This is a genomic window from Paenibacillus sp. B2(2019) (assembly GCF_008370385.1).
Classification (GTDB): domain Bacteria; phylum Bacillota; class Bacilli; order Paenibacillales; family Paenibacillaceae; genus Paenibacillus_AQ.
This window is the reverse complement of the sequence record NZ_VTZR01000020.1, coordinates 230,686-288,356: the sequence shown is the minus strand read 5'-3', so window position 1 is coordinate 288,356 and position 57,671 is coordinate 230,686. Positions and strand designations below refer to the sequence as shown.

Below are 57,671 nucleotides of genomic sequence, written 5' to 3'. Positions count from 1 at the left end.
CAGCTCTTTGACCACTGCGTCAAAAAAGGAATCCTGCAGGGTCGTGACAATAATTCCGATAATTCCCGTCTTACCACTTGCCAGACTACGTGCCGCTGCATTAGGGCGATAATCCAGCTCTTTAATGGCCTCCAGCACCTTCTGGCGATTATTCTCGCGTACCGATTCGGCCCCATTTAAGACCCGGGATACAGTTACAACCGATAATCCTGATTTTTTGGCTACATCAAAAATACTCACTTTCATCTCTAGTTCTCCTCGCGGCAGATTTTCCGATCCTGTTTTCTACCTTCAGTATACAGGGTTGGCAGACTGTCCGCTAAACGTATGATTTCAAACAGGTATACCGTCCCTAAAGGGACGGCATATCTGCCAAATATTAACGATGAATGATCTCCGTAACTTTTTTCTGAATCGTCGTCATCACCTCTTCCACCGTCTTGTGTCCAGTTTCTACTGGCTGCAATTCATTAATGAACATGTCATTAATTTGCGAGTAGTTGGTGATCAAATGGTTGTAGGATTCGAAGCCGTAGTTGACAGCACCCTCGTAGACATTTTTGATATCTTGTGGATCGATGCCGTCAAAATGTTTATAGTAAGCTTCAGCAGCTTCGGTGTTGACTGGCGGGTTACCGCCACTAAGCTCAATGGATTTCTCCTGCACTTCGGTAGTGATCAAATATTTGATCCATTCCAAAGCTTCCTTCGGATGTTTGGAGTCCTTCAAGATCAGCAGTGGATCGACGTAAAGTGTGCTGCGTACCTTATCGTTGCCTCCCCAAGGCACAGCGGCTACGCCAATTTTGAAGGGGAAGTCATTCGCACCTGCAAGGTTCCACGAGCCACCGATGGACATACCGATTTTACCTGCAACAAACGGATCGCCGTTCTGACCGGCTACGCTTTTACTCCACTCGGTGGATGGAGAGACTTTATCTTTGAAGACGAGATCAAAGAGTTTGTTGTAGGCAGCAATCACTTCAGGGGAATCAAAATAAGTCTCTGAAGGCACGCCGCCATTAGTCCATGTATCCTCTGAATAAGGCTGCGCTCCAAAATATAATGGGCGCATATCGCGTTCAGACCAGGTGAAGTCTACACCATATTGTGTTTTGGCAATATCATCGGAGACGAGAGTCATTTGTTTAGCCTGGTCGACCATCTTTTCAAACGTCCAGCTCTTATCTTCATAATCGCTTGTTGGGTAAGTCAGTTTGGCAGCATCAAACATATCTTTGTTATAGAGCATCAAGGTGACATACATATTAACTGGGATGCCATATGTGTGATCTTTAACCTTATAAATGTTCATCAGGTTTTCTGGGATGTTGTAATCGGCTGCCTTGAAACCATCCTCTTTTATGAGGTCGGTCAAATCGAGCAGCATATCCTTGTTGTAGTATTCTGCGAAACCTCCATAACCCCAGTGACTTGTCACATCGGGTGATTTGCCACCGGCAATTAGCGTTTGAAGCTTGCTGTCGAACTGCTCATAAGGTGCTTTTTCCACTTTTACTTTAATGTTCGGGTGCTGCTTTTCGAAATCAGGAATTAATTTCTCAACAAAAGTCCGGTCTTCTGAATCTATTGTGTAATGGGTGATGGTTACCGTTTCTGCTTTGCCTCCTGAATTGGTCGAGCCGCCATTTCCTTCAGATAGAGTGTTACCCGCCGATTTGCCGCCGCTACAGCCTGACAATGCCAGAACAACAAGCATGGTTGTTGCAAGTAAAAGCGCACTACTTTTCCTGTTCTTTTTCATTAGCTAAACCCTCCATGATTTCAAGTATATTTGGCCGCCCGGGTGGCGGATTATTACTTAATCCCTGTAAGTACAATCCCTTCGACGAACTGTTTCTGTGCTACAGCAAACAGCGTAACGATAGGAACCATAGCTAGAACCGAAGCGACCATCAGCAAATGCCAAGGTGGAATGCGGAATCTGGATGAGGTGAGAGAAGCCATCCCGACGGGTAGCGTGAACTTCTCTGACGAGCTTAGGTAAAGCACCGGTGTAAGCAGATCGTTCCAGTTGTAAATAAAAGCAAAGATAGCTACAGTTGCAAGGGCGGGTTTGGAGAGTGGGAGTGCTATAGTAGCCCACATCCGTATTTCGCCGCATCCGTCAATGCGTCCGGCATCAAACAGCTCTTCAGGCAACGTGGAGAAGAATTGGCGCAGCAGGAAAATGTTATAAGCTGAGCCGAAAAAAGCAGGCACAATCAAGGGTAGGAAGGTGTCGATCCAGTTCATTTGCGAAAAGAGTACGAATTGCGGAATCATAATGGCTGGATAAGGCAACATCATTGTGCTCAACAATAGGATGAACCATATCTGATTTCCTCTACCTCTGAATCTGGCGAATCCATAGGCGACCAGTGCTGAAGAAATCAAGGTGCCTACAACGCTGAGGCCGGCGATAATTAAACTATTTTTGTAAAGCGTACCGAACTGCAGGGTATCAAATATTTCTGTGTAATTGCTCCACTGCCAGCTCTCTGGAAGAAAGGTGGGTGGGAACTTCAGCATCTCACGTTTGGACTTAAGTGAAGTGGAGACCATGAAGAACAAAGGAAGCAGCATCAGAAATGTTGTGACTACTAAAGTAATAAAGCTGAAAATCTTAACAGGCTCCACTTTCCGGCGGCGTTTTGTTCCTTTAGTCTGGGGGCTTAGCGCTCTGACTGTACTCATTTGCGTCCGCCTCCTTCGTAGTGAACATAACGGTTAGACAATTTCATAATCAGTGCGGTGCACAGCATAACTACGATGAGGAGCACCCATGCCAAGGCTGAGGAATAACCGGCACGATATTCTTTGAAAGCACTGGTGTAGAGATTATAGACATAGAACCAGGTAGAGTAATTTGGACCTCCTTGAGTCATGACAAAAGCTTGGGTAAAGACTTGGAAGGAATCGATCAGTCCCATAATTAGTTGAAAAAGCAGCACGGGAGAGATCATCGGTAAGGTGATGTTTAAGAAAATTCTGAAGCGTCCGGCACCGTCAAGGTTAGCGGCTTCGATCAAGCTAGCCGGTACGCCTTGCAGACCTGCGAGGAATAAAATCATTCCTGAGCCTGCTGTCCAGAACGTCATGATGATCAAGGCATATAGTGCAGTGTCCGGGTTCATCAGCCAAGCTGGTCCATGAATACCGAACCAGGAAAGGATGTAATTGAAGAGCCCGATCTGCGGGTTGAAGATCCAGTACCATAGGAGCGACATGGCCACGCCGGATACCATGCTTGGAAAATACATGGCCGTTCGGAAAAAGCCGCGCAGGGGAATGGTCTGGTGAAGCAATAGCGCAAATCCAAGACCGAGAACAAGCTGGATAGGTACACCGATGAAGGTATATCTCAGCGTGACAACCACCGATTTCCAGAATAGGTCATTGTGAAACATCTCTGTGTAGTTAGCGAGCCCGACAAACTTAGGCGGGTGTATGATGTCATAATCAGTAAAGCTGAAGTAAAGCGATGATAAGATAGGATAAAGGGCGAATACTAGGAAGCCGATAATCCAAGGAGAAATGAACAGATACATGTAGAAAGTCTGCCGCCTGTTCTCGCGATTGATCATGACACACCAACCTCTCATTTTAAAGTATAAGCGCTTTAACTTTTGGTCGTGCTAATACTATTAAGTAGCAATAATAATAGATACCTTGGTATTAAAGTTTAACCGCTTTAACTTCTTGGTTCGCTTGATAAGCTTATCATAGAGGATGATCACTAAATAATCAATACTTATTTTTAACTATAAGAGCGCTATCAGTCATTAAACATAACATTAACCCTGTTATTTTTTGGGGGAAAGTTACTCGAACAAGATTTATAAGGTTTTTGTGATAGTAAATATAACATATAAATATTATTTTCGATTGATATTTCTCATGCTATGATTAGGTTTGGTCATATTTTGTTAGAAATGAGGATACTGAATGACGACTAGACCTTACTTGAAAATGATCCAGCATTCTGTTACAACCTCAGGGATTACCTTTGAGGAAGTTACACCAAATTTCGTATATAGAGCGACGGATGGATTGAAATCATTTGTGATGGTAGACGCTGAGATCGGACTAAACAACAGTGCTTCTACGATCATTGCCATGAGTAAATCTCTAACTTATGACGTTTTGCATAAGGCGAATATCCCCGCGGTAGAACATATCTATTTGCCACATCCTGACTCCAAATTTAACAACTTGAATCCTTATTCATTGGCTGAACGTTATTTCCAAACGCTCAATGGGGCGGTAGTTATGAAGCAGGATAACGGGGCACAGGGAAATCATGTGTACAAAATTAATGAGACAGCCGATCTGCACGAAAAGCTGGATTTATTATTTTCTTTACAGCTTAATGGGGCAATAGGTCCCTATTATGAAGCGGAGATTGAGTATAGAATCGTAACTTTTAATCACCAAGCGCGTGTATTCCTTGGCAAAAAAAGAGTTCGCTCGTGGAAGCACAATTTGATTAACGGGGCTGTTGTTATTGAGGTTAGCGATCAGGCCAAACGAGCGGTTCTTGCGGCGCTTGCTTCCGAGACCTCTAAAGCGATGGGCCTTGATTTCTGCTCCGTGGATATTTTGGAGACAGATCAAGGCCTCAGGGTGATCGAAGTGAATCATAAGGTTATGCTAGATGAGTATTGTAAGCAGAATCCAAGTGAAGTGCCAGCTCTATCTGATCTTTATCAGGAAGTCATTCTCCAGCGCTTTGAGAAGCTATAAGCCGATATCGAGCAGCGATTGCCCGAATAATCTTTTGGCATTTCCGATAAAGGTTTGCGTGCCGACAATTACAATAATCTCGGAAGACGAGCCAGTTTGTATGTGCGTTAGAGCGTCCTCTAAATAGGGGAACTCGTAACTTTGTTCGATAAATCGGTTGGCAACAAGGAGTGCATCTGTAGGAAAAGAAAGATGACTGATATCGGGCTTTGTGATGATTAATTGATCCGAGACCGAACTCATCACTTCGATAACCCCTGGGTAATCTTTATCTTTAGGGACACCGATAATTGAAGTTACAGCTCGGCTGCGGTCAGGATTCACCAGTTGAATAAGCTCAGCCAAATAGTGTGCCGACTCTTTATGAATTGCTCCGTCAATTATCGTTAATGGATCATGGCAGATCACTTCACAGCGACCCGGCCATTGCAATTGTGCAAAGCATTTGAGAACGAGTTCCCTATTCAGAGGACCACTTGTAATATCCTCACATAGTGCGACTGCAGTGGCTGCATTAAGAGCTTGAAATTGCCCCAATAACGGAATCGTTAAGGACGGGTAAACCGCTTGATTTGTCTGAACATTAAAAGTAGTTCCAACGGGTGTTATTGCAATAGAGTCAGCCCAGAACTGCTCCTCATAATACTGCACAGCGTTGGAAGTGAGGTTCGCTTTTATAGTCGCAAGTACGCTCGATTTCTGTTTGCTGATATAGACGTTAGTAGCCTTGTTTTTGACGATGCCCAGTTTATGTAATGTAATGCTGTTCAGGTCAGGTCCCAAATTAGCTACATGTTCCTCCATAATCGGAGTAATGACAGCCCAATCATTCTTCAGGACATTCGTGTCATCAAACCTCCCGCCTCTTCCACATTCAATTACATTGAAATCGGTATGATTCTCCTTGAAGTACAACGTCGCAATCGCCAAACCCACCCCAACAGGACCTTGATACTCATCAGCGGCAAGCTGATCTTCAATCGTTTGAAATCCCTCGCGAACCACATTTCCTAATCGTACAAAATCCTCTGTGGATATGGCCCGCCCGTCAATCCGTATTCTTTCGTTGAAATCAACCAGATGAGGGGAGGTAAACAAGCCCACTTTATAGCCTAGGTGACTTAACAAAGAAGAGATAAACCTTGAGGTGGAGCCCTTACCTTTACTGCCTGTGACTAGTATGTATTGTTGATCTCGATCCGGATTTCCGACTAGTTCCAGCAATTCTCTGGTTAATTCCGGTCGTCTAACTTGTCCATCCAAAGTTTCTGTGATGTTGTTAATGGCTCTTAGATAAGAGCTGTAGATCATATCTTCTACCTGGGCTTGTGAAGTGAATTCCACGATCATCGCTCCATTTAGTTAATTTTTGCTCGTTCTTCAGATAGCGTCGTGTAGATGATTATCGGAAGTAGTATCAGAGAAATAGCAACGGTCAGAGCGATGCTCCAGCTCAAATCCTTATACAGCTGTACTACTGTAAACAATAGAGCAATTACAGGCAAGACCAGCTTATTTAAGTGTTTTAAGAATAGGGAATTCATGCTTCTCTTTACGGTAACCGATGTGCCGATACTGGGGATTTCTAGTTCATTTCGTGACAAAGCGGTGATTCCGATAAATAAGTGGCTGTCGATAAATTTGAGCTGATCATCCTCCTCATTTAGCTTGATCAACTGGGCAATATGCTCAGTGTCTATATCTAAGATGGGGACGGTGATTTCTTTGTTGTTATAGGTAATGACGATTTTGTCGGTCTCTTCCATGCCCAGCAGCTTTCTAACATTGGGGTGAATTCGGCATAGATTTTGGTGCTCATCAAAAGGATAGGGATGTCCTACTCTTAGCGTAAGCTCTCTTTTGCCAATAAAAAGATTTCCTAATGCGGTTAAGGGCCGTTTGATTCCCAGATGTATAAGTTTATGTATGCCTGGCTTGGACTGAGGACTTATTCTTGCACGGGTAATAATTAGTTGATCATCCTCAGTGGCATGAGTCTCAAGTAACAACATGATATATCTGTTGAAATATAGTGCATTCGGCTTGGCTGTGTCATCCTCTTTTAACGTTAAGTTTACCCGAAAGCCATTCTTAGGATTAATCAGCTCTACATGGTTCGAATACTTGCGGACGAGCGTTGGACAAGCTTTGACATAAGGTTTGGCAATCTCGTCCACTTTAGGAATTCCCCGAAGGATCGTGTTGTACTCAGGTTTAGTAATGGTTAATCCTGTTATGGGGCAATCTCCTAGCTTGTCCTTTGCTCTTTTAGATAATTGAATACTGCCTCTAGGGATATCACTTTTAGATAAAAGCAAACAGCTAACCTGAGCATCATTCTCTGCTTTAAGCTCGACAAAGATATGGTGGACTAAGCCTAATTCAGCCAGCTCATCGGGGTTCATCGTGAGTTCTTCCCGGGCAGTATAGCTTTGTTTGTCCAATAGGGTGAAGGTCTGCTCGATATTTATGTTAGGCACCTCCCAATTGCTTGATGATTTGTTCGAGGGAATGAATGGTTTTTTGGAATAAATCAAATGATTTCGGGTTACGATAATTTCGATTAATTTCAATTTGAATACTTTGAACTAACAGCTCTTTGGCGGAATACGATGTGACCGTTCCCGGATGAGATGCAGAAAATGTATGGTTTTGATGAACATTGGTAATACCATTATTGAAAAAAATACGTACGACTTCATTTATATTATTTTCTTGTATGGAAGTTCCGTGTAATGTACCTAAATCAATATCAAATTCCCTATCCTTAGAGGCACCATGCAAGTCTATAACAAAGTTAATTTGATGTTCTTTGACAATTGTTCCAAGTGCAGTCTTATATTCTCCGGCAAGGATGTAATTGGGGTCTTCTTTGGAGAAGCTATTGGAATAGATACAGTGACAATTGGTGAGCTTTTGTAACAGCAGCGCAAGAGAACCTGTATACATGTCCGCAGGTTTTACTGCATGCTCTCTATAGTGGTTAATGGTATGCGGAGCAGACACTAGGACAGGAAGAGTACCTTTTACAATGGAGTAAGAGGGCTCTACCCCGATATCGCCAAAATAATTATTATTAGAGAATTGTAACTCATACTTTTCGATCAGAGATAAGATATGCAATCACCTATTCATAGTTATTTTAAAAATATAAGAAAGTCGAAGGCGTTTATACTTGTCTATTATAACGTTTGAAGATTTGTAATGGCGAGTTTCTGCAATAAAATGGTTATTGAAATGTTCCAAACGGTGTGCTAATATTTCAATTGAAAACGTTACCGATAAGGATACCGGAAAAAAGCGGAGAATATTTAAGTGAAATGAAAACGCTGACATTATTCTCGGTGAGCAAGCTCGGAGACGTCTTTAAGAGTAGTAATTTAATTAAAAAGTTTGAGGGGGAAGAAAAATGAAGAATATCAAAAAATATCTAGGGCTCATGTTGGTAATGTCTATGGTTGTAGTCTTGGCAGCAGGGTGTGGGAATAAAGAGAACAATACAGCGACCAATGGTGGAAACGCTTCATCTGGTAAAAATGGATCGGTTTACTTTTTAAACTTCAAGCCTGAAATTGCAGAAATATATGAAAAAATCGCTAAGGATTACGAAGCGGAGACAGGTGTTAAAGTAAAAGTCGTAACAGCTGCAGCAGGTACTTACGAAACCAAATTGAAATCCGAAATTTCTAAGTCCGATGCACCTACGATCTTCCAAATTAATGGACCTGTTGGTTTCCAAGCGTGGAAAGATTACACCTTGGATTTGAAAGATACTAAGCTATACAGCTACTTGTCCGACAAAAGCTTGGCTGTAACTGAAGGCGAAGGCGTGTATGGTATCCCTTACGTAGTTGAAGGATACGGTATTATCTACAACGACGCCATTATGAAGAAATACTTTGCTTTAGCTGACAAAGCTGTTTCGATCTCTTCCACAACTGAAATCAATAATTTCGAGACTTTGAAAGCAGTAGTAGAAGATATGACCGCTAAAAAAGATCAACTGGGTATCAAAGGTGTATTCGCCTCGACTTCCCTCGCTGCTGGTGAACAATGGAGATGGCAGACTCACTTGGCTAACTTGCCACTGTACTATGAATTCAAAGACAACACTGAGTTTGATAACACAGTTCTTGCCGGTCTGGCTTCTAAGGAAGTTGAATTCAAATATAACGATAAATTCAAAAACATCTTTGATCTTTACATCAAAAACTCTGTGACTAAAGAATCCCTTCTGGGTAGTAAATCTGTAGCGGACTCCATGGCTGAATTCGCACTGGGTAACGCAGCGATGGTTCAAAACGGTAACTGGGCTTGGTCACAAATCAATGATGTAGATGGTAACGTAGTTAAAGCTGAGGACATCAAATTCTTGCCTATCTACACAGGTATGGAAGGCGAAGAAAAACAAGGTCTGGCTGTAGGTACAGAAAACTATTTGGCAATCAACAGCAAAGCCTCTGCTGAGAACCAACAAGCTTCTATCGCATTTTTGGAATGGTTGTTCTCCAGTGAAAAAGGTAAAGCTTATGTAACGAACGACTTAGGTTTTATCGCTCCATTCAACACGTTTGAAGACAGCGAAAAACCAGCAGATCCACTTGCTAAAGAAGTATCCGCTTGGATGGAAAAAGATCTGACTTCTGTAGCTTGGACATTTGCTGCATTCCCAAGTGAAGAGTTCAAAAATGTCTTTGGTGATGCGCTCTTGCAATACGCTCAAGGCAATAAAACCTGGGATGAAGTTGTAACCATCTTTAAGGACACTTGGAAGGCTGAAAAGGCAAAATAATAAATGCATGGAAAAATGATTGAATAACTCTCAGTTGTTATAAAGATAAAAGCTTAGTGCCACTGGATTCCCTTTGGAATTTCAGTGGCACTAAGCAACAATTCGAGTGAATTCATCTGTTTCATCATTTTCCATACTGAGATAGGAGAAGACTCCATGGAAAAATCGATAAGAAAATATTTTGCTCTTTTTGCATTACCGACCATAATAGCCTTTGGGATCGCATTTGTTGTACCTTTTCTGCTAGGTATATATTTATCCTTTACAGAGTTTACTACCGTCAATGATGCAAAATGGATAGGGTTTGGCAATTACATTAAAGCATTTTCAAATCAAGAATTTCTAAATGCACTAGGCTTTACTGTTAAGTTTACAGTTCTATCTGTTCTTACGATTAATGTATTCGCCTTCATACTGGCGATGTTGTTAACTAGAAAGCTAAAAGGGACTAACGTATTTAGAACTATTTTTTTCATGCCTAACTTGATAGGCGGTATCGTATTAGGGTACATCTGGCAGCTGATCTTTAATGGAATTTTGTATAAATTTGGAGTTACTTTGACCTCTGACGCAACTTATGGATTTTGGGGATTAATCATTCTTATGAATTGGCAATTGATAGGTTACATGATGATTATCTATGTTGCAGGTATTCAAAATGTGCCTAAGGATATAGTAGAAGCAGCAAGAATTGATGGAGCTTCACGTTCAAAGATTTTACGTAATGTGACGATTCCACTCGTAATGCCATCCATTACCATTTGTTTATTCTTAACGTTATCGAATTCATTCAAATTGTTTGACCAAAACTTAGCGTTGACCGCTGGTGCTCCTTCTAAGCAGACCTCGATGTTAGCACTGGATATCTACAATACCTTCTACGGAAAAACAGGATGGGAAGGTGTTGGTCAAGCGAAAGCCGTCGTGTTTTTTGCACTGGTAGCCTTAATCGCCTTAGTACAACTTGTCATTACTAGAAGAAAGGAGGTTGAGAACTAATGCAACAGACTAGAGCAAAAGACTATTCCATATTCACCATTTTGTTGGTCTTGGCCATTGCGTTCTTATCTCCGATCTTTATTGTTCTGATGAACTCCTTTAAAGGGAAGTTCTACATTAGTGATACACCTTTCTTATTCCCTAATGGAACTACTTTTGTTGGTTTGAAGAACTATACTAGCGGTATAGCGAAGATTGATTTCTTCAGTGCTTTTGGAATGTCCTTGTTTATCACGGTTTGTTCGGTTGCTGTAATCGTGTTATTCACTTCCATGACCGCATGGTATATTACTCGGGTGAAATCAAAATTCACGAACTTGATGTATTACGCATTTGTGTTCTCGATGATCGTACCGTTCCAAATGGTTATGTTCACAATGACTAAGACAGCCAATGTACTGCATCTCGACAATCCGATTGGGATTATCTTGATCTATCTGGGGTTTGGATCAGGACTATCGGTATTTATGTTTAGTGGATTTGTGAAGTCCATCCCACTGGAGGTTGAAGAGGCGGTTATGATTGATGGATGTAATCCACCGCAGGCGTTCTTTAAAGTGGTATTGCCCATCCTTAAGCCTATTGCTGTAACCGTAGCGATTCTTAATGTAATGTGGGTATGGAATGACTTCCTGTTGCCTGACCTGTTGATCGGTACTGAATACAAAACCATTCCTATTGCGATACAGTACCTAAAAGGTGGATACGGATCGATTGATATGGGAGCGATGATGGCGATGCTAGTTCTAGCTATTGTACCCATCATCATTTTCTACCTCACCTGCCAAAAATATATTATCGAAGGTGTCGTTGCAGGAGCCGTTAAGGGTTAAATAGAATATGTATGTAGAAGCGAGTAGGGTGCTTTTCTTGTTGAGTCTTCTCTTCAAGAATCCCCTACTTTCTTATTTAACGTGTAAAGGAAAGGTAGAAATGGAGAGATTGACTATCATAGATATCGCCAAATTATGTGGGGTTGGCGTGACTACAGTATCTAGAGCTATAAATAATCATCCGGATATTAATGAAGAAACAAAAGCGATGGTTATGAAAGTCATCAAAGAAAACCATTATGTACCGAATAACAGTGCCAGAAATTTAAAACGTTCCGATTCGAAAACGATTGCAGTATTGATCAAAGGGATATCAAATCCATTTTTCAGCCCGATGATTAAAGTATTTGAAAAAGAGATCCAGCGAAAGAAGTATTCCTTTATCCTACAACGAGTCGATGAGAATCAAGATGAGATTGAAGTGGCAATTGAGCTGGAGAAAGAAAAGCGCCTGAAGGGAATTGTGTTCCTGGGGGGGGTATTCTCACACTCTCAAGAAAAATTACAGCAATTGACGGTTCCATTTGTCCTCAGCACGATTGGGATGACGGAAGAGTTTGATCTAAGTAACTATTCTTCTGTATCTGTAGATGACTTTAATGAGAGCTACAAAATTGTAGACTATTTATGTAATCTGGGACATGAGAAAATCGCAGTTATTACCGCGCCTGAAGATGATGTGAGTATCGGTAAATTAAGATATGAAGGATATAAAAAGGCTCTTTCTGATCATGGAATAGCTTATAATGAACGGCTAGTACGGCGGATGAAAGAAGATATTGATAGCTATAGTATGGAAAATGGGTATGCGGTTACCAAAGAACTGCTGGAGTCAGGGGAAGAGTTTACCGCTATTTTCACCTTATCAGATAGTATGGCCATCGGCGCTTGTAAAGCCATATTTGAAGCAGGCAAGCGAGTTCCTGAAGATTACTCTGTGGCAGGTTATGACGGACTGGATATTTCCTTCTATTATAATCCTTCTATCACTACCATCAAACAGCCAGTAGTAGAAATTGCGGAAGCGTCGATTAAGATTTTGTTTGATCTCATTAATAAGAAGGTCAATCATGCGCATCAGATTTTCCCTGCAGAATTAATCGTTAGAGAATCTACGAGATCTATATTGTAGTGTCAGGTCGCTGAAGGCTGGGGAAATTGCCAGTGAATTCGAGGACTAAGCCAGCTTAAGATATGGGTTTAGTCCCATTGTCAAGATAACCAGGCACCTACCATATCGGAAACAGGTTTATAGATAAAGATCATCCAGCCTAAGGGATTAGAGACTTGGATATGCAAAGCGTTCATAACGCCGAAATAGGTTCCCAGCAGTAGAAGAAATGAGAACACCCACAGCTCCTTGATTAATTTGTTCCTCCACATAAGGGGCACTTCAATGGCTATAATCACGGCTACAACGATGACGATCACTACTAACCCCAAAATTCATAACCTCCCAAGCCATCTTTAGTTTCGAGATTTCAAGTCTTTACGCAGTGCTCTCCGAAACATCGCCATACCTAACAACACCAAGGGTAGAAAAAATCCGAAGGTTATAACATAGTACACCCAATAATTATCGAAAACTGTGTTGTAATATGTATAGTTCGGGGCAATGAGAGGTGCTAGAGCTACCAAAATTAACCCTGTGGGTAAGGTTAGCACGCGAAACTCTTTTAGTTTGAATAATTGGGATATCCCTAGAATGAATGCATAGAAGAACAAAGTTACTTTTATAAACAGGGTTAACATCCATTGTAGAGCTATCAGGGCTTCCACCCGCTCGAAGAATCCGCCCACAGATATTCGCCTTGCTATATTATAACTGGGGTATATGTCTCTAGTCGTCAGATCGGGACCTAGCACTAAAATGGAAACAGAAAGCGTTAGGAAGATTATAATACCACCGAGGAAGCAGCCTTGTAGTAAGCCTTTTGTTATCTTTTGTTGTTGGTTTACATAAGGGAGAAACATTAGAAAGACAACCGGTTCTAAAAAGGTGTAAGCCGTAATAGAGATAGACCCTCTCAACACTGGCTTTATGCCATCCTCCAATATGGGTAGCATTCTGACAAATTCCATTTGAGGAATAATTGCGACCGTTAGAATTAGAAAGAGGATAATAATCATGGGTGTGAAAATCTCCCCAGTTCGACCTATGACCTCAATACCAAGTCGCGTTGCAATAATCACGATAAGTATAAATAAGACTAGAACGGAAGGGATGGGGGTTCCTGGCAACATTTCTGAAATCACAAAATCACCGACTTCTCGCATACTTCCAACGGTAACGACAAGAAAAAACATTAAAGTCAAAAACGATAAAATCGTTCCTACCCATTTTCCGAATGCCTTTTGAATGGCCTCAATTAGCGTTAAATTGGGGTATGCCTTTACGAACCTGCTATACATATAGATGGTTAACAAACCTGCTACCAGCCCAATTAAAGTGGAAATCCATGCATTTTGTCTGGCGTAATGTGTAGTGGAAGGGGGGATTACGAGAATGGAATCCCCTATGGTAACAAGCATAACCAGTATGGTTAGCTGACGAATACTTAGTTTACCTTTTTCGAGCATAGCTTCATACCCTCCAATGTATTTCTTTATTCCTTCATTTCTTCTAAGAAAGAGTTAGTCACTTTTCCTAGCAGGCGAAGCTTAATGTCCATCTTTACGGTTACTGGTAGGTTTACAAAGGTTTGATCCCAATTATCTCTCAGTTTCTTCCACGCCTGTGGGTTAGAACGGTGGATGACCTCGCCGAAGCCGAAAATATCGGATTTGTATTCTTTTTGTACTTTTTTAATCGTAGTTTCGAATAAATCGTCTACTTTCACGTTAGCGATTTGTTCTAATTCGGTGATGGTCTTTGGATTGGTGAGGTCTAGATTTCTACATTGAACCTCTCCCAAATCTGATTCAATATGTTGCTCAATGCTGATTTCTGGTTTGTCACCATTCATGCTGCCTTTCATTTTTGATCGGGCATTAAAAATATCAAGGGATATTCTTTTATCTTTGCTTTGGGGACAATTAATGAACGAAACCGTGTTCCTTACTTTGTTCGTTAAATAGTTATACACTTTTGATTCCTCTGGATTTAGCCAACCAATCAATTTGTCCTTTTTGAATACGGCCAATCCGGAGTATCTCAATTCTGTTGGTGAGTCTACCGTTTCAACATTCTTCTGAGTTTGTCCCACATCTACACTTCCATTAATAACGACCCCTGTTAAGACTGGATCCTTACCCTTACTCACAAGTTCTGTAATTAATGTTCCTAACGTCACAGTGGATGTAGGTGCCCATTGCTTCTCCGATGTTTCCAGACTAGAAAACAATCGCACAGCAGGAATCTTTTCGAGGCTGGTTAATATTTTCAGGGCATCTTCTGCTTTGGTATCCTTTGCTACCACTATAAAGTAATCATTTCGTATTTCGGTATCTCTTGACATGAAATCAAGTACATCACTGATTCCCTCTTTAGCCAAAGCTTCACCGAGGACTAAAATCCGCAGATGAGAGATATAAATTTTACGTGGACTAAGGGTTGTGATTTTCCTAAGGGCTTCATATACGGTATTTCCGGTCGCTTTATATAGGTTTACGGGTGATTGAGGAGAACCACCCTTTGAGCCTGCGATTTGACTGGGTAATACGACTTGAGCAGAAACTTGATATTGATCTCCGATTTTGTCGATTCCGATTCCTACAGCAATCGCAAGATCGTTTAATTCCCGGCGACTCCAGCAGCCTGTTACGAATAGTTGTATGAGTATAACCATACACAGCAGAAGTGCTCTTCGTTTCATAGTTTATTCCTCCGTTAGATCTCCCGGTTTTTCCGGTGGTGTACTCTTCACCCTAACGATATTCTTTTGATTGATTAGTTTAGGGCGGGTAAACATAGCCCAGCGGGGCATTCGGAAAAAGGTGTCCTTTTGATCAGCAAGATTAAACGGAGCTAACGGGCTCATATAAGGAACTCCAAAGGAGCGCAGGCTACACATGTGAAGCACTATCGCGATAACGCCAATGATGATTCCGAACAATCCAAAGGAAGCGGCCAGAAACATCATTGGGAAACGAAGCATTCTGACCGTCAAGGCGAGATCAAAGGCTGGCAGAACAAAGCTGGAGATCGCCGTAACAGCAACGACAATGAGCATGGCGGCAGAAACAATGCCAGCATCTACTGCAGCCGTTCCAATAACCAACGTTCCTACTATAGAGACAGATTGGGCTATGGTTTGAGGCATACGCACACTGGCTTCTCTTAGAATCTCAAAAGCAAGCTCCATTAAGAGGGCTTCGATAAACGCTGGAAGCGGTACGCCTTCCCGTTGAGCAGCTAAACTAATGAGCAGCGTTGTGGGCAACATTTCTTGATGGAAGGTAGTAATAGCTACATATAAAGATGGGGCTAATAATGAAATGAATATACAGAAATAACGGAGCATCCGAACTAGGGTACCAACATCCGCACGTTGGTAATAATCCTCAGCGGTCTGCATGAAGGAAACGAATGTAGTAGGAACGGTCATCACTATAGGCGTTCCATCTACTAATATAGCTACTTTCCCTTCCATAAGCGCAGCTGCAATAACATCAGGTCGTTCGGTATGATGGATCGTTGGGAATGGAGTATAGGTTTCATCCTCAATTAATTCCTCGATATAACCACTCTCCAAGATGCCATCGATGTCGATTCGATCTAAACGTGTATGTACTTCTTGTACAATCCCATCATCTACAATTCCTTTGATATACATAATGGATACATCTGTTTGGGTGACACGTCCGATTTGTTGTGTTTCTAACCACAGATTAGGATCTTTTATTTTCCGCCGGATTAATGCAGTGTTGGTACGCAAGCTTTCTGTGAAGGCTTCCTTAGGTCCACGGATCACCGTTTCTGTAGCACTTTCCGTGACACCACGGTCTTTCCAACCACGCATGCCAATCGTAAAGCCCTTTGCGTATCCATCTAGTAAGAGAATCACATCTCCGGATAATAGGGAAGTTAACAAAGAATGGAACTCCTTCGCATCTTTGATGTCTCCAACGGTAAGCATGTGATTTTTTAATAAGGAATAATTGTCACTCTCAGGTTCTAAGCTCAAATCTGGAATTTCTAAGACAAGAGACTCCAGAATGAAATCCTGTATAGCTTTACTGTCAGCAAGTCCATCTGTATAGAAAATAGCGGCTTTCATTTGTTGCTTGGCGCCAATGAAGAAATCTCTGACCACAAGGTCTGTGCTATTGCCGAGCGCCTTTTTTATATGTTCAATATTATCTTGAAGGTTTTCTTTGAGAGGTTCTTTAGGTAATTCTCTAGTGGGGTTGGGGTGCCCTGATGTAGGGTTTTTGAATATTTTAGTTATTGTTCTGTTTAGAAATCCCATAGTTGTTATCCCTCTTCCGCAAGCTGCTGTGAAAATAGCTATTACCAAAATGCGGTGGGATTATTCTTTGAATAATCTACTGCAGATTTGGGGATGAACATGCAAAAAAGCCGTCGAGAGAATCTCGACAGCTAGGGTTAGAACTAGGTATTTAAGAACTTTAGGACGTCCAGTCGTTATATAAATGTTTCTCAGTTAGGATGGACAACAACTGGATACCGACCTCATTATGGCCACCTTCAGGGATGATCAAATCGGCGTATTTTTTGGATGGCTCAATAAAAGCTTCGTGCATCGGTTTAACCGTGCTCAAATATTGGTGATGGATCGATTGAATGCTCCGACCACGTTCCTCGATATCACGGAGTACCCGGCGGAGGATGCGTACATCAGGATCAGCATCAACAAAGACTTTGATATCAAGCATATCGCGGAGGTTCTCGTCGGATAGAACATGGAGTCCCTCGATGATTACAATATTGTTTGGTTTCAGTTCTACAGTCTCCGTAGTGGAGCGGGCATGAACTGTGAAGTCATACACCGGTGCATATGCGGCCCTATCTTCTCGCAGACATTTAAGATGCTCAATAAGCAGCTCGTTATCGAAAGCGAAAGGATGGTCGTAATTGATGGATTCACGTTCAGCGAAGCTGAGGTGTGAATGATCTTTATAGTAGTTATCTTGAGATATGAAAGTTACCTTTCCCGTTCCAAGACGGTCAATGACGGAGCGGGCTACGGTTGTTTTTCCCGAGCCGGTGCCGCCGGCGATACCAATGATGAGCATGTGATTCAATAACCCTCCCTAAGATTGCCGTTGCAATTCCAATATTGTAGCACAGCGCTCATGTTTTTTCACCTTAGATCGGGTAAAATTAAGATGGGATTTTTTGAAATTCGTCTATATTAGGGACAAGGCAAACACGGAAGGGGCAATTCTACCAATGAACGGAAAAAAATCAGTGCAAGAGGCGTTTAATGAAACGACTTATCGAATCGTAGGACATGGGGATCGAGATGTTCAAGTCTTGAAGGAAGCCTTTGAAGCTGTAGAAAATAGTACACCTTCTGATATTTATGGATCGGGAAAGGTGATTGAGGATTTTCAGTCGGAAATGGCGAAGCTTTTGGGAAAAGAAACAGCAGTCTTCTTTCCGAGTGGAACGATGGCACAGCAAATCGCCTTAAGAATATGGTGTGATGAAAAAGGACTCAAGAGCGTCGCCTATCACCCTTTATGTCATTTAGAGATCCATGAGCAGGATGGGTTGAAGGAATTGCATCATATCGAGCCTGTCCTACTTGCGGATAAGAATCGACTAATTACCTTGGATGATGTATTACAAATGAAGGAAGATATTGCTTGTCTGCTGCTTGAATTACCGCAGCGTGAGATTGGCGGACAGTTACCAGAGTATCAGGAGCTTGAAGCGATTTCTGCACATTGCCGGGCTGGGGGAATTAAGCTGCATTTGGATGGCGCAAGATTGCTTGAGACGCTTCCCTATTATGGAAAGACAGCTGCTGAGATCTGCGCCCTCTTTGATAGTGTCTATATCTCACTGTATAAAGGAATCGGAGGAATTGCTGGCGCGATTCTTGCAGGCAGTGAGGAGTTTACGAAGCAATCGAAGATATGGAAACGGCGGCATGGTGGCGACCTAATCAGTCTGTATCCATACATTATTTCCTCTGATTATTACTACCAGCAAAGAGTAGATAAGATGCAGCAGTATTATGAAGGGGCTAAAGAGCTTGCTGCTTTAGTTAATCAATGTCATGCGGTGACTACGTTACCTGCTGAGCCTGTCTCCAATATGTTTCATATGCATTTTCAAATGTCTAGGGAGAGCATTGAACCGATCCTGTCTTCTGCATATGAGGCAACAGGAATCGGTTTAAGCGCAGCGATAAGACCAACGGGAGAACATAGTTCTTATTGCGAGATCAGTATTGGAGACAAGTACGCAGACATCCCTAAAGAAGAGGTAAAAGGATTTTTACTGCTGCTCGATAAGCTAATGCGTGAATCATCTTCCGAGCAGCGTTCGAAGTAACGAGATCCGTAATAATTGTTTTTTAATAAGCTTTGTACGGAATTCATTTCTTAATTGATTGTAGATCGGCGGGCAATGGTTAAGGGCCCAATGATACATGAATTTAAAGTCTGTGGCGTCTTTCGCAGAATTTAATAAATAGTATGAGATCGTATCATATGCATTATGGTTAAACCATTCCGTCATTTCCTGCTCGTGATAGCCATATTTCTGAATGGCCATATTCTTAATTAACAGCTTCTCCTCCAGATTCTCAATTAAGAATCGCTGACTCAAATTAAAAGTAATGTTGTCCCCGTGTAATCTGTACACACCGGCAAGGGTATCTATGAAGCCAGCATCACCGACCAACAAGGAACGCAGATAAATAGAAGCATCGTTAACCATGTTCATATTCAGGATATCCATAGCCATTAAAGCCTCACGCTTAAAGACAGTTGTTAAGGTGGAGGAGGGCTTCGGATATCCTTTTTTCTCGAAATTCATGAAATAATCCTGCTTCTTAATAATCCTGCTTAGCTGTAGGCTACTGATCTTCAGTTGCTTAGCCTTTGAAAATTCAAGAAACACATTAGCAGCCACAAATGATATTTCGGGATGGTGATTGTGAAAGTCCACAGCCTTACTTAAATAATTCATATCAATCAGATAGTCATCATCATCGAGAAAAAGAACGTACTCCCCATCACCATGAGCAGCAAAAGCCTTACGGCGATTATTTCCCGGCCCGCTATTCTTTTCGTTCCGCATGTAGATTACCCGTGACTCGCCCCCGAAGCTTTGATGCATTAACTCTTCCGTGCCATCTGTAGAGCAATCATCAATAACTGTGATCTCTATATAAGGATAGTCTTGCTTTAAGATGCTTTGGATCGCTTGATATAGAAATGCCTTTCTATTGTAAGTAGTGATAATGACACTAACCTTGGGAAAATCGGCAAAGGAAAGGAGTGCTGAGTGTGAAGTATCCGTATGTGAGGACTGATGTTTGATTGCAACGATCCCATGGATTAACCCGTCAATTTCTTCGTTCACAATACTGAATTGCTCTGACAGATAGAACCTTAATGCATCTTCTGAAGCTCTCCCTGTGAGATAAGCACGGATAACCTCAGATAAGATTTCTAGATAGGTTTTAACTTGCGGATTTTGTTCTTTATCTATGATCAGGCGGCATCGTTGGAATATCTCTTGATCATCCAATTGAAGGGCAGATGAATGGTTGATTTCATCATTAAGGTCATTTAGAAAGACGTAACAGGCTTGCTGTAAAACCTCGCTATGATCCATTTGGCTCCTCCTAATGTGTTATTTGGATAAACTACTTACCTCAGGTCTAGCAATAACCTTATTTTTGAGCTTAGTTCGGTATATTTTGAGATGCCCCCACGTATACAGGAATACTTCCCGTTCCATCAAGGAGGCGATTACGAAATAGACAGGCAAGATCACAAGTCCTAGCAGTACACCCCACAACATAATTCCCGCATAGGAATGGATGGGGATATTGATAGTACTAGAGATCAGAATAATGCCCACAAAAACCACTGCATTCGTTAGCCATCTTCTAAAAGTGACCCAAGGGCTACGATCCAGCAGATGTCTGCTAGCATAGACCACGATATCTATGGAACGGTACAAGAGAGCGGCTATCGTCCCCATCAATACACCGTAAATCCCCATAAAGATAACGAAGACAATAGAAGCGACTAGATTGATAGCGGATTCTAGAATGGAACGGTTCTGTGTGTTCTTGAAATGTCCGGCGATCGTAATCACATTATTGGAGGAAGCTCTGGCATTGGTTAATAATTTGATGACTACGAACAGGATCGGCAGCCACATATCGATATAATTCACGTCATTTACCCCAGCGGTATACAGTTTCATAAAAGGTAGAATTAGAATGTAAGCTACCGTTAGAATCGAGAAAATGAGCCCCATAAAATACACTTCGTAAGCATCATAAAATTTAATAAAGGCTTCTTTACTCTCATGAAAGCTCTGACCGAGAGCAGCCTTCACGCTTCCGTTTATGGTTTGGACGATGTTATCTACAATCGTAAAAATCATGTTGTACATGACATAAATGCTGACGATCTTTAAGTTCGTAAATATAGTCAGGATTAGCACGTCAGTATTTCTAAACACTAAGTAGGAGATCTCATGGACTAAGACAGAATTTTTTTGACCAATGGCTTCATAGTCTGGTTTAAGATTTAGGTTGATCCATTTGTAATGCTTATTGATATAAATATAGAAGACGACGATTTGAAGTATGGTCAGTATGAAGTAGGAAGCTTGCACAGCAATGATGTTAACTCCTTGAAGTAATAACAGAATCCGAATTACATTGTTCAGAATATTAGCTACGGTGACTATAGAAGTCTCTACATAGCTTTTTCCCTCTGCAGCGAGAAGCACTTTGAATTTCCCTTGAAAATAATAATTGATCGCTCCGCCCATCCCTGTAAGTAAAATAATGAGCATAATCGATAATCGATCGATGTCAGAAGTGATCACTAATGGATACACGGTGGCGATTAGAAGGACGGCGAAGAAATAATAAATGCCTGTTTTTTTATAATAGCTAGAGGTGGCGGCCAAAATAGAGTTGATGTGGTTCTTATCATCCGAAGCTACTGGCTTATATAGGGCTTGGATCGAAGCGGCGCCTACGCCGGCTTCCAGCAGTGCCAAATAACTAATAATTTGTACAATAGAAGCGATTAAACCATTGGCCTCTGAGCCATAGTTGACCATAATCAGTCGGGGGATAAAAAAACCGAGGATGATCGTGATGAGCTGACTCCCGAGTCCAAAGGATAAGTTAAGAATGCTCCGCTTGGCTCTCATAACGTATCCTCCTTTCGTAAAGCGATAAATACGTATCCAGATGCTCGAAATGCCTTTCGGCATGTTTGGCTTGCGGCGTGACATCCATATAGTGAGTAGTCATACTTTCAAAAACCTGCGCAGGCTGGAGCTGCTCCAGTGTAGTGAAATCGGTATATAGCCCTTTGAACTGGGCATCTTCCATTACATTGATCATTTTTTTGCTGTAAGCGAGGGGAAACACTGGTTTACCCAATACCCAGCCGAGGATCATCGCATGGAATCTTGAAGCTACGATAAAGCTGGAATGGGCTAGAACGGCCAAGACCTCTTCCATATTCGTTTTATATAAATGCACTTGGGTGGCATCCTCATAGGAGGGACCCATAAGACTCCGGATTTCCTCGATCGCCAGCTGATCGCCTTCGTGTTCACAAAATGACATGAAATGAACAGCGTAGCCTTTTTCAATGAAATAAATTGCGAGTTCTTTCATTTTTTCATAATAGAGGTTGTCAAAACCGTTCAGACCTTTAGCAGAAGGCTTAATGACGGATAAGACGATATAATCCTCTGGTTCGGTTTGAAGATCTGACGGGTTAAGCTGAAAAATAATATCGGGTGCTAAACGGACATGATCCAGATCCTCAAATAAATCATAAGAGTACTTTTCTCTAAAGCAGATGTCTGTATAGTCCTTAAATATCCGCCTGTGTTCCTCATAATATTCTTTATCTGTATAAGGGCCGAAATTCGATCCTAATAAATAGTAAGGCTTATTCTTATTTCGGATGGCTTCTGCGTTCTTGAAATGCTCCTCCCAATGCTCTGCCTGCATAAAGATCGAGCCGCCGATATGAACAACACCATCGGAGTGATTTGCCATAAATTTTTGCGCCAGATTATGTATCTTTAACCTTCTGCAAATAAAGGCAATGCCTCTTAAGAAAATGGAATCGGAAGGATACACTTTGAGGTTCCTGATCTCTTTGAAGCATAACTTGTATAGGCGTGGAGCACAGATTCTGAATTCGGTATCCGGATACCTTTCACATAGCACCTTTATGAATAAATCATCGCCCAAATTAAATTCGGTATAGGCATAGATCAGCATCTTCTTCATATTCTAGATTCCTTTCGCTTGAACCTGGATAAGCTTCTCTCCACAGAAATGAATCTGTGATATAGAAGCGGGGAGATTAAGAATGCTCGGATATAAAGGGCTAATCTTCGATCATTCCCTCTATAACGTCTTATGAGTTCATACATTTCTTGGTTTAGTTCCGGATAGGTATGATCGATGTCGCGAAGTAACTTATGAATGCTTACGCCTTCTGTCCCATTTAGGCAGGTTTTTAGGTTGAAAAAGTAATTCTCGATCAATTCGCGATTTCTTATATAAGGAGATATCATATCCAGCTTCTCAAAGGGATGGGCCTCGAAATAAGCATCTACCCGTTTGAATACACCAACGACATCAAATTTTTTCACATTATAGCTGTTGGAAATCGACGTGTTTCTTTGTAAATAAAACGATAATATATCCGGCAATGTGATGACTGTAGCGGCTCTGGATAAAGCTTTGTAGATAAATTCCTGATCTTCTCCATTCACACAGCGTTCCGTATATTGGAGCCCATGAAGGAGCAATAATTCCCGGTTATACGCTATACTCCCTGTCCATATTCGCAAGCTTTTGTTCACAAAAATATGAGTCAGCGCTTCACTGCCTGTTATGTTGCTATAAGCGGAGGTGTAGCTCGAAGTAGTGACTCCATCCTCTGTGACATGGCTATATCCCCAACAAATAATCTCGGGGTCAGATGGTTGAGTATAGGTATGAATGGTTCGTACTAAGTCTGTAGAGATATAATCATCACCATCCAGAAACAGCACATATTTCCCTGTAGCTTCTGTTAAGCCTCTATTTCTAGCCGCACTAACCCCCTGATTTTCTGTTCGAATGACTTTGCAAGAAAGATCGGGGTGAAGTGCGAGAATATTTGCTATCACGTTGTAGGTGTTATCTGTAGATCCGTCGTCCACGATAATGACCTCGAAATGCGGTTCACTTTGGGTAAGGAGTGAATCAAACATAGGGGTTATATAATGTTCAATATTGTATACAGGGACCACAATGCTTAGATTCATGTGCTGGCTCCTTTCCTTGGTAGAACTGGATAAATAGCTATCTTAAGCTTACCCTTCATATCAAAAGATTGTATATACTACTTTAGTTTACTTATTGCTACCTCTAATTCGTTGTAACATCACGTGAATAATAATTATTACAGTATGTAAAATGACAATCATATCGATTGGTATAACATATATAGAAAGTCTATAAAATCATGAACGCTCGAAGCGGAGGGACCTATGATGCAGCTGCAAAAAATATTCGTGAACGGTGAGAGATTAAAGAATACGATTGAGGCATTTGCGGATTATGGGCGTACAGATAACAACGGCGTGACCCGGTTATCGCTGACGGAAGAGGATCTTAAGGTTCGGGATTATTTTCGATCCTGTTGTGAAGAATTAGGGATGTCTGTGAAGGTGGATGATATGGGCACGATGTACGCTACGCTTGCGGGTGTAGAGTCTGGGCCTCCTATTGTGATTGGTTCGCATATGGATACTGTGAAAAAAGGTGGCAGATTTGATGGCGTCCTTGGGGTAATCGCTGGACTAGAGGTAGTTCGCACACTCGTGGATCACGGGATAAAACCGAAGCTACCGGTGACCATTATTAATTTCACAAATGAAGAAGGGGCTCGATTTGAGCCTTCGATGATGGCTTCTGGTGTGCTGGCCGGTAAGTTCGATAGGGCAGAAATGTTGAATAAAAAAGATCCGGAGGGCATTACCTTTGGCGAAGCGCTGGAGGAGAGCGGATATAAGGGAGAAGCAAGCAATCGAATTACTGAAGCCACTGCTTATTTGGAGCTTCACATCGAGCAAGGTCCCGTGCTAGAACAAGAAGAACTGTCGATTGGTCTGGTGGACTGTGTAGTTGGCATGGCCTGTTATGAGATTGAGGTGACGGGGGAATCGGATCATGCGGGCACCACGCCTATGGCAATGCGCAAGGATGCCTTGTTCGCTGCCACGGATTTGATCACGGAGCTTAGAAGCAAGCTTAGTGCGCTCGATTCTGAACTGGTGTATACCATGGGCAGAATGAATGTGTTTCCTAATATTCATACCGTCATTCCCAATAAAGTGATCTTCACCATTGAGGCTAGACATAAAGATATGGAGATTGTCCGTGAGGTGGAAGCTATTATTCATAGCTTGCCGGAGATGCTACTGGACTGCGTAGTAAGTAAGACCAAGCTTTGGGGCAGAGAGACTGTTTGGTTTGACCAGGGGATATGTGATTTAGTGGAGCAAGCGGCACAAGCCTTGGGTTATTCTAATCGGAAGATCGCAAGTGGCGCAGGGCATGATGCTCAGTTCGTAGCCAGCTTTCTGCCATCCGCGATGGTGTTTGTACCTAGTGTGAAGGGAAAAAGTCATTGTGAAGAGGAGTTTACCTCCTATGAAGACTGTGAAAAAGGGGTAAATGTAGTCCTAGAAACGGTGTTGTTATTACTGTCAAAGTAATACGCGTCACTAAACATAACATTCTAATATGGAAGTAGTGCTTTAATTTCATACAAAATCGTCAAAAAGACACTTTAAGCAGTGTCTTTTTTTATGAGATAATGATTAGGGTTGTGTTGGGTACCAAATGACATAAAGTTACTGGGCGGTTTAAGTCGAATCCTTTGTGTAAAAACACAATGATGATAGATAATATTTTAATTTTTTACCAAATTGGGAATACTAAACGTATGTTATCATTCTTTACATAAGGGATCTACATTAGACGGGAGAGATGAATGATGATTATCGGAGTGCCTAAAGAAATTAAAAATAATGAGAATCGTGTAGCCATAACGCCTGCGGGTGTAGTTAGCCTTATTAAAGAAGGACATCAAGTGCTGGTGGAAGCTGGGGCTGGTGTGGGAAGTGGATTTCCGAACGAAGAGTATGCTTCGGCCGGAGCGAAGCTGATTCAGGACGCAGCTACGGTCTGGAGCTCTGCCGAAATGGTGATGAAAGTGAAAGAACCGCTGGAAAGCGAGTACCCTTATTTCCGTCCAGGCCTTATCTTGTTCACGTATCTGCATCTTGCGCCTGAACCTTCTCTGGCCGCTGCGCTCAAAGACAAAGGTGTCTTTGCCATCGGGTATGAGACGGTTGTTCATGAACGTACCTTGCCGTTATTAACACCGATGAGTGAGGTAGCGGGCCGGATGTCTGTTCAGCTTGGCGCTCAGTTCTTGCAAAAAAACTATGGCGGACAAGGGATTCTTCTCTCCGGTGTTCCCGGGGTTAGTCGTGGCAAAGTTAGCATCATCGGCGGTGGAGTAGTAGGTACAAACGCTGCAAAAATGGCTATCGGTTTGGGTGCTGATGTTACAATTGTTGACCTCAGTGCTGAAAGATTGCGTCAATTAGATGATATTTTTGGGGCACAGATCAATACGCTGATCTCTAACCCTTACAATATTGCCAAAGTGGTAGCTGAGGCAGATCTGCTGGTAGGTGCGGTGTTGATTCCGGGTGCGAAAGCACCGAAGCTGGTTACAGAAGAAATGGTCAAGACCATGAAGCCGGGATCGGTGATTGTTGATGTGGCCATTGACCAAGGTGGTATCGTAGAGACGATCGACAGAGTGACAACACATGATAATCCTGTATTTATTAAGCACGGCGTGCTGCATTATTCTGTTGCTAATATGCCAGGCGCTGTGGCCAAAACTTCGACGATCGCTTTAACCAATGTCACCGTTCCATACGCCCTGCAAATTGCCAATAAAGGCGTGATCAAGGCGATTCAGGAGAATGCCGGCCTAAGAAGCGGCGTAAATGTCGCCAACGGTAAAATCACCTGCCAAGCCGTGGCTGAAGCGCTTGGCGAGAAACATTTTACGGTAGAACAAGCTATGGAGCAGACGTTCACGATGAGCTAAATAGTGCTAAATAGAGCTAAATAGAGCTAAATAGAGCTAAATAGATGCGTTCCAAATGATTTATAATATTTGGAAACCAATAGACAGCGAATTCCCGCTATGGGAGTTTGCTGTTTGTTGTTTCTGGGAGTAATATTTTCGGCTCAGTTCAGTGTGGCGAGGATCCGGCAGAAGTCTGCTAGTTTGATCTAGGAGGTAGCTAGGAGTGGCTTCAGTGTGCTAGATCCAGCAGAAATTTACTAGTTCGGTGTTAAAGGCTGTGGGACTGCGTTATGAAGATCGTTGGATCGGGTGGATGTTTGTTGGTGTATTGTTAAAAGTAGCTAAGTTGTATTTGGTATGGTTAGGTACTGTTGATGTTGCCAGCGCGACGCTAAAGGTAGATAGACAACGTAGAAGTTGGTTTGAATTCGATCAAAACTAGCAAGTTTCAACTATGTGTAGCCTGATTTGGCTAGTTACAGCTTGATTAGTTAGTATTTGGTTTTTTGTTACGGTGAGAGATTTGTTGAAGATGATTTTTAGGGAAATCCTCCCTAAAAATTACGCGAAAATAGCTTGAAACGCTATAATTAGGGAATTTCTCCCTAAAAATACGAAGAATATGCCCAATAATAACCTGATCGGTTGAATATTAGGGAGTTTTTCCCTGATTAGTAGTAAACCAATCCTAAAATACAGAATTTTAGGGAGGAATTCCCTAATAACTCTAAAGGGGCTCTCTCAAGTAGCGGTTTATGTGCTGTCGCGCCACTCCGTCACGCCGTAACCCGCATCAACGTAGCCGGCAACTCCGTCCCATGCAAACCCGCAACCCCGTAACCAACGTAACCCGTAACTCAGCAACTCCGCTCTCACGGAACTCTATAACCTCGTAACTCCTCCACCCGGCGATCTCAAGGTCCCACCATCTCGCCCCCATCCCATTATCTTATAGTCAGCTAGGAGCACGCATACTATAATAAAATCACTCTAGAGTACAAGGTTCGGCTATTTTTTCAGGCAGGGGTGGGGCTAGTGACGGAAAAGGATCCATTGTTTGATCGTTTCTTCGATAGTATGGAATCGTTGGCGGATGCGATTAGTGAATCTCTTCAATCCCAAGTTACGATTGAGGACAGCAATCACCATGTGATCGGATACAGCTCCCATCAATTTGAGAGTGATTCCGCGAGAATTTCGACCATTATTGGAAAGCGCGTGCCTAACGCTGTCATTATTGGCTTACGCAAGAAGGGGATTATGCAGCAGCTTGAGAGCGCTACACGTCCGATTCGGATTCCAGCGGTCATGGAGGTAGGTCTTGGCCCCCGACTCGCTATTTGCATCAAACATCAGAAGGAAATACTCGGGTACATATGGGTAGTGGATGCAGGCAATCTAGTTGAAGGACACGCAGAGAATATTGTAGAGAAAGCGGCGGCCATCGTTGGTCGTTATATATTGAAGCAACGGGGTTGGAAGACGAAGCAGGAGAAAACGCAGGAGGATTTTTTCTGGAAGCTGCTCACCTCCCATTATGACAATGAAGCGAATATCAAGCAGGACGCGGAAGTTTGGTCGATTCTTTTGCCGGACAAATATTATATTAGCGTGTTTGAGAGTGACAAGGTCATCAATGACCACTTCGTACTTCGGTTTCGGCAAACTATGACCTCCTATCCGGGGCTGAAATTATTGTTTCTGACTGCTGAGCACAATCGGTTAATTATATTGTTTTCATTCAGCTTTCGCATGGAAGGGACGGGTGGTCTGTATTCGTTCATGCACAAAATTATCGAGGATATGCGTAAGAGTGAGAACTGTATGCTGGCTGCAGGCTGTAGCCTGGATTACACTGAATATATGTCGGCAGCCATTGCGTACTGGGAAGCGGGTTCCATTCTGGAAATCAAGAAGCTGCTGCCTTTTCACGGCCGAGAGTTACTATTGTATGAGGATATTGGATTTTGGGCGTATGTTCCGGCTATTATAGAGCAAAAACGTAGTCGGACCCGTAAGAGTCCTTTACTGTATCCGCTAAAAGAGCATGATCGCGAGCATAGAAGTGATTTTCTAAAAACGATTGCCGTTTATTTATCACTCAGTGGAAACTTGAAGGAATCCGCCGCTTTTTTACATATTCATACCAACACATTGCTGTACAGATTAAATCGCATAGCAGAGATTACGGGAAAAAGCTTAAAGGATACGGGATACCGCACTTCTATATATTTGGATATTTTGACGGAAGAGACCAGGCAGCTCAATCAGTGGTTTGTTGAGTCAGGGGAATAAAATGAATTAAGCACCAACTGGGCAGTGAACACGTACAATAACCTATATTTAGAACCTATAATATTGGAGGGACTAAGCATGGTGAAGGAAGTTCGTTCACCCGATGCCCTTGACTTTGAACGGAAAATGAGAGACAGCATCGTGGAATCGGCGGAAGCTTTAAATAACAGTGGAGCGGATTTTGCAACATTTGATGAGTCGCGCTGCAACCCGCAGTTTTGGACGCGTACAGATATTGGAGGACTACAGCTGAACGCTGGTGTGGCACCTTCGGTGGGGATTAAAGACATTTTTCAGAACGGACATTTATATGCCTTCGAATGCGCGACAGCGATGGTCATTGTTATGTACAGGGCGACAATTGAAGCTATAGGTGAAGAAGCCTTTAATAGGTATTTTACGGATTTATTCTTATGGGATTGGAACTACGACGAGAATCTGCGCTTAATTACGAAATATAATAAGGATCAGATGCTGCGGGGAGATATTGTGTATTTCAGGAATCCAGATCATGCGCCTAGCAAGCCAGAATGGCAGGGTGAAAATGCTGTTAAGCTTGAAGAAGACCTGTATTATGGCCACGGCATTGGGATAACCACTGCAGAAATTATCATAGACTCTCTTAATGAGGAAAGAGTGCCCGGAAGTAATACCTCAGCGTTTCTTACGAATGAATCCATTCATCCTGATTTTAACTATTTACAGAGATTATCTACAGGCTCTGTCTTACCCGGAGCGGAGAATAGAGGCTCTGAGTGCACTGTGTTTTCAAGAATAGGGACTAGAAGCTACATTTATAAGATCTAACAGCTAAGAGGGTACCAAGAAGAGCAATCTTCCTGAAAAATCACTTCACCATCCGTTTGTCCGTCATACGTAGTTTCAGTAAAGACACCATCTAGGGTGTCTTTTTTTCGTGTGGATTCAATAGTTCTAGTTCGTAGTCATTAAAGCTTGAGTAGCAGTATTGCACCTCTTTGTGACTCTTTCATATTACGTCATAAATATGCTAGTTATTTATGCGCCAAGAAAGAAATTTTGTGCATACAATTTAAATCTTTAATAGTAGCAAAGGTTTAATTTTACATTGAACTGTTATAGTACTCATTGATCAATACTTTACTAACAGGGGGGAAGGATAAGCGCATGAATACATTACGTAAGACAATAGTGATTGCATCAGCGATAACGTTGCTAGGAGGAGGGTTTAATACAGGCTTTAGTCAAAATAATTATGTCTACGCAGCAGATGATACTACGCCATCCATCCTGGTCGAAGATTTTGAAGATGGAATCAATGATGTGAAATTTAACCCTAAACGTATGTATAATGCTACGCTGCATTTGGAAGATAACAAGAAGCTTGTAAGAAATGGGCAATATTCGGCTAGAATTGATTACGATATGATCGGCATAGTAGATAACCCCTCTCAAATTGAAGTCGGGTATAAAACGGGGAATATCCCAGTTACAGGTTACCCTACTAAAGTAGGCATGTGGGTTTATGCAAACAATGAAGGACATTTGCTGACGACAAAATTTAGAGATATAGGCGGATCTTCTTTCCAGGCAGAATTTTATGATGTAAATCAAGTGGGTATCAACTGGTCCGGCTGGAAATATATCGAGGCAGATATTCCGCAGGGTAAACCGGGTCCGATTGTTCTTGAATTGTTTTTCCAATTGAAACAATCGAATATGAGCAAGAAAAACAAGGGCTCTATTTGGGTAGATGATATTACCTTTATCTATGATGAAGTTGATGAGGATAAGGACGTTCCTGCCATTAAACCTAAAGCCCCTGTTGAAAATGAAGTCTTAAACACTCCACTTGATGAATTGAAGGTTGAGCTGACCGATAACGGATCAGGTCTGGATTTGGGTACCTTATCTGTTCAGTTAGATGGAACGTATATCACGGATGAAGTGCACTATTCTCCAGATACAAATTTATTAACTTACCCAGGAGAATATGTAGATGGCGGTTATCATGAGCTTGTGATTGAAGTGAAGGACAAGAATGGTAACCCGGCAGCAAAAAAACTCACCTTCACAATAAATGCAGGAGAGCGTTTGTTCATGACTGCAGACGAAGAAGCCATAAGTAATGAAATCTATCCTGTTCATATTAATATCAAAGATTACTTGAAAGCAGAGCAGGCAAAATTTACCTTGAATTATGATGCAAGCACCCTTCAAGTTGAAAGCATTACTCAGGCGGCTGGAGTTTCCCTAACCTCAGATATTGATAATGAGCACGGCATGGTTCAAGTAGCACTTGATAACGTAATAGCAGCAGCTCAAAATGTCGTTACTGTTAACTTCAGAGTGAGCTCTCATGCCGTCTTAGAGCGTGGTGAAGCGTACAAAACCATAACAATGAGTAATGCGAGTCTTACTGCTGGCGGCGTTCAGACGAGTACACCATTAGCTGCGCCTATTCATTATACAATCGGTTTCCCTTATCAGCTAAAAATGACGGGAGTTGGTTTGGGTACACCTTCTACCTTTACAGTGTTAGACCATGGAGGCAATCCGTATGAAGGTGCGGATATTGTTTTCACTGGATTATTAAAGCAAAGCTCAGTCGTTACAGTTAACACTGTTACGTCTAGTGTATATGAGGATGATGATACATCTTCTAATGTAATCATGGTTGCAAATGATGGTGAACGTTACTATGCTTCAACAGCAGCTAAGAATGGATTTTACGAGGTTATTCTCGCAGACGGACAAACAACAGGTTATATCTCTGAAGCTGATGTTAGTAGTCAGTTATTGAGCGGCAGCCTTGGTAAAACAGATGCTAAAGGACAGTTAATAACAGACCTCACTACATTGGCACTTGGAACCTATCAGGTTCAAGCAGTCATCGGTGATCAGAACAGTAAGGTTGTCAATTATGAAGTTGTAGAGCAGTATGGTATGAATGAACCGCAATATATTCAAACCTATGTCGCAGAGGATATGTCTTCACAACTGAGTGCTGCCTGGCAAACAAAACCAGATCAAACCTCTACGTATATTCAATACATCGAAGCTGGTGAATGGGGAACAGGTGCAAGCCCAGACATCAATAATGTAAAGCAGCAGCAAGCCGAGAGTGAGCTGCAGGTGCTTAGTATGAAGGAAAATGGAACGAAGGGTGAAATCCGTTTTCATAATGTCCTGGTTAAGGGTTTGAAAGCAGATACCACTTACAAATATCGTGTAGGTGATGAAGACAAATGGTCGGAGTGGAATGAATATTCTACTGTCGATCAGGATAAATCAACACCGACCTCATTCTTGTTTATTACGGATTCCCATACGAATCAACTGCCAGGATTACAAATCTATCAAGAGCTAATGACTAACGCTTTGACACAATATCCATCAACACAGTTTATTATGCATGGTGGAGATATGGTTGATGTAGGCGGTGCATTCGAAGAATGGCAAAAGTTCTGGCTAGCATCTTCTATCTATGCAACAAAACTCCCGACTGCACTAACACTGGGCAACCATGATGTGAAGAGTGAAGGGAAAGATGTGTTCACCAAAGGTGCGAATTTCCCGGAAAACGGACCAGAATCGCAACTGCAATATGCTTACTCTTATGAAGTCGATGATACTCATTTTGTCGTATTGAACTCAGAAGGCACAGAGGAACAGATGGTTGATCAAGCAGCTTGGTTAAAAGACGATTTGGATCAGAATGATAAAAAATGGACTGTCGTTATGTTCCACCGTCCAGCTTATCATACAGAGAATGGTCGAGAATCCCTTGTTGAGTATACCCAAACCTATTTTGCACCCATATTAGAAAAGAAAAAGGTCGATTTGGTTCTGGTTGGTCATGACCATGTATATGCGCGCACCTATCCAATGATGGATGGAAAGCCAAATAAAGCTACTAATGAGGGTACTGTATACCTTGATGGTGGTGCTTCAGGCTGGAAATTCTATGATGGCACCCAATATAATTATTTGAATTATATTTTTGATGAAGACGTTCCTGTATACTCCGCTATTAAAATTACTGAGGATGCGATTCATGTGGAGGCACGTACAAGTGCGGGTACATTAATCGATGAGTTTTCTGTCAAGAAAACAACGGAAACTGAGACACCAACACCAACACCAACACCAACACCAACACCAACACCAACACCAACACCAACACCAACACCAACACCGACACCAACACCAACACCGACACCAACATCAACGCCACCAACACCGAATTCAACATCAACGCCACCAACACCAACACAAAAGCCAACAGCAACGCTTACACCAACATCAACACCGAAGCCAACAGCGATGCCAACACCGCCAACATCGACATCGAAGCCAACAGCGTCGAAGCCGGTATTCAACGACAAGGTAAATGTAGATGCAGTTAAAGCTATTGTGGAAAAAGAGAAGTCTGCTCCCACTATAAACTTTACGGATGTTCCGGCATCATCGTGGAGTGCCTCTGTAGTGGAGCGTGCAGCTAAGATGGGGATTGTAACGGGTTATAGTGATGGTTCTTACCATCCGAATCAAAAGGTAACTCGCGCTGAGTTCGCCACAATGCTAGCAAAAGCTTTTGGTCTAGCGAATTCAAGCGGTTCATCTTTCTCTGACACGCAAGGGCATTGGGCTTCAGAATCGATTGCAGCATTACAAGCTAAAGGGGTAATTACGGGTTACAGTGATGGTTCTTTCCATCCGAATCAAAAAATTTCCCGCGCTGAGATCGTTGCAATGCTTGCTCGTCTGACAAACTATGTTCCTAACGCATCCAATCTATTTTTGGATGTAGCTACGAACTGGGCTTCAGAACAAATCAATGCTTTTGCAACTGCTGGCATAGTAACTGGTAAAGGCAACGAATTGTTCAAACCAAATGATGCTGCATCCCGTGCGGAGTCGGTTGCGATGATCATTCGTTTGTTGGATAAATTACTTGCACACTAAGTGAAATGTTTCGGGTAGTTAACCGGATTCAGCTCCACCAATAAGAAAAAGAAGGGGCTGTCCCTGAGTCATTATGACTTATGGGACAACCCCTTTGCTGTGTCTAATAGCCTAAAGCTCAAGAAAGTCGTTGCGGAATTTCTCGAAATCAGATTTTCTACATTCTAGCGCAAGCCGTGTGCCTGTTTCTTCATAGTTAGTGGATTGAACATGGGCATGCTCGTTGAAATAGGAGACTACATTGCCGCGATCAAATGGAATCAGAATTTCACACTGTACATAATCCGTAAACACATGGCTGCGAATCAGATCTGTAAGTTCAGCTACCCCACTATTTTGTTTGGCAGAGAGATAGACATTGTCACCCTCAAGGTGAGGGTAAGGCAAGTCAGTTAGGTCAGCTTTGTTGTAGGCATAAACCGTTGGAATTTGGTCCGCGCCGAGCGCTTTCAAAGTCTCATCAGTGACGGCCATATGCTGCTGATGCTGCGGATCGGAAATATCGACTACGTGAATCAATAAGTCAGCTTCGGTCACTTCTTCGAGCGTGGAGCGGAAGGCTTTGACCAGATGATGGGGAAGCTGGCTGACGAATCCGACGGTATCTGTTAATAAAAAGGTTTTGTGATCCGGTAGCTCAATGCTCCGAACGGATGTCTCCAGCGTAGCAAATAACATATCCTTGGCGAACACCTGCTTATTAGAGCCGGGATGATACGTCTCCACGATCACATTCATTAAGCTGGACTTGCCGGTATTCGTATAGCCGACGAGACAGACGACCGGAACCTCATTCTTGTGCCGCTGCTTCCGCTGAATTTGGCGCCTTGCTACTTGCTGTTGAAGCTCAACTTGTAACGCTGAAATACGTTCTTCAATTCTTCTGCGATCCAGCTCCAGCTTCGTTTCACCAGCGCCTCTGTTCTTCAGCCCAGCACCACCGCCTTGTCTTCCGAGGGATTCTCGGAGACCTGTCAGGCGGGGCAGCATATACTGCAGCTTGGCTACTTCTACTTGCAGCTGTGCTTCTTTGGTCTTTGCTCGTTCTGCGAAAATATTCAAGATCAGAATCGTTCGGTCAATGACCTGACGGCCTAGAGAAGACTCCAAATTGCGAATCTGTGAAGGAGACAGCTCATCATTAAAAATAACAATAGGAGCATCATGCGCTTCTAAGAGCGCAGATACTTCTTGGATTTTGCCTGTGCCGATATAGTGGGAAGGGTTGATCCGGCTTGCCTTCTGACTAAGTTCTCCGACAACTTCTAGGTCACAGGCAGCTGCCAGATTACTGAGTTCTTCCATCGAATAATCGAAGTTTGTTTCGTTTTGTAGCTGAACACCGACTATAATAGCTTTTTCTCGTAGTTGTTCCATATATTTATTCATCCTCCAATAGTAAATAGTAAACGCAAAAAAACACAGGACATCTGCCTGTGCTTACGGTTCGTTAGAGGACGTCAGAACAAATGTGTAAGGAGAAATCTCCGTTACGACATTAGGGTCTTCCATAGATATATCGAATTAAACAACGGCTGGGGCGTAGGGAAATGATAACCTAGTCCCTTACGAGCAGCAGTTGGTTTATTGGCTTCTATGGAGTTAAATGGGTAGACCTATCCTGAGTCCTCTGCACATGGGCAGAGCTTTAGCGCTATTCAATTAGCCGCGCAAAGTTCTAACTCGGATAAAGTCTATCACACGTAACCCTCCGTTCATAAAAAGTTAAGTCGAGTTTACCACATCCTTTATTTGGTGGCAAATCTGTATTTTATGCTCGGTGGAGCACATCTCTATTTTAATATCAATCCAAGAATTCTAAAAAATGATTGCATACCATATATATATAATTTGATATGAATAGGAGGTGTGAAGACATTGCCTGTCCTCTCTACAAACACCATCATTAATTTACCTGTCGACGGTACTCGTCCAATAGATCAAGTTGTGATCAAAGTGGTTAATAATGGATTGGCTGGCGCGGCTTGTTATTTAACGGGTTTAGCCAATAGTGCAAGTCCTCAGACAGTCTTTATTGAAGAATTATTTGAGCTGCAATATCAGGAAACGTCAAGCAAGACCTACACGATTGTAGAGGATTTATTCCAATTTAATTTTGTGTGTTCACAGGAACAATTGAAGATTCAGGTTTTTCTTGTGGATGTGAACGGTGTCTGGACGGCTGTTAATCTGGAAGTGTTTCAAGTAAGCCGTATAACCTCGGAAATCCGTGATAACGTATCGGTTACATCGACTGACTTCGCGGCGATTAGCTTTATGAGGAGTTCTGCCTTTACTATTCCACAAGGTCTTGCGGCTGAGATTAGACCGGCGGCTTTAGATATTCTATCCAAAAGACCTGTGCGATATATGGTCGTCGCAGGTGGCACTCTGGATGGGACATTTGAAAATTTCCCAACGCCAACTACGGATATTCCTGTGACGGACACGGCACTGCTGGTGAATTACACCTGCACTACGGTCACGGGTGGAAAGGTGATTATGCAAGGTACAGGATCGGGAATCTCCGGTGCTTATGCCAATTTGGCTGTTAATCTGCTTAACGAGCGACTCTCTTATGAGCTTCAGAATGAGCCGGTTACTTTGGTGGTTAACTCACTTTCAGGTGATGATGATCTCGCAGTCACCTTTAAGATGTCCGAGCAATGGTGAGCGTTCTTTAATCCAGTACTGAAGATAAATTCTAGTGATTGAAAAAAGGAACATCCGCGGAGATGCGAATGTTCCTTTTGATGGTCGTTGCAAGCGTTAGGATTAGTCTGTTAAGCCTCGCCGTAATGTAAATAGGTCTTTCAGAGCCTCAGTAGACAGCTCGGTAATCCAGCCTTCGGAGCTGGAGATGACATTATCGCTTAGCTGCTGCTTACTCTCCAGCATCTCATCAATCTTTTCTTCGAGCGTCCCGAGAGCGATGAACTTATGCACCTGTACATCACGCGTCTGGCCCATCCGATAGGCGCGGTCTGTCGCCTGATTCTCAACAGCCGGATTCCACCAGCGATCGAAGTGGAATACGTGATTGGCGGCGGTTAAGTTCAGACCGACACCTCCAGCCTTGAGTGAAAGGATGAATACATTCGGCTGATCAGACGGTGGTGCATCTGGACGACTGGCCCCTTCGTCCACGGATGGTGCGGGCGTCTGAAATCGCTCAATCATTCGGTCACGCGCCTGTTTGGAGGTGCTTCCGTTCAAATAAAGGACAGGCTCTCCCAGCTCCTGCTGTAGAACAGCCTGAAGCATTTTTCCCATCCCGACATATTGCGTAAAGATGAGACAGCGCTCATCCTCTGCACGCAGTTCCTTAACCATATCCAGCAGTCTTTCAAGTTTAGAGGAACGGTTGATGAGTAGACTGGTATCCAGTTTGTTGTCCGAATCGGTTTCAGGGAGGGCCTCCTTAGTCACAAGCATCGGGTGATCACATAGCTGCTTAAGTCCGGTCAAAGCCCCAAGAATGGCGCCCTTACGCTCAATACCTTCCAACTTCTGCATACGGTCGAGCAGTCCGTTTACGGTCTGGTCATAGAGCGCAGCTTGTTCAGCTGTCAGATGGACATAGGTCTTCATCTCGTTTTTATCTGGAAGATCGAGCTGAATGTTAGGATCCTTTTTCTTACGGCGTAGCATGAACGGCTTCACGAGATTCTGTAGGTCCACTGTACGCTTCTCGTCGCGTTCCTTCTCAATGGCATTACTGAATCGGTCGTTAAAGGCTTTGGCGCTACCCAGATAACCTGGGGTTATAAAATCATAAATGGACCACAGCTCGGATAATCTGTTCTCTATAGGTGTTCCTGTCAGCGCAATCCGGTGTAAAGCCGGGAAGCTGCGCACAGCTACCGACTGCTTCGTTTGAGCATTCTTGATGTTCTGTGCTTCGTCCAGGCAAATCGCCGCCCAAGTGAATTCCTTCAGCAACTCCTGATCAAGCGCTGCAGTCGCATAAGAGGTGAGTACCACGTCAGCTTGCGAAGCAGCGCCATAGAAGAAGCCTGCGTCCAAACGGCGACTTCCGTAGTGCAGCATCACATTCAAAGAAGGCGCGAAGCGCTGCAATTCCTTCTGCCAGTTGCCCAGCACGGAGGTAGGGCAGATGATCAGAGCAGGCCAACCCGGAGGGTCGGTCTGGCGACGGGATGAGCTAGGATCGGTATTTTCTTTGATATGAAGTAAATATGCAATGAGTTGGACGGTCTTGCCAAGCCCCATATCATCGGCTAGACAAGCCCCCAAACCGAATTGACGCAGGAAAGTCAGCCAAGCATATCCTTCATGCTGATAGGTGCGTAGCTCTGCCTGGAGTCCTGCGGGCACTGGAGGCTTCGGCCACTGTGAGCGCTGGCCGAGCTGACCAATGAGACTGATCAAATGCTCGTTTAGCTCTACCTCGAGCCGCAGGCGCGCCGCATCCTCTTGAAGCTGCTCTTCTGTAGCCTCAGCATCAGCTTCCTCACTCGCTTGTAGCAAATGAAGCTGAAGCACATCTTGGAAAGACAAGCCTTGCGACTTGTCCATACCAGCCATGGCTCTTTGGATTTGCGCCAGCAGCGCGGGATCGAGCGAGACCCATTTGCCTTTGAAGCGGACGAGTCGTTCTCCTCTTGCGACCAGCTCGGCAAATTCAGCTTCGGTGAGGTCGACGTCGCCGATGGAGATTCGCCAATCGAAATCGATGATCGAATCAAGGCCGAACAGCGACTCGCCGCCGCTGCGTTTGTCCTCGCCGGGGCTGATCTTGGCGCGGAGGCGCGGTTTTTTCCGGCTGGCGGCTTCCCACCACGCCGGCAGCAGCACTTGCCAGCCTGCTTCCAGCAGCCGCTGGCTCTCGGCGGTTAAGAACCGCCAAGCGATGGCATCGCTGAGCGGTTCGGCCAGCACGTCGCCGCCCGCCGCGAAGCGCTCGGGCGGCAGACTGCCGCGGAGGCGCTCCAGCCATCCCGCGGCGCGTTCGTGCACGTGGGCCGACCATGCTGTCGGCCACAAGCCGTGCGGCTCGCCATCATCGGCGAGCCTGATGGGAACAAGCGCGGATTCATCGCGCTTGTCCTGAAGGATCAGCTGCAGCCGCCAAGGGGATTCATCCCCTTCCGGCTCCAGCAGCTGAAGTGCAGGCCGGAAAGGCGCGGTATCCGCCTTCCAGCCAATGGCGATAAGCCATGCAGCGGTATCCATGCCCGCTGCAAGGGCCCCGCTTCTATCGAATAGAAGCGGGAATTCGCTCCGGAGGTCGCCTGCCTCGGCCTCCGTGCTGTAATACCTCTGCGATACGGCGGCGGAGAACGCCGCGCGTAACCCACGGCTAAATTCGCTGCCGCCATTTAGCGCCTCAAGGGCCCCTTTGGCAGTGTCATTCTCCACTGCCACCTGCGCAAAAGCGCCCTCATCCCAGGTCCATTGCAACCTCCCGGCACGATAAGCGGAGATATCGGGAATATACTGTTTGTTCTCCAGACATATAGCCAGAAGTGGCGCCAGTTCAGTCAGGTGAGCCGCATCGCCCTCCCAGTTCCATTCGATGTGCGCCAGCAGCTTCTGCTCTGCAAAGAAAGGGATGACCTGCTCCGCAGGTAGAATCACTAGCTCTACACCTTCGCCAGCTGGCTGAACCGTTAACTCCGTTCCATAAAAAGACGCCTCATGCCAGGCGAATAACCGCTGTTTAAGCTGCAAACCGGGCACGAGATCTTCTCTTTCATTCATTCCGTATATTAAAGCGTCGCCATACTGGCTTAATGCAAGCCGGATGGTCAGCGTGCGCAAATGCATGTTCATGGTATTAGCTTTCCTTTCCGAAGCTCCTCTTGCAGCGCACGGAGTCTGCTGTGCTTTGTGGTGAAGGCAAAGAGGAACTCTTCCCACCGTTCTTCTTGTTTCATTTTTTTATACAGCTTGGATAATCGCTTCAATAGTTTCACAGCCGCCTTGTAGCTATGTCTATTCTTATCCAGCACAAATCTTTCGACGGCCTGATGGTAGAAGGGGAGTAGAACTTCGGGTGCGTTTTTCTCCATAGGCTGGAGGTCTGTAACACGAAATTCGGAAGGCAGCTTACCGATGGACAGTTGATAATCCATCCATGTCTGCCATTTTTCATAGGTAATTAATTTCTCTTCGTATACTTCTCCAGAGATAGGTAACATGGTGGCTAATGTATTCCACATCTGCGGCTCAGCTTCAGGAAGGTGGCGAACAGCCTCTTCCCATCTGTTCGAATAGTTATTCAGATTATAGAGTCTGCTGCTCAGAAGTGGACCGATCTGAGCAAGCCAGCCCACCAAGCGTGACCATTCACCTGCATCCAGAAGCGGGGAGGTGAAGCTCATAAGCTCATCAGGATGGAGACCTGGGCGCTCGGCAGCCTTATTCAGTAATTCCCATGCCTTTGGGTCATCCTTCAGATAAAAATACATGCGGCTCTGGGCTAACAGCCACGCATGGCGTGACAGGGAAGCGCCTAATTCACTTTCTGCCTGCTGAAGCTGTTTGATTTCATCCAGATAAAGCTTAGTTCCACCTGTATTCGGATAAATCCAGTTTCTCCACAGCAGGTCATAGCACAGTGAAAAAGAGGGCTGATCCCGCAAGCGATCGCGCGACTCCGTCAACATCTCACGCCGCAAGTAGGAGAGGGTCTCGACGATATGCGGCCACAGATCGTATTCCTGCTCTTGCTCGGGTGACAGCGGGAGTGTGCTTTTTAACAGACGTGTGATTGCTTCCTGTAGCTCAGAGACCGCTACTTGCGTGTAATAGCCGAGTGATGAGGTGAAGGCGACCTGACCGGGTAGATTGGCGGAAGGCTTAGCCAGCTTTTCTAGAAGAAAAAGATGGGCATGCAGGGTAAATAGCTTGTCCATTTCCGGTGATAACTTCGGCTTAAATTTAGTAATGGAAGACAATGCTCGATCCACATATTCAGGATTACGAGTGGTATGTGCCAGAGGCGTGATGCAGAACGCAAAATACTCGCGCCACTCCGTGATGCCTCCGTCAACGATCCGGCTGGCATGTTCTTTTAGCTGCTGCTGGTGCTTCCCATCGGTTCCGACAGGTGAACTACTTGATGTTTTTGGGAGAAAAGATGCGGCTTTGGCGTTAGCTAGAACTTGTACAGACCTATTCTGTTGTTCAGCAAAACTGAGCAGCACAGCGGCCATATGCTTGCAATGACCTGAAACAGGGCAGTTGCAATGGCACCGAGTGAAGCTGTCCAGATCAATAGTAACGCGGTAATCCTCTCTACCTTCAACAAGGGCATTGATCTTAGATGGCTCCGTCATAGTGAACGAACGAATACGGCTTTGCTTATAATATTGGAACCCTCGTTTGAGGGTGAGGTCATCGAAATAATAGGCGACATTCTGGATGAGCTTACTCCACTGCGTATCATCCATAGTATAGGTTGGTTGCATACAATTGGTCTCCCGTAAGAAAAATGGTCGTTATTTGACCTTCATTATATCATTTCTTTTTGAGTAGGATGTTTTGGGGTTGTAATGAAAGCGAAATTGCTGGCTTGTATGGAACGTGGGGCCTAAACATATACTAATCGTGCTGAAATTTGAAGTATAGATCAAACAAAGGTCAAAAAAGGTCAAAACATTAAAAACATTAAAATTTGTAGCATTAAATCAGCTGATTTGCCTGAATTTGACCGAAAATTGGCTTAAATCGGTTTTGTTATTCCTCTGATAGGGGACTATAATAAGGTCATAGATCAAATAAAGTCAAAGTCAATGAGAGGAGAATGGATAATGTTTGATTTGGTTCCTTTTGGTAAACGTAGAGATGATGCTTTTGGTATGCTGGCTAAGTCTTTGAATGATGTTTTTAATGATGATTTTTTTGCACCGATCAAGAGCTCGACGATGTCCTTCAGAACGGATATCCGCGAGAGCGAGCAGGCTTACCTGATTGAAGCTGAACTTCCTGGCTTTAAAAAAGAAGAAATCGACATTGATTATGCCAGCCCTTACTTGACGATTAAAGCGGTGCGGAAGGAAGAGAATGCGGAGGAGAACAAGGATCATCAAATTGTACGTAGAGAACGTCGATATGGTGAATATGTTCGCAGATTCTATGTTCAGGATATTGCAGTGGAAGAGATTCGCGCGTCTTTGAAAGACGGATTACTGAAGCTGGAAGTTCCAAAACAGCAAAAACCACAAGGGAAACGCATTGAGATTCAAGACGGAGATTCTAGCGCTTCGCAGTCTGAATAAGCATAATTTAGGCGGTAATAGTTTCCGCTCAGCATCTTAGAGATAGGCAGCGAGCTTTTAATATAGTGTTATGAATAAAAGGCGCATTGTAGTGGAGGATTCCGGCTATGGTGCGTCTTTTCTCGGAATCGTACGATGAGTTGTATTTAATAAAGCGTTGAAAGGAGGAATCCGTGTGGCTAACAAAAGCTATTATGATGCTTTGGGCGTGAGCAAAACAGCAACTAAACAGGAAATTAAAAAGGCTTATCAAAAGCTGGCCAAGAAGTGGCATCCCGATGTGAACAAAGCCTCTGAGGCAGAGGCGAAATTCAAAGAAGCGGCTGAAGCCTATGAAGTGCTGGGCAATGAGGAGAAACGCAAGCTTTACGATGAGGAGCTGCTTTATGGGGCTCAGCGTGGTAGAGCTGGTGGAGGTGCGTCGAGCGGAGCCTCTTCGTGGGATTCAAACTATGGTGGAAGCTGGAGCGGCGGAACTTATTCTGCAGGAGGTTCTGGCATTTCGGAGGAAGATTTGTTCGGAATGTTTTTTGGGAATCGGGGATCGGCGGATCGCGCTGGCTTTGATTTCTTTTCTAGTAGTGGTAGTGGGCGTTCGAATGGCAATCCATGGGGTGAGGGGCGTAGTTCGACGCAGGCGCAGCTGGATATTACTTTGGAGCAGGCCTATAAGGGAGCAACTGTAAGAGTGCAGATCGGTGATAAAACTGTGGACGTTCAAGTTCTGCCGGGATCTAGTGAAGGCACGATTTTAAAAATCGCAGGAACCACTCAGAGTGGCATAGCTCCAGGTGGTGATATACTGCTGGCACTTCATATTCTTCCTCATGATATATACGAGCTTCGTGCTGGCGATTTATACGGTGTGGTTGAAGTTGCTCCATGGCAAGCGGTATTGGGTGGTGAGGTGAAGGTTCCATTACCGGGTGGCGGTGCCGTGAAATTGAAGATTCCTGCAGGAATTCAAAGTGGTAAAACGCTGCGCATCCCAGGCAAAGGTTTGAAGCGTGAGAATGGTGCGAACGGTGATATTTTATTTGGTATTGAGATTGTTGTCCCTGAGCCAACCAGCGAAGCGGAGAAGAATTTGTACCGTAAACTGGCTGAATCCAGGCATTTCGAGGCTAGAGCTAAACGTCAAAGCGCTAGTGCGCAGCGCCCGAAGGCAAAAGTGGGTAATTAATAGGTAGGTAGAGGTAACTTTGTATGTTCGTGATCGATTTTGGCTGGTGAATATGGTGAATAGAGTGCTAGTAGTAGAAAAGTAACTTAATTAGAAACTAACTATAGTAGAGACCTGTGAGAAGTGTCGGGAAAAGGAAGGGTAAAAGTGTTCTAAAGGTGCCGATTTCGGCTCGATGAGCGAAAAGAGGGGTAAAAGTACCCCAGAATGCGCCGATTTCGGCTCGATGAGTGAAAAGAGGGGTAAAAATACCCCAGAATGAGTCGTATTGGGCTCGATGAGTGAAAAGAGGGGTAAAAATACCCCAGAATGAGTCGTATTGGGCTCGATGAGTGAAAAGAGGGGTAAAAATACCCCAGAATGAGCCGAATTCGGCTCATCCGTCCAAATGAACGGTATTAATCCCGCAGATAGCGCCAAATGCGGCCCATCCGTCCAAATGTACGGTATTAATCCCGCAGATAGCGCCAAATGCGGCTCATCCGTCCAAATGTAAGGTATTAATCCCGTAGATAGGGCCAAATGCGGCCCATCCGTCCAAATGTGCGGTATTAATCCCGCAGATTACGCCAAATGTGGCTGATCACCCGAAATGTACGGTATTAATCCCACAGATAGCGCCAAATGCGGCCCATCCGCCTCAATTCAGCGGTATTAATCCCGCTAAATTAATCTATCCCGGTCAAAACGGCCGATGCCATATATCATTCTTAAATAGAAAGGTGAGAGAGCTATGGATTTCAATAAACTTACTCAAAAGCTGCAGGAAGCAGTGGCTGCGGCGCAGTCGCTGGCTTCAGAAAGCGGACATCAGGAGATCGATAATCTCCATCTATTAAAAGCATTACTTCAGCAGCAAGAAGGCTTGCTGCCAAGATTGCTGCAAAAGATGAACGTCCCCGTAGCTGAGATGCTGCGCAGCACGGATGAACTGCTTGGGCGCAAGCCGAGCATAAGCGGATCAGGAGCAAGCACAGTACGGCGTTATGCCTCGCAATCGCTGATTCATCTGCTGGAACAGGCGGAGAAAGAAGCAGCGAAGATGCAAGACGAGTTTGTTTCGGTAGAACATGCCGTGCTGGCCATGGTGTCGGATTCGAGCAGGGATAATCGTGAGCTGCGTGATCTTTTTGTCAGTCGTGGATTAACACGCGAGAAGCTGATGTCTATACTTGCTGAGATTCGTGGGCATCAGCGTGTAACGAGTCGGGAGCCGGAGGCTACTTATGAGGTGCTGGAGAAATACGGACGTGATCTTGTAGCAGAGGTTCGCGCGGGTAAGATCGATCCAGTCATCGGACGTGACGCTGAGATACGTCGTGTGATCCGAATTCTGTCCCGTAAAACGAAGAATAACCCTGTGCTGATCGGTGAGCCAGGTGTAGGTAAAACAGCGATTGTGGAAGGCTTGGCTCACCGGATTGTACGCAAAGACGTGCCAGAGGGGCTGAAGGACAAGACGATTTTCTCGCTGGATATGAGTTCCCTTGTAGCAGGCGCGAAGTTCCGAGGTGAATTCGAGGAACGCCTGCAGGCGGTACTGAGGGAAGTTCGTGAAAGTAACGGCCGTATTATTCTTTTTATTGATGAGCTGCACACGATTGTAGGCGCAGGGAAAACTGAAGGCTCGATGGATGCGGGCAATATGCTGAAGCCGATGCTGGCTCGCGGCGAACTGCACTGTATCGGTGCCACAACGCTCGATGAATACCGCAAGTATATAGAGAAGGACCCTGCGTTGGAGCGCCGTTTCCAACAGGTACTGGTCAGCGAGCCGGATGTAGAGGATACGATCTCCATTCTACGCGGTCTGAAGGAACGGTTCGAAGTCCATCATGGAGTCAAAATCCATGACAGCGCCCTCGTCGCTGCAGGCGTTCTGTCTAACCGCTACATTACGGATCGTTTCTTGCCGGATAAAGCGATCGACTTAGTAGATGAAGCTTGTGCCATGATCCGTACAGAGATTGATTCCATGCCGGGTGAGATGGATGAAGTGACCCGTCGTTTGATGCAGATGGAGATTGAAGAAGCGGCGCTCAAAAAAGAAACCGATGACGCCAGCAAACGCCGTCTGGAAATCTTACAACGTGAACTCGCCGATCTCAAGGAGAAGCAGCTTGGGATGACGGCGCGTTGGGAGAAGGAAAAGTCAGCGATTCAAGGCATCCGCGACCTCAAAAAACGGCTGGAGCAAGCCCGTAAGGATTTGGTCGATGCACAGGAGGAGTACGATCTTAATAAATCGGCGGAATTGAGCTATGGCATCATTCCTGATCTGGAGCGTCAATTGAAGGCAGCGGAAGAAGCGGCACAGCAGGATCAGGATACAAGATTATTGCGTGAAGCTGTAACCGAGGAGGAGATCGCAGATATTGTGTCACGTTGGACGGGTGTGCCGGTTAGCCGACTGGTTGAAGGCGAACGCGATAAGCTGCTGCGTCTGGAAGAAACGCTGCATGAACGAGTTGTGGGCCAAGATGAAGCTGTCAGCTTGGTGGCCGATGCCGTGCTTCGGGCAAGAGCCGGGATCAAAGATCCGAATCGGCCGATCGGTTCCTTCCTGTTCCTCGGTCCGACTGGGGTAGGGAAGACGGAGTTGGCTAAATCGCTCGCGGTCTCTCTTTTTGATCGCGAAGATGGCATGATCCGTATCGATATGTCGGAGTATATGGAGAAACACAGTGTTTCTCGCCTAGTCGGTGCACCTCCGGGATACGTTGGATATGAGGAGGGCGGCCAACTTACAGAAGCTGTACGGCGTCAACCGTATACAGTAGTGCTGCTCGATGAAGTGGAGAAGGCGCATCCCGATGTATTTAATATTCTACTGCAACTGCTTGATGATGGACGGCTGACCGATTCGCAGGGCCGGATGGTCGACTTCAAGAACACGATCATTATCATGACCTCAAATATCGGTTCACCACATCTGATTCAAGGCACCGATGAGAAGGGTCAGCTTACGGAGGCTGCCAAGGATAGCGTAATGAAGGAACTAACTGGTCATTTCCGTCCAGAGTTCCTGAACCGGGTTGACGATATTGTGATGTTCAAGCCGTTGACCCTGGGCGAGATCGAGAAAATCGTGGACAAACTGGTGGACGGATTACGTTTACGTCTTGCTGACCGGGAGATTGGTCTTGAGTTAACTGAGCCCGCGGTACGTTTTATCGCTAAGGAAGGTTTTGATCCAGTGTATGGGGCGAGACCGCTGAAACGCTTCATCCAGCGAAGTCTGGAGACCCGTGTGGCACGTGCGATCATTGCTGGTGAAGCCGCAGAAGGTACGGTGATTCAAGTAGACGAATCCGGCGGCGGCCTGACGGTGAGCATTATGAAACCAGATCTCGATGAACCACAGCGTACTGAATAAGAAGAAGTTAGCAAAACGGATCGTACTATGTAAAAATAAAAGGCGTCCACAAAGCCACTAAGGTTTTGTGGACGTCCTTTTTATGATTACCCTCATTCCACCCAAGGTATTAAATGAGGGTGTTCATCCAGAATGGACAGGTATTGCTCCTTCCAGCCGTATTGGCCATCGGGATCAAGGAGCATGTAACGCAGATATTTTTCTAAGCGGAATTCTGCCTTCGACCAGCCTAGATGCTTGAGTCGCAAGTTGCTTAGCTGGTGGGGAAGCTCGAAGACATTTTCCGGGAATCGCCCACAATGCTGTGGAGATTCATTCCATACATAGTTGAAGTCTTCTTTATAACGAAGCAAAAAAGGACGGTAATTCAAATGAGAGCGCCAGTAAATATCTTCTCTGTAATGGGTGGCGTTCCATAAATCATAGAGACGGAAACAGAATAAATCGACCTCGTCAGCGTACAGCAGGGGCTCGATATTTGCCGCGAAGCTCGCTTCAAAGATTTCGTCTGCGTCCAGACTTAGAATCCACTCGGGCTTCGTCTTCAGAACCTCTTCCCATTGCTGCTTTCGCAGCTCAATTTCATTGCTGAATTTGGATATGGTATTGTGCACGAGATGAACGGGAATGCCTTCAAGCACCTCCAGGCAGATAGCTGCTGAATTATCGGTGCTGCCATCATCGATAATGACGGCCTCGTCGATGTATTTGCGATGCTCTTCCAGAACCTGCCGCAGAAAGCGTCCACTTTCATTTTTCACAACCATGGTGAGGGTTAGCTTGGGCCGCTTTCTGGCTGGGGGGACTGTCTCCTTGGAGCTTTCGTTGTCTGGATTGTCTGTTGTGGGTGTCGGCATTACTGATGCAGGTAATTCGTCCGTAGATGAACTGTTCTCAGTATCAGTGGCTTCAGCTTTGGTCTCCGTAGTTTCTTTGATAAAATCCTCTACTTTACTCAAATCACTGTCTCTATACAAGTGTAGCGCCGGATAATGGGTATCGACGAACAAGGGGATGCCAAGGGCAGCGGCACGAATGCAGAAATGACGGTCTTCTCCCCAGTATGAAATGTTGCGAATTTGATTATAGCTGACTCCAGCTTTTATCGCATGCTGACTAATCAATGTACAAGCCCCGAGTCCGCCCACCTCATAGATTCCGGGAATCCGCATCTTTGCTATGAATTCATGAAATCTGCGATTAATCTCCTCTGGTTGCAGTTTTTCACCGGGCAGTAACTCCCACTGATTGTATTCGTCGTGCATCCATACCTGCGGCTGAAACATAGTCTCGGGCTGCCACTGCGTCCAGAATACCTCTGAAATAATATCCTTGTTCGTACCTATTAGATGTCTGAGGGTATCGGGATGGAGAATGAGATCAGAGTCAATAAGGAATAAATAATCATAGTTCAAGGTTTGGGCGCGGTTGATCATGAGATTCTTAAAATTGGCTACTTTCCAGACTAAGTTGGTATTCCAAAAGTGGGTAGTATCATTGCGAATATACGCATCGTGAAAGCCGGAGCTCTGAAGATAAATATGATCACCCATGCTTTGGAATTCCTGGAGCAGCCGACTTGACTCCTCATCATCATTATCATCAACTAGATGGAAATCCAGCTCAATATCGGCAATATTCAGACGAAGCAGGGAATTCAGAAATTCTTTTAAAACCATAGGCTTCTGGTGGATTGGACTGCCAATCAATACGCGAATCTTGTTTTCCGTCATTGCCGCCTCCTTGGGGAACGCCCCTCTTTCCTTGGATGATCCTTATGTTCTCAATATATTTACAGGAGAGCGGCAATAATCCTTATTTTTCAAAGTTCTGTAAAGTAAATGAGTATTAGATGTATTAATTCGTAACGATCTGCTGTACAATAACCGAATAATTAGATGACAACATGAACAGCAAAGGATGAGCGCTATGGATAAATCACCAATCGATTCCCTCAATATTACATTAATGTGAAATGCTATCCATTGTAATTCCTAGTATTCCGATATACAATATAAAAAACACAAGCAACGCAGAACATAGAATACGGGGGAGAAACTTATGCGTAAAGGATTATCTGGAGTTATTACTTTGATTTTGTTAACATTTTTGATTAGTGCGTGCTCCGGAGGGAACACCGCCACTTCTACAAATACAAATCAGACACCTGCTACTAATGATGGAACGACAGCAAGCACTGAGATAAAAGATGGAGGCAACTTGATTATTGGAGTTGCAGCTGATCCTGTTATTCTAAATCCGAACTACGCGGGTGACCGTGTCAGTCTTACGATTGACCAAGCGCTCTATGCTCCACTGTTCCAAGTAAATGATGGTAAGAAGACCTTCTACTTGGCAGACAGCCTGACCCTTTCAGAAGATAATCTGACTTATACGTTGAAGCTGAAAAGCGGACTGACATGGCATGACGGAGAAAAGCTTACTGCTGACGATGTCGTGTTCACGATTGATAGTATCCTCGATGAGAAGCAAAACAGCATGTTGAGAGCGAACTTATTCATCGGTGATAAACCCGTTAAGGCCGTTAAGGTGGATGATCTGACCGTAGAGTTCAAGCTTCCGCAGGTCAGCCCAGCTTTTGAAGCTACACTAGTGCAAGTATTTCCGATTCCAAAGCATATTTTTGAAAATGAGACGGATCTAGAGAAAAGCACCAAGAATGCTAATCCTGTTGGATCTGGACCATTTAAATTTAAAGAATATAAAGCGGGCGAATATGTTACATTAGAAAGATTTGATAACTACTTTGGCGGCAAGCCACATCTTGATTCTGTTACGTACCGGATTGCTAAAGATACGAATGCTGCGAATCTCGCACTTCAGAGTGGTGAGATCAACATTAAATATCTAGATCCACAGGATGTTGGAACGATTGAAGCTTCGAACAATTTCGAAATTCTTCCTTATAGTGAAGGCCGATTGTCGTACCTGATGTTCAACGCGAACAGCGATAGAGGTGCTCTTGCTAAAAAAGAAGTTCGTCAAGCCTTGTCTCTAGCACTAAGCCGTGATGAAATCATTCAGGCTGCTTATTCCTCTAGCGAGTATGCTGACCCGGCGAAGTCATTTTTGACTCCGGATGCATTGTTCTATACTAATGACGTACCTTCTTTCGATAATGATGTGGAAAAAGCGAAAGAGCTTCTGCAATCGGCAGGGGTTAGCGATCTGAAATTGAGATTGATTGTATCGAGCGGTAATAAAGCTCAGGAAGCCATTTCACTATATGTGCAGCAAAAGCTAAAGGCCATTGGCGCTGAAGTTGAACTGCAAAATATGGATGCCTCGGCATATGGTCAGAAGTTCAGTGATATGAATTCAACAGATTTTGAACTTGCGATTGCAGGTTATATTATGGGTTACGATCCTGATGCTTACAGAATTTTGTATACTTCTACTGCTGACTCTAACTACTCGCATTATAATAATGCTGAAGTCGATAAGTTGTTCAATGAAGGTGCAGGAGAAGCAGATGTGACTAAACGTGGTGAGATCTATAAGAAGATCCAAGAGATCATTGCTGACGATGCACCGATTTATCCAATTGCTAATACTAAGACTATTGTAGCTGTCTCCAAGAACTACGGCGGTCTAGAAGAAGCAGTCTTGAAGCCTGTCGTTATTTTTGAAGATTTATCGAAAATCTACCTTAAATAAAAACGGGAAAAAGTAAGCTGGGTTATCCAGCTTACTTTTTTACCGATACAGAACTGGGAGAATAAACGTATGAGACAACTTATCGTCCGAAGATTACTGCAAACCCTGCCGATGTTGTTTTTTGTTTCGGTTGTGTGCTTTGCGATGATTAAGCTGGCTCCGGGGGATCCGGTATTATCCTTCGTTACGCCGAATATGCACGCAGATGATATTGAGCGCATCCGGCATAACCTTGGGCTGGATAAGCCAGCCTACATTCAATATTTAATCTGGATTAAAGAAATATTGCAGGGGAATTTCGGTTATTCCCTAGTGAATCATCAGCCAGTATTGGATCAAATTCTAGAACGCCTGCCTGCAACGGCAGGTTTGATGGGTTCTGCGATCGGTCTCGCTGTTTTGCTGGCGATTCCACTCGGTCTTATTGCTGGAGCAAACCGGAACCGCTGGGTAGATAAGCTGATTAATTTCTTATCCTATGTCGGAATATCCGTGCCTTTGTTTTGGCTTGCCATCTTACTAATGTACTTATTCGCGATTAAGCTGCATCTGCTTCCTATTATGGGGATGCGAACGATTGGTGTGGAATCGGCGTTTGATGTATTCAAGCATGGTATCCTGCCTTGCACCGTGCTTGCTTTTGGTTTCTTGGCTGGTTATGTGCGATACATTCGCTCTAGTACCATTGGACAGCTAAAAGAAGAGTACGTGCAGATTCAATATGCTTTTGGATCTAACAAGACAACGATTCTGTTCCGTCATGTAATGAAGCATGTGTTGCTTCCTGTAATTACATTGCTCGGGATGTCTATGGGTGATCTGGTGGCAGGCGCAATTGTTACAGAAACAGTATTTTCATGGCCAGGTATTGGCTCTTTGGGGATGACTGCAGTTAAAGGGATGGATTACCCCGTGATTATGGGAATTACTCTATTCTCCTCTTTAATGCTGATCATCGGTAATCTGGTCGCGGATATTCTATATAGCTTCGTGGACCCACGAATTAAATTAACGAGGTGACCTCATGAATCGCAGTAAATGGAAAAGTGTTGGAGATGAGCTATTTACGAATAAATTGGGCGTCGCAGCCCTCATTACTTTAATCATCTTCTCACTGGGCTCTATATTTGCTTTTTTATCTGGACATGATCCGAATGCGATGGATGTTCTGGCACGTCTGAAATCGCCGGGAGCCGATCACTGGTTCGGGACGGATGACTATGGCCGGGATTATTTTGCCCGCGCATTATATGGTGGCCGGGTATCACTGCTAGTTGGCTTTGCTTCAATGATCATTGCTACAGGCATAGGTGTGACGGTGGGCGTAATCAGTGGATTCTTTGGCGGATGGGTTGATAATCTTCTCATGCGGATGCTTGATGTAGTGCTGTCCATTCCTTCTTTCTTAGTTCTGCTGCTGCTTAGCGTATTCCTGAAGCCGAGTGTTGGGAATATCATCATTATTATTGCTCTATTAATGTGGATGAATATCGCCCGTGTCATTCGGGCAGAGACGATGACAATTAAGGAACGCGAATATGTACTCTATGCAAAAGCCTCCGGACAGAGCAATTTCGGAATTATTTGGCGTCATATTCTTCCGGGGCTAGTGCCTGTTGTCATTGTAGGTGCGACGAATAATATCGCTTCGGCGATAATGATGGAGTCGTCCCTAAGTTTCCTCGGGTTCGGGGTACAGCCTCCGAATGCGACTTGGGGCAGTATGCTTAACAATGCGCAGGGATATATCGCTCAAGCGCCATATCTGGCTTTATTCCCTGGATTATTGATACTATTAACGGTACTGAGCTTTAATGTTTTGGGTGATATTTTGCGGGTAGGCTTTGAACCGAAGCTGATCCGAAGATAGGAGTGTGAAGACATCATGACGGAACGGCTATTGTCTGTCGAGGATTTGAAGGTTTCGTTCCATACAAGGGACGGAGAGAATCAAGCAGTTCGCGGCGTTAGCTTTCATATAGATGCTGGTGAGACGGTAGGAATCGTCGGAGAATCTGGTAGTGGGAAGAGTGTAACTGCCAAGGCGATTATGTCGTTAATTACACCTCCGGGTAAAATTATCGGTGGAAATATTAATTTTCGGGGTGAGAATTTATCGAACCTTTCGGAAAAAGAGTGGAGAAAGCTACGCGGCAATCGTATAGCAATGGTGTTTCAGGACCCCATGACCTCTCTTAATCCTGTAAAAAAAATCGGCCAGCAGCTTACGGAAGTCATCCGTCGGCATCGGGGTTTAAATAAACAGGAAGCGCTTAAAGAGGCAGCAAGCATCTTGCGTCAGGTAGGTATTAATAATCCTGAACAGCGGCTGCAGCAATATCCGCATGAATTCAGCGGCGGGATGCGCCAGCGGGTCATGATCGCCATGGCTCTTTCCTGTAAGCCAGAGCTATTGATTGCGGATGAGCCGACAACTGCGCTCGATGTAACAATACAGGCGCAAATTCTCGATCTTTTTAAAGAGTTGAAAAATAATACCAGTACAGCTGTAGCGCTCATTACCCATGACTTGGGTGTGGTCGCACAGGTATGTACACGGGTTATCGTAATGTATGGTGGACTTGTGATGGAGGAGGGCACGGTAGAGGATATCTTTTATCGCCCACAGCATCCTTACACGAAAGGTCTGCTTCGCTCGATTCCAAAACGTGACGGCAAGTCGCGGGAACGCCTTGTCCCTATCGAAGGCACACCTCCGGATTTGCTGAATCCTCCTTCGGGCTGTCCCTTTATGGAACGTTGCCCTAATGCTTTTGCCCGTTGCAGCGAACGTCCTCCAGTCATCGAATTATCGCCTGGTCATCGTTCGATGTGCTGGCTGGCAGACGGTGTGCAGGAGACTCCAGCTGTAGCTGGTGTTGAAGGGAGCGGTTCTGTTGAGTGATAATAAGATTCTAGTGGACGTAAATAATCTGAAGAAACATTTCTCCAAAGGCAAGGATATATGGGGACGTAATACATCAGTGCTTAAGGCGGTAGATGGCGTAAGCTTTCAGATTCGTCAGGGGGAGACCTTTGGACTGGTCGGAGAGTCGGGGAGCGGCAAGTCCACGGTTGGACGCTGCTTGCTGCGATTGTATGACTATACAGATGGTGAAGTGTCTTTTGACGGGCAGCCGCTGAGCAAGCTTGGAGAGAAGCAGCTTAAGCCTTTTCGCAGACGGATTCAATCGATCTTTCAAGATCCATATTCCTCGTTGAATCCAAGCCTGAATGTGCTTGATCTGATCAGTGAGCCTATGAAAATCCACGGAATCCACGAAGGCGACGAGCGTATAGAGGCTGTTGCGGCACTGCTGGATAAGGTGGGTTTAAAAAGAGAGCATCTTTATCGCTTTCCTCATGAATTCAGTGGTGGGCAACGCCAACGGATTTCGATCGCTCGAGCATTATCTGTGAAACCTGAATTCGTAGTGTGTGATGAACCAATCTCAGCGCTGGATGTATCTGTTCAGGCTCAGGTAGTGAATATGCTGGAGGATTTGCAGTCGGAATTTGGGTTGACCTACCTCTTTGTTGCGCACGATCTGTCGATGGTACGGCATATTTCGGACCGGATTGGCGTGATGTATGGCGGTCGTCTCGTAGAGGTAGCCGAAAGTGACGAACTATACGAGAACCCTATTCATCCTTATACGAAGGCGCTGCTATCTTCGATTTTGGAGACGGACCCTAAGCGAGCTAATCAGAGAATTATTTTAGATGGATATTCGGCAGAGTACGGCAGGGCTGAGACCTCTACATTGCAGGAAGTTAGTCCGGGTCATTATGTTGCTTATGATTTCACGGAATAAGTAGAATCTATATACAGGTATGGGGGGAATCAGGATGTCAGACAATTTGAACCGGGTAAAGTTATCTCAGTGGGATGCTTTACTGGTAGAATCACTTCGCGCTTTGGGTTGGTCCAATGAGGATATTCTTCGTAAAGTGGCGGAGGGCGATTTGCCCGTTGACCAGAGTGAATACGAATTTGATTATAAGCAGTTGACCACTTTACAAGCGGAGCAGCCAGAATTGTTCGAGCAAGCGGTGAAGACAGGCTATCAGATCAAGTACAACACGATTCGTGGCATTCGTAGCTGGATATGGGTTGTTCTTGGTAAAGAGGCAGAGTTGGAGCTTGAAGAGGGTAAAGAAGCCATAGAAATAGTATTGACGACAGCCGAGAAGAATCGGCTGGAATCTGTGCTGTCATTCGGCTGGCAGATTCATGGTGGAGCCGGCGTGGAAGACGATGCCAGCGCTAACGCAAGCTACCGGATCGAGCCGATTCAACGATAACCTCTCCGAGCAGAGAAGAAATAAAGAAAGAACGCCCTTACCTTTTCCTCATGGAAAGGATAAGGGCGTTCTTGGTTAGTTCACTTCAATCCGGCCACGCCGGAAGCTGATTTCTGCTTTGCCGGTGTGCAGCTGCCACATATGCCAGAATACAAACGGAACAATCATAATAAAGTTGATGATTCCCCAATAGTTCATGACGTCTGCATTGTACCACGATGAAGCATCCATTAGTGTCGGGAACAGGCTAACGAAGCAGGCGCGTAGAAGTAAATGTGCCGCTAATGTATAGACCCGCGCAATGATGTAGAGTTCTGGGCGGCGTTTGATGATGGGATAGAGCTCGGCTGCGAGAAGAATGCATAGCGAGCTTGCAAAGAACTTCGGACTCTCGGCATAGACGAAGGCTGCATTCCAAGTTGTATAGAGGAAGTTCCAGCCGATTGTCGTATATGCAATGAGATCGCCGTGTGATTCTGTAGAAATCTTCCAATATTTTGGCGCAAAAGGGATGGTTATACATAATAGGAGGCCGGTAAGCGCATTGAACGTATTCCCCATCGTAAAGTCTTTAATGGTCGCTTCCATGATATTAAGGAATAGAACGCCATATACGAACCACAATACCCAATCCTTCTGTAACCCATTCCAGAACGGTCCTTTTCGTTTCTCGTAGTTAGCAATACGAATGAATCCAACAAATATCGTAGGAAGAATTACACTTAAAATCTTGGCCCACCGAAACCAGCCTTCGACACCGCCCATAAGCCATAAGGGAAAGGTTAGTAAAGAAGCAATCCAGAACCAGTGGGCAAACTTATAATGCTTGCGCATGATACTGACAACAATAAGAAGCAAAACTATGTAGCCGATCATACTAACGCCGTACTGCCATGCAGGAATATCCATGATAAACCTCCTTTTTTTGTGAAAGCGTAATCAATTTTTGCCGATACTGAGCTTCAACCCTACAAAGCTTGGTTAATTCATAAACATAACAACTGTTCGGTTTTATTGTATTAGGAATTAATTGGTTCTGTCTGTGCTAATTAACACACAAAAAACAAATTAGATTCAGTACTCTTTTTATATAAAAAAAATTCGCAACAAGCGATTCAGTTGGGCGGGGAGTTTATGTCTGAGGATAAAAAATTACATATTATTGAGGCGACGAATCGTGTTATCTATCGAATGGGTATTGCGGGTACGACAATGCGGAGAATTGCCGATGAGGCCGGGCTTAGCACGGGGGCGTTGTATCATCATTACAATAGTAAAGAAGAGATTCTTTATGATGCGATGGATCGCAGTCTATCCGTATCTACGAGAATTGCCGAGGAGGTACAGCAAGGGAAGTATAGCCGCGGGGAAGTTATTGAGCAAATCAGCGAGAATGTGAAAGATCGTTTTAACAAAATAGATGACAATCGAATGCAGTTCTATCTTGCTCAGGAAGCGATACTAGGGAATGAGGAAATCTCCAATCAATTGAAAGTTAAGTATAAGAAATGGATTGGTCATACCGAGGAGCTGTTGCAACGCTTGTACGAAAAACAACCCGGGAAATACAATAAAGCCATTGCCTCATTGCTGATTGGAGCTATTGACGGGATCGTTATGCAGACGCTGCTGGGTGTGGCGAATACGGATGATATTGAAGATATTTCCGAGGTATACCACAAGCTTCTTGTAGAAGGCATTCCGAAGCTGTTAGAAGCATGGGATGAATAACGCAGAGCGTGGCGGTACGGCTAATCCTTCTGCGTGTAATTCACAGAATGAAACTCCCCGCAGCTTGCTGCGGGGAGTTTCATTATACGTTTACTGCTGTATAAGCAACCTCATATTGTGCAGCTTCAATCCAGGTTCCTGTCTTAAAGTCTCTGCCCCGGACAAGCACTTTATCTCTATGCACTTCCACATAGAAGCCTTGGCTGCCTGTCTTATGCTTATCTTCGTTTGTCCAAAGGTAGGCGACAGAAGCAGCATTAAACATCGTTGCCATCTCTCCATGGCCAGGGTACATAGTGTTGTCTACCTCTAACTCCCAATGGGTGTGACCAGTGAATAACAAGGTCTGGGGGTGTCTCGAAAGAATCTCTTTTAATTCCTTATCTTGAGTGACACCATACCAATCTTGTGATTCTAACGATCCAGCTACTGTATCTTTAAGCGGTTGATGCAGGAAAAGAAAGATAGGCTGATCCGGTGAAGCTTGCTCCCCAAGCTTATGCTCCAGCCAATCAAGCTGCTTAGAGGAAAGATGACAGAATTTAGGCAATCCTTTTTCTGTACCTAGAAAAATAAAATGATAGCCATTAATCCAGTGATCATGGTAGGGTCCAGACATTCCAGTCTGTGACGTATACATCCCTAAGCGAGACTTCCAAATCCCGAGGCCTACATCATGATTACCTAAAGTGAAAGTAATGTCGGGCAAGTCAGCCTTATGTTGATTAATGATACGAAGCATTTCTTTATATTCAGCAGAAAAACCATGGTTTGTGACATCACCGATATGCATAATCCCACTGCTACCTTTTCCATGTGCGGCTATATCACGGAGCGCCAGCTCAAAGTTAAGATTGTACTCATGATTTCGGTCAGCGGTGACATGCGTATCCGTGATGATCTGAAAGGTAATAACAGGCTTCTCTTCAGGTAATGTGTTCACGCTCATGTTTAGGCATCCCCCTTCATCTTATGAATCTATGAAATACTGTGGCTGTTCACTAATGCGTCTTCCCGCTAATGTTCAGTCCTATGATCCCGGTTAGGATAACGGCTATCCATAGTAGGGAGGACAGGGTTAGCTTTTCTTCGAAAAATAGGGCTCCTATGAAAGAAATAAGGATGATTCCCGCCCCTGACCATATCGCATAAGCAACGCCTACCTTAATAGAGGTGAGGGCATAATTCAGGGAGGTGAAGCTGGCTCCATAGAACAGAAACATGAGCACGGAAG

The 57,671-nt window shown here is 44.2% G+C and carries 46 protein-coding genes (2 of these 46 only partly in view); 23 read left to right on the top strand and 23 right to left on the bottom strand.

Annotated elements, in window-relative coordinates:
- The 4 genes from PAENI_RS18950 to PAENI_RS18935 all read right to left on the bottom strand — a co-directional run.
- A protein-coding gene (locus PAENI_RS18950; RefSeq protein WP_149646331.1) for a LacI family DNA-binding transcriptional regulator crosses the window boundary here: on the bottom strand, positions 1-246 show its start. 744 nt of this gene lie to the left of the window's left edge; the window shows 246 of its 990 coding nt (coding positions 1-246); its start codon is at positions 244-246; its stop codon lies off the left edge, out of view.
- 133 nt (positions 247-379) lie between these two features.
- On the bottom strand, positions 380-1,765 hold the full coding sequence (locus PAENI_RS18945; RefSeq protein ID WP_149646330.1) for an ABC transporter substrate-binding protein: 1,386 nt from the start codon (positions 1,763-1,765) through the stop codon (positions 380-382).
- Between the two features lie 53 nt (positions 1,766-1,818).
- A complete protein-coding gene (locus tag PAENI_RS18940) occupies positions 1,819-2,697 on the bottom strand; it encodes a carbohydrate ABC transporter permease (protein ID WP_042184115.1) in 879 nt (292 codons plus the stop codon).
- Positions 2,694-3,587 (bottom strand): carbohydrate ABC transporter permease, encoded by an 894-nt coding sequence (locus PAENI_RS18935; protein ID WP_149646329.1) that lies wholly within the window; start codon positions 3,585-3,587, stop codon positions 2,694-2,696. The genes PAENI_RS18940 and PAENI_RS18935 overlap by 4 nt, the downstream gene beginning before the upstream one ends.
- 361 nt (positions 3,588-3,948) lie before the next feature.
- On the opposite strand from PAENI_RS18935, the gene PAENI_RS18930 reads away from it, so the two are divergent.
- Positions 3,949-4,746 (top strand): ATP-grasp domain-containing protein, encoded by a 798-nt coding sequence (locus tag PAENI_RS18930; RefSeq protein WP_149646328.1) that lies wholly within the window; start codon positions 3,949-3,951, stop codon positions 4,744-4,746.
- On the opposite strand, the gene PAENI_RS18925 is transcribed toward PAENI_RS18930, so the two are convergent.
- From PAENI_RS18925 to PAENI_RS18915, 3 genes are read right to left on the bottom strand one after another with little or no spacing between them, the layout of a single operon-like run.
- Complete coding sequence (locus PAENI_RS18925) at positions 4,741-6,096, bottom strand: bifunctional folylpolyglutamate synthase/dihydrofolate synthase (RefSeq protein WP_149646327.1); 1,356 nt, start codon at positions 6,094-6,096, stop codon at positions 4,741-4,743. The two genes, PAENI_RS18930 and PAENI_RS18925, sit on opposite strands and share 6 nt — an antisense overlap.
- 8 nt (positions 6,097-6,104) lie before the next feature.
- Entirely contained in the window at positions 6,105-7,190 is a 1,086-nt protein-coding gene (locus PAENI_RS18920; RefSeq protein ID WP_223178971.1) for a hypothetical protein, read from the bottom strand.
- Between the two features lie 28 nt (positions 7,191-7,218).
- Positions 7,219-7,869, bottom strand: coding sequence for a hypothetical protein (locus tag PAENI_RS18915; RefSeq protein WP_149646325.1), 651 nt, complete (start codon positions 7,867-7,869; stop codon positions 7,219-7,221).
- A gap of 286 nt (positions 7,870-8,155) precedes the next feature.
- On the opposite strand from PAENI_RS18915, the gene PAENI_RS18910 reads away from it, so the two are divergent.
- The 4 genes from PAENI_RS18910 to PAENI_RS18895 all read left to right on the top strand — a co-directional run bounded on the left by PAENI_RS18910 (position 8,156) and on the right by PAENI_RS18895 (position 12,502).
- Positions 8,156-9,538: an ABC transporter substrate-binding protein gene (locus PAENI_RS18910; protein ID WP_076286658.1), complete on the top strand. Its 1,383-nt coding sequence runs from the start codon at positions 8,156-8,158 to the stop codon at positions 9,536-9,538.
- A 156-nt stretch (positions 9,539-9,694) separates the two neighbouring features.
- Positions 9,695-10,537 (top strand): carbohydrate ABC transporter permease, encoded by an 843-nt coding sequence (locus tag PAENI_RS18905; RefSeq protein WP_042184126.1) that lies wholly within the window; start codon positions 9,695-9,697, stop codon positions 10,535-10,537.
- Positions 10,537-11,370, top strand: a complete 834-nt coding sequence (locus PAENI_RS18900; RefSeq protein WP_042184128.1) for a carbohydrate ABC transporter permease — start codon at positions 10,537-10,539, stop codon at positions 11,368-11,370. Before PAENI_RS18905 ends, PAENI_RS18900 begins: the two co-directional genes overlap by 1 nt.
- Positions 11,371-11,470: 100 nt before the next feature.
- A complete protein-coding gene (locus PAENI_RS18895) occupies positions 11,471-12,502 on the top strand; it encodes a LacI family DNA-binding transcriptional regulator (RefSeq protein ID WP_149646324.1) in 1,032 nt (343 codons plus the stop codon).
- An 80-nt stretch (positions 12,503-12,582) separates the two neighbouring features.
- Here PAENI_RS18895 and PAENI_RS18890 read toward each other — a convergent pair whose 3' ends face one another.
- From PAENI_RS18890 to udk, 5 genes are all read right to left on the bottom strand, one after another.
- Positions 12,583-12,813, bottom strand: a complete 231-nt coding sequence (locus tag PAENI_RS18890; protein ID WP_262495649.1) for a hypothetical protein — start codon at positions 12,811-12,813, stop codon at positions 12,583-12,585.
- A gap of 24 nt (positions 12,814-12,837) precedes the next feature.
- The gene (locus PAENI_RS18885) at positions 12,838-13,950 is read right to left on the bottom strand and encodes a GerAB/ArcD/ProY family transporter (RefSeq protein ID WP_149646322.1); all 1,113 of its coding nucleotides are present in this window, start codon (positions 13,948-13,950) and stop codon (positions 12,838-12,840) included.
- Positions 13,951-13,976: 26 nt separating this feature from the next.
- Positions 13,977-15,185, bottom strand: a complete 1,209-nt coding sequence (locus PAENI_RS18880) for a Ger(x)C family spore germination protein (protein WP_149646321.1) — start codon at positions 15,183-15,185, stop codon at positions 13,977-13,979.
- A gap of 3 nt (positions 15,186-15,188) precedes the next feature.
- Entirely contained in the window at positions 15,189-16,781 is a 1,593-nt protein-coding gene (locus tag PAENI_RS18875; protein ID WP_149646320.1) for a spore germination protein, read from the bottom strand.
- Positions 16,782-16,941: 160 nt separating this feature from the next.
- A complete protein-coding gene (udk, locus tag PAENI_RS18870) occupies positions 16,942-17,568 on the bottom strand; it encodes a uridine kinase (RefSeq protein ID WP_042123429.1) in 627 nt (208 codons plus the stop codon).
- Positions 17,569-17,725: 157 nt separating this feature from the next.
- Between udk and PAENI_RS18865 the strand changes: the two genes are divergently transcribed.
- The gene (locus PAENI_RS18865) at positions 17,726-18,838 is read left to right on the top strand and encodes a threonine aldolase family protein (protein ID WP_149646319.1); all 1,113 of its coding nucleotides are present in this window, start codon (positions 17,726-17,728) and stop codon (positions 18,836-18,838) included.
- On the opposite strand, the gene PAENI_RS18860 is transcribed toward PAENI_RS18865, so the two are convergent.
- From PAENI_RS18860 to PAENI_RS18845, 4 genes are read right to left on the bottom strand one after another with little or no spacing between them, the layout of a single operon-like run.
- Positions 18,812-20,128 carry a glycosyltransferase family A protein gene (locus tag PAENI_RS18860; protein ID WP_149646318.1) on the bottom strand — a complete coding sequence of 439 codons (1,317 nt, stop codon included), beginning with the start codon at positions 20,126-20,128 and terminating at the stop codon, positions 18,812-18,814. The two genes, PAENI_RS18865 and PAENI_RS18860, sit on opposite strands and share 27 nt — an antisense overlap.
- A gap of 18 nt (positions 20,129-20,146) precedes the next feature.
- Complete coding sequence (locus tag PAENI_RS18855; RefSeq protein ID WP_149646317.1) at positions 20,147-21,694, bottom strand: MATE family efflux transporter; 1,548 nt, start codon at positions 21,692-21,694, stop codon at positions 20,147-20,149.
- Positions 21,669-22,796: a polysaccharide pyruvyl transferase family protein gene (locus PAENI_RS18850; RefSeq protein WP_149646316.1), complete on the bottom strand. Its 1,128-nt coding sequence runs from the start codon at positions 22,794-22,796 to the stop codon at positions 21,669-21,671. The genes PAENI_RS18855 and PAENI_RS18850 overlap by 26 nt, the downstream gene beginning before the upstream one ends.
- A complete protein-coding gene (locus PAENI_RS18845; RefSeq protein ID WP_149646315.1) occupies positions 22,793-23,824 on the bottom strand; it encodes a glycosyltransferase family 2 protein in 1,032 nt (343 codons plus the stop codon). The genes PAENI_RS18850 and PAENI_RS18845 overlap by 4 nt, the downstream gene beginning before the upstream one ends.
- Positions 23,825-24,052: 228 nt before the next feature.
- Here PAENI_RS18845 and PAENI_RS18840 point away from each other — a divergent pair, with 228 nt between their 5' ends.
- The 6 genes from PAENI_RS18840 (at position 24,053) to PAENI_RS18820 (ending at position 33,918) form a co-directional block, all read left to right on the top strand.
- Positions 24,053-25,279: a Zn-dependent hydrolase gene (locus PAENI_RS18840; protein WP_149646378.1), complete on the top strand. Its 1,227-nt coding sequence runs from the start codon at positions 24,053-24,055 to the stop codon at positions 25,277-25,279.
- Between the two features lie 281 nt (positions 25,280-25,560).
- Positions 25,561-26,694, top strand: coding sequence for an alanine dehydrogenase (gene ald / locus PAENI_RS18835; protein ID WP_149646377.1), 1,134 nt, complete (start codon positions 25,561-25,563; stop codon positions 26,692-26,694).
- Positions 26,695-26,941: 247 nt separating this feature from the next.
- Positions 26,942-27,118 carry a hypothetical protein gene (locus tag PAENI_RS31895; protein WP_223178970.1) on the top strand — a complete coding sequence of 59 codons (177 nt, stop codon included), beginning with the start codon at positions 26,942-26,944 and terminating at the stop codon, positions 27,116-27,118.
- Positions 27,119-27,711: 593 nt separating this feature from the next.
- On the top strand, positions 27,712-28,971 hold the full coding sequence (locus PAENI_RS18830) for a PucR family transcriptional regulator (RefSeq protein ID WP_149646314.1): 1,260 nt from the start codon (positions 27,712-27,714) through the stop codon (positions 28,969-28,971).
- Positions 28,972-29,049: 78 nt separating this feature from the next.
- Positions 29,050-29,778: a protein-glutamine gamma-glutamyltransferase gene (locus PAENI_RS18825; protein ID WP_149646313.1), complete on the top strand. Its 729-nt coding sequence runs from the start codon at positions 29,050-29,052 to the stop codon at positions 29,776-29,778.
- Between the two features lie 339 nt (positions 29,779-30,117).
- Complete coding sequence (locus tag PAENI_RS18820) at positions 30,118-33,918, top strand: S-layer homology domain-containing protein (RefSeq protein WP_149646312.1); 3,801 nt, start codon at positions 30,118-30,120, stop codon at positions 33,916-33,918.
- 111 nt (positions 33,919-34,029) lie between these two features.
- Here PAENI_RS18820 and hflX read toward each other — a convergent pair whose 3' ends face one another.
- A complete protein-coding gene (hflX, locus tag PAENI_RS18815; protein WP_149646311.1) occupies positions 34,030-35,295 on the bottom strand; it encodes a GTPase HflX in 1,266 nt (421 codons plus the stop codon).
- A gap of 492 nt (positions 35,296-35,787) precedes the next feature.
- On the opposite strand from hflX, the gene PAENI_RS18810 reads away from it, so the two are divergent.
- Positions 35,788-36,591, top strand: coding sequence for a hypothetical protein (locus PAENI_RS18810; protein WP_149646310.1), 804 nt, complete (start codon positions 35,788-35,790; stop codon positions 36,589-36,591).
- 102 nt (positions 36,592-36,693) lie between these two features.
- On the opposite strand, the gene PAENI_RS18805 is transcribed toward PAENI_RS18810, so the two are convergent.
- Together PAENI_RS18805 and PAENI_RS18800 are read right to left on the bottom strand one after the other, a co-directional pair.
- Positions 36,694-39,714, bottom strand: a complete 3,021-nt coding sequence (locus PAENI_RS18805; protein WP_149646309.1) for a DEAD/DEAH box helicase — start codon at positions 39,712-39,714, stop codon at positions 36,694-36,696.
- Positions 39,711-41,354, bottom strand: a complete 1,644-nt coding sequence (locus PAENI_RS18800) for an SWIM zinc finger family protein (protein WP_149646308.1) — start codon at positions 41,352-41,354, stop codon at positions 39,711-39,713. Before PAENI_RS18800 ends, PAENI_RS18805 begins: the two co-directional genes overlap by 4 nt.
- 342 nt (positions 41,355-41,696) lie before the next feature.
- Between PAENI_RS18800 and PAENI_RS18795 the strand changes: the two genes are divergently transcribed.
- From PAENI_RS18795 to clpB, 3 genes are all read left to right on the top strand, one after another.
- The gene (locus PAENI_RS18795; RefSeq protein ID WP_076299931.1) at positions 41,697-42,164 is read left to right on the top strand and encodes an Hsp20/alpha crystallin family protein; all 468 of its coding nucleotides are present in this window, start codon (positions 41,697-41,699) and stop codon (positions 42,162-42,164) included.
- A gap of 175 nt (positions 42,165-42,339) precedes the next feature.
- Entirely contained in the window at positions 42,340-43,347 is a 1,008-nt protein-coding gene (locus PAENI_RS18790) for a DnaJ C-terminal domain-containing protein (protein WP_188114615.1), read from the top strand.
- A gap of 733 nt (positions 43,348-44,080) precedes the next feature.
- A complete protein-coding gene (gene clpB / locus PAENI_RS18785) occupies positions 44,081-46,723 on the top strand; it encodes an ATP-dependent chaperone ClpB (protein WP_149646306.1) in 2,643 nt (880 codons plus the stop codon).
- 92 nt (positions 46,724-46,815) lie between these two features.
- On the opposite strand, the gene PAENI_RS18780 is transcribed toward clpB, so the two are convergent.
- Positions 46,816-48,456 carry a glycosyltransferase family 2 protein gene (locus tag PAENI_RS18780; protein WP_149646305.1) on the bottom strand — a complete coding sequence of 547 codons (1,641 nt, stop codon included), beginning with the start codon at positions 48,454-48,456 and terminating at the stop codon, positions 46,816-46,818.
- Between the two features lie 328 nt (positions 48,457-48,784).
- On the opposite strand from PAENI_RS18780, the gene PAENI_RS18775 reads away from it, so the two are divergent.
- The 6 genes from PAENI_RS18775 (at position 48,785) to PAENI_RS18750 (ending at position 54,706) form a co-directional block, all read left to right on the top strand.
- Positions 48,785-50,401, top strand: coding sequence for an ABC transporter substrate-binding protein (locus PAENI_RS18775; protein WP_149646304.1), 1,617 nt, complete (start codon positions 48,785-48,787; stop codon positions 50,399-50,401).
- A 69-nt stretch (positions 50,402-50,470) separates the two neighbouring features.
- Complete coding sequence (locus PAENI_RS18770; RefSeq protein WP_042123467.1) at positions 50,471-51,421, top strand: ABC transporter permease; 951 nt, start codon at positions 50,471-50,473, stop codon at positions 51,419-51,421.
- A 4-nt stretch (positions 51,422-51,425) separates the two neighbouring features.
- A complete protein-coding gene (locus PAENI_RS18765) occupies positions 51,426-52,271 on the top strand; it encodes an ABC transporter permease (RefSeq protein WP_042184173.1) in 846 nt (281 codons plus the stop codon).
- Positions 52,272-52,286: 15 nt separating this feature from the next.
- Entirely contained in the window at positions 52,287-53,306 is a 1,020-nt protein-coding gene (locus tag PAENI_RS18760) for an ABC transporter ATP-binding protein (protein ID WP_076299926.1), read from the top strand.
- The gene (locus tag PAENI_RS18755; RefSeq protein WP_143759515.1) at positions 53,296-54,216 is read left to right on the top strand and encodes an ABC transporter ATP-binding protein; all 921 of its coding nucleotides are present in this window, start codon (positions 53,296-53,298) and stop codon (positions 54,214-54,216) included. The genes PAENI_RS18760 and PAENI_RS18755 overlap by 11 nt, the downstream gene beginning before the upstream one ends.
- 34 nt (positions 54,217-54,250) lie before the next feature.
- Positions 54,251-54,706: a hypothetical protein gene (locus tag PAENI_RS18750; RefSeq protein WP_149646303.1), complete on the top strand. Its 456-nt coding sequence runs from the start codon at positions 54,251-54,253 to the stop codon at positions 54,704-54,706.
- A 75-nt stretch (positions 54,707-54,781) separates the two neighbouring features.
- On the opposite strand, the gene PAENI_RS18745 is transcribed toward PAENI_RS18750, so the two are convergent.
- Positions 54,782-55,615, bottom strand: coding sequence for a hypothetical protein (locus PAENI_RS18745; RefSeq protein ID WP_042184178.1), 834 nt, complete (start codon positions 55,613-55,615; stop codon positions 54,782-54,784).
- Between the two features lie 225 nt (positions 55,616-55,840).
- Here PAENI_RS18745 and PAENI_RS18740 point away from each other — a divergent pair, with 225 nt between their 5' ends.
- Positions 55,841-56,437, top strand: a complete 597-nt coding sequence (locus PAENI_RS18740; protein ID WP_149646302.1) for a TetR/AcrR family transcriptional regulator — start codon at positions 55,841-55,843, stop codon at positions 56,435-56,437.
- Positions 56,438-56,519: 82 nt separating this feature from the next.
- Here the strand turns inward: PAENI_RS18740 and PAENI_RS18735 are convergent, their stop codons facing one another.
- Positions 56,520-57,386, bottom strand: a complete 867-nt coding sequence (locus tag PAENI_RS18735) for a metallophosphoesterase family protein (protein ID WP_149646301.1) — start codon at positions 57,384-57,386, stop codon at positions 56,520-56,522.
- A 52-nt stretch (positions 57,387-57,438) separates the two neighbouring features.
- Positions 57,439-57,671, bottom strand: the 3' portion of a protein-coding gene (locus PAENI_RS18730; protein WP_262495648.1) for a DMT family transporter. 109 nt of this gene lie beyond the right edge of the window; only the last 233 of its 342 coding nucleotides appear in the window; the start codon falls outside the window, past its right edge; it ends in the stop codon at positions 57,439-57,441.

Bases quoted from the DNA above. Each gene is read 5' to 3' on its own strand.
- PAENI_RS18945 (WP_149646330.1), bottom strand. From the start codon at position 1,765: ATGAAAAAGAACAGGAAAAGTAGTGCGCTTTTACTTGCAACAACCATG.
- PAENI_RS18940 (WP_042184115.1), bottom strand. From the start codon at position 2,697: ATGAGTACAGTCAGAGCGCTAAGCCCCCAGACTAAAGGAACAAAACGC.
- PAENI_RS18935 (WP_149646329.1), bottom strand. From the start codon at position 3,587: ATGATCAATCGCGAGAACAGGCGGCAGACTTTCTACATGTATCTGTTC.
- PAENI_RS18930 (WP_149646328.1), top strand. From the start codon at position 3,949: ATGACGACTAGACCTTACTTGAAAATGATCCAGCATTCTGTTACAACC.
- PAENI_RS18925 (WP_149646327.1), bottom strand. From the start codon at position 6,096: ATGATCGTGGAATTCACTTCACAAGCCCAGGTAGAAGATATGATCTAC.
- PAENI_RS18910 (WP_076286658.1), top strand. From the start codon at position 8,156: ATGAAGAATATCAAAAAATATCTAGGGCTCATGTTGGTAATGTCTATG.
- PAENI_RS18905 (WP_042184126.1), top strand. From the start codon at position 9,695: ATGGAAAAATCGATAAGAAAATATTTTGCTCTTTTTGCATTACCGACC.
- PAENI_RS18900 (WP_042184128.1), top strand. From the start codon at position 10,537: ATGCAACAGACTAGAGCAAAAGACTATTCCATATTCACCATTTTGTTG.
- PAENI_RS18895 (WP_149646324.1), top strand. From the start codon at position 11,471: ATGGAGAGATTGACTATCATAGATATCGCCAAATTATGTGGGGTTGGC.
- PAENI_RS18885 (WP_149646322.1), bottom strand. From the start codon at position 13,950: ATGCTCGAAAAAGGTAAACTAAGTATTCGTCAGCTAACCATACTGGTT.
- PAENI_RS18880 (WP_149646321.1), bottom strand. From the start codon at position 15,185: ATGAAACGAAGAGCACTTCTGCTGTGTATGGTTATACTCATACAACTA.
- PAENI_RS18875 (WP_149646320.1), bottom strand. From the start codon at position 16,781: ATGGGATTTCTAAACAGAACAATAACTAAAATATTCAAAAACCCTACA.
- udk (WP_042123429.1), bottom strand. From the start codon at position 17,568: ATGCTCATCATTGGTATCGCCGGCGGCACCGGCTCGGGAAAAACAACC.
- PAENI_RS18865 (WP_149646319.1), top strand. From the start codon at position 17,726: ATGAACGGAAAAAAATCAGTGCAAGAGGCGTTTAATGAAACGACTTAT.
- PAENI_RS18860 (WP_149646318.1), bottom strand. From the start codon at position 20,128: ATGGATCATAGCGAGGTTTTACAGCAAGCCTGTTACGTCTTTCTAAAT.
- PAENI_RS18855 (WP_149646317.1), bottom strand. From the start codon at position 21,694: ATGAGAGCCAAGCGGAGCATTCTTAACTTATCCTTTGGACTCGGGAGT.
- PAENI_RS18850 (WP_149646316.1), bottom strand. From the start codon at position 22,796: ATGAAGAAGATGCTGATCTATGCCTATACCGAATTTAATTTGGGCGAT.
- PAENI_RS18845 (WP_149646315.1), bottom strand. From the start codon at position 23,824: ATGAATCTAAGCATTGTGGTCCCTGTATACAATATTGAACATTATATA.
- PAENI_RS18840 (WP_149646378.1), top strand. From the start codon at position 24,053: ATGCAGCTGCAAAAAATATTCGTGAACGGTGAGAGATTAAAGAATACG.
- ald (WP_149646377.1), top strand. From the start codon at position 25,561: ATGATTATCGGAGTGCCTAAAGAAATTAAAAATAATGAGAATCGTGTA.
- PAENI_RS18825 (WP_149646313.1), top strand. From the start codon at position 29,050: ATGGTGAAGGAAGTTCGTTCACCCGATGCCCTTGACTTTGAACGGAAA.
- PAENI_RS18820 (WP_149646312.1), top strand. From the start codon at position 30,118: ATGAATACATTACGTAAGACAATAGTGATTGCATCAGCGATAACGTTG.
- hflX (WP_149646311.1), bottom strand. From the start codon at position 35,295: ATGGAACAACTACGAGAAAAAGCTATTATAGTCGGTGTTCAGCTACAA.
- PAENI_RS18805 (WP_149646309.1), bottom strand. From the start codon at position 39,714: ATGAACATGCATTTGCGCACGCTGACCATCCGGCTTGCATTAAGCCAG.
- PAENI_RS18800 (WP_149646308.1), bottom strand. From the start codon at position 41,354: ATGCAACCAACCTATACTATGGATGATACGCAGTGGAGTAAGCTCATC.
- PAENI_RS18795 (WP_076299931.1), top strand. From the start codon at position 41,697: ATGTTTGATTTGGTTCCTTTTGGTAAACGTAGAGATGATGCTTTTGGT.
- clpB (WP_149646306.1), top strand. From the start codon at position 44,081: ATGGATTTCAATAAACTTACTCAAAAGCTGCAGGAAGCAGTGGCTGCG.
- PAENI_RS18780 (WP_149646305.1), bottom strand. From the start codon at position 48,456: ATGACGGAAAACAAGATTCGCGTATTGATTGGCAGTCCAATCCACCAG.
- PAENI_RS18775 (WP_149646304.1), top strand. From the start codon at position 48,785: ATGCGTAAAGGATTATCTGGAGTTATTACTTTGATTTTGTTAACATTT.
- PAENI_RS18770 (WP_042123467.1), top strand. From the start codon at position 50,471: ATGAGACAACTTATCGTCCGAAGATTACTGCAAACCCTGCCGATGTTG.
- PAENI_RS18765 (WP_042184173.1), top strand. From the start codon at position 51,426: ATGAATCGCAGTAAATGGAAAAGTGTTGGAGATGAGCTATTTACGAAT.
- PAENI_RS18760 (WP_076299926.1), top strand. From the start codon at position 52,287: ATGACGGAACGGCTATTGTCTGTCGAGGATTTGAAGGTTTCGTTCCAT.
- PAENI_RS18750 (WP_149646303.1), top strand. From the start codon at position 54,251: ATGTCAGACAATTTGAACCGGGTAAAGTTATCTCAGTGGGATGCTTTA.
- PAENI_RS18745 (WP_042184178.1), bottom strand. From the start codon at position 55,615: ATGGATATTCCTGCATGGCAGTACGGCGTTAGTATGATCGGCTACATA.
- PAENI_RS18740 (WP_149646302.1), top strand. From the start codon at position 55,841: ATGTCTGAGGATAAAAAATTACATATTATTGAGGCGACGAATCGTGTT.
- PAENI_RS18735 (WP_149646301.1), bottom strand. From the start codon at position 57,386: ATGAGCGTGAACACATTACCTGAAGAGAAGCCTGTTATTACCTTTCAG.